At 71.7% G+C, this 47,587-nt stretch carries 37 protein-coding genes and 2 pseudogenes (1 of these 39 only partly in view); 20 read left to right on the top strand and 19 right to left on the bottom strand.

The window, feature by feature from the left end:
* Together AB0M76_RS28715 and AB0M76_RS28710 are read right to left on the bottom strand one after the other, a co-directional pair.
* Positions 1–1,009, bottom strand: a 1,009-nt coding sequence (locus AB0M76_RS28715; RefSeq protein WP_365955618.1) for a DUF6777 domain-containing protein, incomplete at its 3' end; no start/stop codon positions are given.
* A gap of 762 nt (positions 1,010–1,771) precedes the next feature.
* A complete protein-coding gene (locus AB0M76_RS28710; RefSeq protein WP_365955617.1) occupies positions 1,772–2,197 on the bottom strand; it encodes a hypothetical protein in 426 nt (141 codons plus the stop codon).
* Positions 2,198–2,559: 362 nt separating this feature from the next.
* On the opposite strand from AB0M76_RS28710, the gene AB0M76_RS28705 reads away from it, so the two are divergent.
* Positions 2,560–2,895, top strand: coding sequence for a hypothetical protein (locus AB0M76_RS28705; RefSeq protein ID WP_365955616.1), 336 nt, complete (start codon positions 2,560–2,562; stop codon positions 2,893–2,895).
* Positions 2,896–2,952: 57 nt separating this feature from the next.
* Here the strand turns inward: AB0M76_RS28705 and AB0M76_RS28700 are convergent, their stop codons facing one another.
* Positions 2,953–4,062, bottom strand: coding sequence for a substrate-binding domain-containing protein (locus tag AB0M76_RS28700; protein ID WP_365955615.1), 1,110 nt, complete (start codon positions 4,060–4,062; stop codon positions 2,953–2,955).
* 432 nt (positions 4,063–4,494) lie between these two features.
* Between AB0M76_RS28700 and AB0M76_RS28695 the strand changes: the two genes are divergently transcribed.
* Together AB0M76_RS28695 and AB0M76_RS28690 are read left to right on the top strand one after the other, a co-directional pair.
* The gene (locus AB0M76_RS28695) at positions 4,495–4,836 is read left to right on the top strand and encodes a hypothetical protein (protein WP_365955614.1); all 342 of its coding nucleotides are present in this window, start codon (positions 4,495–4,497) and stop codon (positions 4,834–4,836) included.
* A 117-nt stretch (positions 4,837–4,953) separates the two neighbouring features.
* Positions 4,954–5,562 carry a GNAT family N-acetyltransferase gene (locus AB0M76_RS28690; RefSeq protein WP_365955613.1) on the top strand — a complete coding sequence of 203 codons (609 nt, stop codon included), beginning with the start codon at positions 4,954–4,956 and terminating at the stop codon, positions 5,560–5,562.
* A 210-nt stretch (positions 5,563–5,772) separates the two neighbouring features.
* Here the strand turns inward: AB0M76_RS28690 and AB0M76_RS28685 are convergent, their stop codons facing one another.
* From AB0M76_RS28685 to cseB, 4 genes are all read right to left on the bottom strand, one after another.
* The gene (locus AB0M76_RS28685) at positions 5,773–8,337 is read right to left on the bottom strand and encodes an FtsX-like permease family protein (protein ID WP_365955612.1); all 2,565 of its coding nucleotides are present in this window, start codon (positions 8,335–8,337) and stop codon (positions 5,773–5,775) included.
* 81 nt (positions 8,338–8,418) lie between these two features.
* Positions 8,419–9,204 carry an ABC transporter ATP-binding protein gene (locus AB0M76_RS28680; RefSeq protein ID WP_365955611.1) on the bottom strand — a complete coding sequence of 262 codons (786 nt, stop codon included), beginning with the start codon at positions 9,202–9,204 and terminating at the stop codon, positions 8,419–8,421.
* Between the two features lie 155 nt (positions 9,205–9,359).
* Complete coding sequence (locus AB0M76_RS28675; protein WP_365955610.1) at positions 9,360–10,622, bottom strand: HAMP domain-containing sensor histidine kinase; 1,263 nt, start codon at positions 10,620–10,622, stop codon at positions 9,360–9,362.
* A 5-nt stretch (positions 10,623–10,627) separates the two neighbouring features.
* A complete protein-coding gene (gene cseB / locus AB0M76_RS28670) occupies positions 10,628–11,323 on the bottom strand; it encodes a two-component system response regulator CseB (protein ID WP_365955629.1) in 696 nt (231 codons plus the stop codon).
* 448 nt (positions 11,324–11,771) lie between these two features.
* Here cseB and AB0M76_RS28665 point away from each other — a divergent pair, with 448 nt between their 5' ends.
* Entirely contained in the window at positions 11,772–12,758 is a 987-nt protein-coding gene (locus AB0M76_RS28665) for an aldo/keto reductase (protein ID WP_365955609.1), read from the top strand.
* 88 nt (positions 12,759–12,846) lie between these two features.
* Here AB0M76_RS28665 and AB0M76_RS28660 read toward each other — a convergent pair.
* The 3 genes and pseudogenes from AB0M76_RS28660 to AB0M76_RS28650 all read right to left on the bottom strand — a co-directional run.
* A pseudogene (locus AB0M76_RS28660) lies at positions 12,847–13,197 on the bottom strand (sigma factor); the annotation flags it as partial.
* Positions 13,198–13,342: 145 nt separating this feature from the next.
* Positions 13,343–14,347 carry an alpha/beta hydrolase-fold protein gene (locus AB0M76_RS28655; RefSeq protein ID WP_365955608.1) on the bottom strand — a complete coding sequence of 335 codons (1,005 nt, stop codon included), beginning with the start codon at positions 14,345–14,347 and terminating at the stop codon, positions 13,343–13,345.
* 551 nt (positions 14,348–14,898) lie between these two features.
* The gene (locus AB0M76_RS28650; protein WP_365955607.1) at positions 14,899–17,457 is read right to left on the bottom strand and encodes a discoidin domain-containing protein; all 2,559 of its coding nucleotides are present in this window, start codon (positions 17,455–17,457) and stop codon (positions 14,899–14,901) included.
* A gap of 202 nt (positions 17,458–17,659) precedes the next feature.
* Here AB0M76_RS28650 and AB0M76_RS28645 point away from each other — a divergent pair, with 202 nt between their 5' ends.
* The 5 genes from AB0M76_RS28645 to AB0M76_RS28625 all read left to right on the top strand — a co-directional run bounded on the left by AB0M76_RS28645 (position 17,660) and on the right by AB0M76_RS28625 (position 22,053).
* Positions 17,660–18,646, top strand: a complete 987-nt coding sequence (locus AB0M76_RS28645; protein WP_365955606.1) for a ribosome-inactivating family protein — start codon at positions 17,660–17,662, stop codon at positions 18,644–18,646.
* Positions 18,647–18,837: 191 nt separating this feature from the next.
* Positions 18,838–19,680, top strand: coding sequence for a hypothetical protein (locus AB0M76_RS28640; RefSeq protein ID WP_365955605.1), 843 nt, complete (start codon positions 18,838–18,840; stop codon positions 19,678–19,680).
* A gap of 26 nt (positions 19,681–19,706) precedes the next feature.
* Entirely contained in the window at positions 19,707–20,438 is a 732-nt protein-coding gene (locus AB0M76_RS28635) for a class F sortase (protein ID WP_365955604.1), read from the top strand.
* Between the two features lie 139 nt (positions 20,439–20,577).
* A complete protein-coding gene (gene thpR, locus AB0M76_RS28630) occupies positions 20,578–21,162 on the top strand; it encodes an RNA 2',3'-cyclic phosphodiesterase (RefSeq protein ID WP_365955603.1) in 585 nt (194 codons plus the stop codon).
* A 108-nt stretch (positions 21,163–21,270) separates the two neighbouring features.
* Positions 21,271–22,053 (top strand): crotonase/enoyl-CoA hydratase family protein, encoded by a 783-nt coding sequence (locus AB0M76_RS28625; protein WP_365955602.1) that lies wholly within the window; start codon positions 21,271–21,273, stop codon positions 22,051–22,053.
* Between the two features lie 51 nt (positions 22,054–22,104).
* On the opposite strand, the gene AB0M76_RS28620 is transcribed toward AB0M76_RS28625, so the two are convergent.
* The 4 genes from AB0M76_RS28620 to AB0M76_RS28605 all read right to left on the bottom strand — a co-directional run bounded on the left by AB0M76_RS28620 (position 22,105) and on the right by AB0M76_RS28605 (position 26,578).
* Positions 22,105–22,530 (bottom strand): VOC family protein, encoded by a 426-nt coding sequence (locus AB0M76_RS28620; RefSeq protein ID WP_365955601.1) that lies wholly within the window; start codon positions 22,528–22,530, stop codon positions 22,105–22,107.
* Positions 22,531–22,908: 378 nt separating this feature from the next.
* Positions 22,909–25,269 carry an FtsX-like permease family protein gene (locus AB0M76_RS28615; RefSeq protein WP_365955600.1) on the bottom strand — a complete coding sequence of 787 codons (2,361 nt, stop codon included), beginning with the start codon at positions 25,267–25,269 and terminating at the stop codon, positions 22,909–22,911.
* Between the two features lie 2 nt (positions 25,270–25,271).
* Complete coding sequence (locus AB0M76_RS28610) at positions 25,272–26,075, bottom strand: ABC transporter ATP-binding protein (protein ID WP_365955599.1); 804 nt, start codon at positions 26,073–26,075, stop codon at positions 25,272–25,274.
* Positions 26,072–26,578, bottom strand: coding sequence for a PadR family transcriptional regulator (locus tag AB0M76_RS28605; protein WP_030869259.1), 507 nt, complete (start codon positions 26,576–26,578; stop codon positions 26,072–26,074). Before AB0M76_RS28605 ends, AB0M76_RS28610 begins: the two co-directional genes overlap by 4 nt.
* 168 nt (positions 26,579–26,746) lie before the next feature.
* Between AB0M76_RS28605 and AB0M76_RS28600 the strand changes: the two genes are divergently transcribed.
* From AB0M76_RS28600 to AB0M76_RS28580, 5 genes are all read left to right on the top strand, one after another.
* Positions 26,747–28,021 carry an ABC transporter substrate-binding protein gene (locus AB0M76_RS28600; protein WP_266670639.1) on the top strand — a complete coding sequence of 425 codons (1,275 nt, stop codon included), beginning with the start codon at positions 26,747–26,749 and terminating at the stop codon, positions 28,019–28,021.
* Positions 28,022–28,261: 240 nt separating this feature from the next.
* Entirely contained in the window at positions 28,262–29,944 is a 1,683-nt protein-coding gene (locus tag AB0M76_RS28595) for a glycoside hydrolase family 13 protein (protein ID WP_365955598.1), read from the top strand.
* 66 nt (positions 29,945–30,010) lie between these two features.
* A complete protein-coding gene (locus AB0M76_RS28590) occupies positions 30,011–31,345 on the top strand; it encodes an ABC transporter substrate-binding protein (protein WP_365955597.1) in 1,335 nt (444 codons plus the stop codon).
* 11 nt (positions 31,346–31,356) lie between these two features.
* Positions 31,357–32,706 carry an ABC transporter permease subunit gene (locus AB0M76_RS28585; protein ID WP_365955596.1) on the top strand — a complete coding sequence of 450 codons (1,350 nt, stop codon included), beginning with the start codon at positions 31,357–31,359 and terminating at the stop codon, positions 32,704–32,706.
* A complete protein-coding gene (locus tag AB0M76_RS28580) occupies positions 32,703–33,638 on the top strand; it encodes a carbohydrate ABC transporter permease (RefSeq protein WP_365955595.1) in 936 nt (311 codons plus the stop codon). Before AB0M76_RS28585 ends, AB0M76_RS28580 begins: the two co-directional genes overlap by 4 nt.
* Before the next feature lie 19 nt (positions 33,639–33,657).
* Here AB0M76_RS28580 and AB0M76_RS28575 read toward each other — a convergent pair whose 3' ends face one another.
* A complete protein-coding gene (locus tag AB0M76_RS28575) occupies positions 33,658–33,927 on the bottom strand; it encodes a hypothetical protein (protein ID WP_365955594.1) in 270 nt (89 codons plus the stop codon).
* 361 nt (positions 33,928–34,288) lie between these two features.
* On the opposite strand from AB0M76_RS28575, the gene AB0M76_RS28570 reads away from it, so the two are divergent.
* Both AB0M76_RS28570 and AB0M76_RS28565 read left to right on the top strand, forming a co-directional pair.
* Positions 34,289–35,101 (top strand): amino acid permease, encoded by an 813-nt coding sequence (locus tag AB0M76_RS28570; protein WP_365955628.1) that lies wholly within the window; start codon positions 34,289–34,291, stop codon positions 35,099–35,101.
* Positions 35,102–35,144: 43 nt separating this feature from the next.
* A complete protein-coding gene (locus tag AB0M76_RS28565; RefSeq protein WP_365955593.1) occupies positions 35,145–39,902 on the top strand; it encodes a hypothetical protein in 4,758 nt (1,585 codons plus the stop codon).
* A 30-nt stretch (positions 39,903–39,932) separates the two neighbouring features.
* Here the strand turns inward: AB0M76_RS28565 and AB0M76_RS28560 are convergent, their stop codons facing one another.
* The 3 genes and pseudogenes from AB0M76_RS28560 to AB0M76_RS28550 all read right to left on the bottom strand — a co-directional run bounded on the left by AB0M76_RS28560 (position 39,933) and on the right by AB0M76_RS28550 (position 42,329).
* Positions 39,933–40,589 carry a maleylpyruvate isomerase N-terminal domain-containing protein gene (locus AB0M76_RS28560; RefSeq protein WP_365955592.1) on the bottom strand — a complete coding sequence of 219 codons (657 nt, stop codon included), beginning with the start codon at positions 40,587–40,589 and terminating at the stop codon, positions 39,933–39,935.
* A 98-nt stretch (positions 40,590–40,687) separates the two neighbouring features.
* Positions 40,688–40,909, bottom strand: a pseudogene (locus AB0M76_RS28555) (carboxylesterase family protein); the annotation flags it as partial.
* Positions 40,910–40,988: 79 nt separating this feature from the next.
* Complete coding sequence (locus AB0M76_RS28550; protein ID WP_365955627.1) at positions 40,989–42,329, bottom strand: M14 family metallocarboxypeptidase; 1,341 nt, start codon at positions 42,327–42,329, stop codon at positions 40,989–40,991.
* 362 nt (positions 42,330–42,691) lie between these two features.
* Between AB0M76_RS28550 and AB0M76_RS28545 the strand changes: the two genes are divergently transcribed.
* From AB0M76_RS28545 to AB0M76_RS28535, 3 genes are all read left to right on the top strand, one after another.
* Entirely contained in the window at positions 42,692–43,093 is a 402-nt protein-coding gene (locus tag AB0M76_RS28545; RefSeq protein WP_365955626.1) for a C40 family peptidase, read from the top strand.
* A gap of 15 nt (positions 43,094–43,108) precedes the next feature.
* Positions 43,109–43,654, top strand: a complete 546-nt coding sequence (locus tag AB0M76_RS28540; RefSeq protein WP_365955591.1) for a DinB family protein — start codon at positions 43,109–43,111, stop codon at positions 43,652–43,654.
* Positions 43,655–43,812: 158 nt separating this feature from the next.
* Positions 43,813–44,736: an alpha/beta hydrolase gene (locus AB0M76_RS28535; protein ID WP_365955590.1), complete on the top strand. Its 924-nt coding sequence runs from the start codon at positions 43,813–43,815 to the stop codon at positions 44,734–44,736.
* A gap of 74 nt (positions 44,737–44,810) precedes the next feature.
* Here the strand turns inward: AB0M76_RS28535 and AB0M76_RS28530 are convergent, their stop codons facing one another.
* Entirely contained in the window at positions 44,811–45,584 is a 774-nt protein-coding gene (locus AB0M76_RS28530) for a PE-PPE domain-containing protein (protein WP_365955589.1), read from the bottom strand.
* A 228-nt stretch (positions 45,585–45,812) separates the two neighbouring features.
* Between AB0M76_RS28530 and AB0M76_RS28525 the strand changes: the two genes are divergently transcribed.
* Positions 45,813–47,587: the 5' portion of a helix-turn-helix domain-containing protein gene (locus AB0M76_RS28525; RefSeq protein ID WP_365955588.1), read on the top strand. The gene runs 748 nt beyond the window's last position; the window shows 1,775 of its 2,523 coding nt (coding positions 1–1,775); its start codon is at positions 45,813–45,815; its stop codon lies off the right edge, out of view.

Raw genomic sequence — 47,587 nt, 5'->3', positions numbered from 1 at the left:
GCCCAGGAACCTTCCCCGTCTCCTGCTTAGGAGCCTCGTCCTTACCCTTCTCGGGAACCTTCTCCGTCTCCTGCCCAGGAACCTTCCCCGTCTCCTGCTTAGGGACCTCGCCCTTACCCTTCCCAGGAACCTGGTTCGTGCCCTTCTCGGGGTTCTGGCCTGTCTGGGTCCCCTTATCTGTTTCCCTTTCTTGCTCCCTGCCCTTGTCCTTCTCGGGGAGCTTCTCCACTGGTCCCGAATCGGTCGGGGGCAGGACTGGGTACGCCGCGTCGGGGGTTTGGCCCTTCGGGGGCGGGACATCGTGGTCGTGCTTGCCCTGCACGTCGCCGCTGGACCGCTCGTACCAGCCCTTGCGGTCGTGATCGAACATCATGACCGTCTTCACCGGCTTCTCGGCGGGCTTGACCGCAACGAGGTCGGAGGACTGGAACGACGACCACTCCTTGCCGCTGTACGTCTGCTTGCCCTTGACGGCGACGGGCGGGGCCAGGGGGTTGCCGCAGGCGCAGCGGACGCGAGGTACGCCGCGGTTGTCGACCAGGACGGGCGTGCCGGCCTGCAGCACCGCCTGATAGCTGGTGGGCGCGGCGTTCTTGTACCCGTGGTTGGTGACCCGGGTGTCCCAGCCGAGCCGGGCGGGAGTCAGCGACCGCAGGTACGAGGGGATGTCGGACTGCTCGATGCTCAGGGGGGCGGCGAAGGCCTTCCCCTTGTCCTTGTGCTGCGAGAGGAACTGGATCTGCTTCTCGACGTCGCAGCTCGCGAGGTTCCGCGTGCCGCCGTAGAGCCCCGGGTATGCACCGTTGACCTCGAGGGTGCGCGCACCGGCTGTGCCGTCCTTCGACTGAGCAGCAGCTACGGGTACGACTCCGGCGTCCGTGGATTCCGCGGACGTCGAGGGGGTGAACGGGTCGGGGCCGGCCGCCGAGGCGGGCTGCAGGAAGACCTCTCCGCCGACCGCCTTGTTTCCGCCCATGACGGTGAAGGCGAGGACCACTGCCGTGGCCATGGCCACGGCGGTGCCGGCACTCAGCAGGGTTCGGCGCGAGCGCCATCCGTGAGAAGACCCCTCGCGGCGCCGGCCGGGCTCACCCGGCTCGCCACTGACGGTCGGCGGCCCAGGGGGCCCAGGGGGCGGCGGAGGCCCCGGCGGTGGAGCGTGCTCGTCTGTCGGCCGACCGGACAGCGGACCGGACGGGGGCCCGGTGGGACGCTCGGACGAAGGGGGTAGGGAACTCACGACACACTCCCCCCGACGTGGGACATCGGGAAAACAATGGTCATTCGCATGTGCTCGCTCCTAATCGCCAGTATGACCTCCGAGTCCCGGAGGCGTGAATATTGGAAATTTCTCCCCCGCGAAAAAAGGTGAAGAGGCGGCCGGACGGGCCCGTCTCTTCCCCGTGTTGACGCGGGTGGGGCCAGCCGGTGTGCGTGAGCCCATGTCTTGAGTAAGCCCTCGACTTCGGATCGCGTCACGTTCCGAGTTTTCGTGACTTGACGACTGACGATGGTGGTCCCGGTGGCTGGCAGGCACGACCGCTCTGGCCCTCTCCAGCGCCTGGACATGACGGGGGGAGCAGGGTTTCGCCACGCGGGCGGGGAGGCGCGGGCGGCCCTGGAACGTGCACCGTCAGCCGCACGAGTCGTGGGTCGCAACATGCTCTGCGGGCGTGCGGTAGCGCCACCCCACGCAGCAGTAGCCGGAGAGGCTGTGGCCTCTCCGGCTACTGCTGCGTGGGGTGGTTCCCGGTGTGGAGGAAGTCAGACCTCACTGACCGAGCTTCTGCTTCAGGTTCTCCTTGACCTGCAGCTTGATGTTCTGCTTGTTCACCTGGCCACCCTTGCCCGTACCGTCGCCGCCCACGGCGGTCGCATCGCCCGTGTTGATGGCATCGGCACTGGCGTCACCGCCACGCGCATTACCGGTGGTGATCACACACTTGCCCTTGCAGTTGCCGACTCCGGTGGAGGCATTGCCGCCCTTGGCGGTACCGCCGACGGTGGTGTTCTCGGCGTTGGCGTCGCCGCCGGTACCGATTCCGTCGGCGCTGTCGTCCTGGAGGAGGTTGACGGCCTGCTGCGGGGCGGCGGTCGGTGCGGCCATGGCGGTCGCCGGCAGGGCGATGCCACCACCGACCAGTGCGACGGAAGCTCCGGCCAGGAAGATGCGACGGGTCCAAAAACGTTCAGACATGATGATTCTCCATTCGGTGTCAAAAGGGTTTGTTTTCCGCCCCGCAGAAAAGACCGGGATCGTGTTCCGGCCTCATGTTCTCCGGGAGTTCCCCGGTGAGGGCGTACTCCAAATAAACCCTGCAGGGGCGCGTGCGTCACGCCACTCGAATACGTGGCTTGACCCCTGGAACCGATCTTGGTAGAAGCTGCCGTCGGCCGGCGCGACCCGGCCCGGCCCGCAGCTGTCCGTGCCGCAACGGGGCAGCATTGAACGTGTTCAAAGGCTCTGACAGTATTGCCTGCGGGAACCCTCCGGAGCAGGGGACAAGGATCCGCCTGCCCGCGTGCACGGTTGCCCTGAGACCCGGAGGTCAGCGCAACGTGATCATCGCCTTCTTCGTCTTCCTGCTTCTGGGTCTGATCGCGGCTGTCACACCGGGCGCGGCCCTCGGATACGCATTCGTCGCGGTGAGCGGCAGGCTCTCGCGCGGGGCCAGGATCGCGTGGCTGCCGGTCCTGGCGGCAGCGTCGTCAGTGGTGTGGTTTGACCTGGTGGGGGCCGCCAACATGTGGCGGCCCGCCATCGTGGTGGTGTCGTTCACCGCGACCCTCGTCTCGGGAATCACCTTCCTCGCGCGCGAAACACGCATGCGGCGCGCACCCCGGTATCCCATGCCGGTGTGGCCCGCCTGGACTCCACCGACCGACTCGAGGTGAGCGCCGCGCGCCCAGGCGGGATCCGGGGTTTGCGCGCATGGCAGCCCCGGTGTCCTGCTACTTCAGGCCGATCTCTTCACACGCGGCCCTGAACTTGTCGGTGCAGATCTCGTCGACCGTGTAGACGCCGTCGTCGACCACGGTGGACTTCACATTGCTCTTGGTCAGCGCGACGCCCGGGACGAGGACCGAGGGCACGCCCTTGGTGGTCGGGCTGTTGACGATCTGGTTGATGATTCCGTCGATCTTCTCGCCCTTGGCGAGGGCAACGGCCATCTCCGCGGCGGCGGCAGCCTCCGGCGCGTACCGCTTGTAGACGGACATGTACTGCTCGCCCGCGACGATCCGCTGCACACCGGCCAGTTCGGCATCCTGACCCGTGACCGGGGGCAGGTTGGAGATTCCGGCCGCCTTGAGGGCGGTGATGATGCCGCCGGCCATTCCGTCGTTGGCGGAGTAGACGCCGACGATCTTTCCCTTGCCGAGCGCCGACAGAGCGGCCGCCATGTTCGTGTTGGCGTTCTCCGGCTTCCAGTCGACGGTGTCGTACTCCTTGCCGACATTCACCTTGCCGTCGAAGACGGAGTGCGCACCGGACTTGAACTGCTTGGCGTTCGGGTCGGTGACCGAGCCGTTCATCATGACGATGTGGCCGTCCTTGGCCTTGTCGCCCAGGGCATCCAGCAGTGCCTTGCCCTGGACCTTGCCGACGTCTTCGTTGTCGAAGGAGGTGTAGGCGTCGATCGGACCTTCCGCCAGGCGGTCGTAGGCGATGACCGGAATGCCGGCGTCCTTGGCCTTCTTCACCGAGCCGGCGATGGCCTTGGCGTCCACCGCGTCGATGACGAGGACGTGAACCTTGTCGGCAATCATCGCTTCGACCTGGGAGTTCTGGGCGGCCGCGTCCTGCTTGGCGTTGGCATAAACCACTTTGCCCTTGCCTCGCGTGAATTTGGCGACTTCCTTCTCGATCAGCGGCTTGTCGAACTTCTCGTAGCGCGCCGTCTGGTCCTCGGGAAGCAGGAGGCCGACCTTGATCGCGTCACCCGTGGCGGAGGCCCCGGGTCTCGCGCCGGCGTCCTCATCCGTACTGCCGCAGGCAGTGAGGGAGACAGCTATCGCGGAAGCAGCGACTGCAGCAGCGACTCGACCCAGATATGTGTTCACGATGTAAACCTCCCTGACGAGGCCCTGTACTGGCGGCCGAGGTAGACGCAGTCAACTCGGCGTCGACACCACCGTCAAGAAGTGAACTATTAACGAGATGGCAACGTTGCCATCACGCTCCGCATCCTCACAATCCAGGAATTAGTACGTCTTTTCAGCACGATTGACCCTCCAATAGCAGTTCAACTTTTGAAGAGTCCGCCCGGACTCCGACCACTTGCCGGCACTTGAACGTCGGGGTCGGCCTGTAGAGACGGTGTGAAAATCCGCCCTCAGGCCCCACCGATCGGCGACGCCGCATGCCGGAGCGGAACCGAACGTGACACCGTGGACACGTCTTGCAGTCGGCCATCACAGCTTGGAGGTAATCCCGTGATGTACGCACGCCAGAAGAGGGTCCGGTCGGTGACACCGACACCTACGCGGCGCCGATTGGCGACGGTCGCAGCGGCCCTCGCCGCAGCCTGTGCTTCGGCGTTGGTGACCGCAGCACCGGCGAGCGCCGAGGTCAAGTCCACGTGCGGGACCTACATCTGCGTGGCCACCGCCTATCAGGGGCGCGACTACGTCCAGGACATCACCGTCACCACCAGGGACGGGCTGCCGGGGACGCTGCGCGCCTTCGTGGGCGACTACCGGGGGAGCAAGGCCGGCGTGTCGCGGGCCCGGTTCGTCATCAACCGAGAGTTCAGGGCGTATCCGCGGCTGGCCGTCTGCGGTGGCCTGGACCGCAGTGGCAGGGTGATCGAGAACCACTGCGTGTTGATCCCCTGACCGTTCCCGACGCCGGCGGCTCCGCTCCCCGACTTCCCGGTCGTTCCTCGTCCGGGCCCCGGCCGAAGCCGGGGCCCGCTCGGCCCGTCGAAGATCATCGGGTGCAGAATAGCCGGTATGTCGATGAGAAACACTCCCAAGACGGCATCGATCGACGACGCTTCACCGATCGGCCGCACCCTGGCCCGCGCTTTCGACGACGACCCGATGATGCGCTGGTTCTTCCCCGACGACGCCACACGCGAGGCGGGGCTGGGCCGCTACTTCAGCACGATCTTCACCCGGCAGTACGGCCGGCACGGCGTATGCGAACGCACCGACGCGGCGGCGGCTTTCTGGGTGCCGCCGGGCGCACAGGACAAGGCCGTTCCCGACGCGGAGACCATCCAGGAGCTCGGGGAGATCCTGGGCGACCGAGCTCCGCTGTTCCGCGAAGCCGTGGCGGCGGCTGCCGGGCAGGGACCCCAGGAGCCGCACTGGTACCTGGCCGTGGTCGGCGCAGACCCTGCCGCGCAGGGCCAGGGACACGGAGCCGCCCTCCTCCGCTCGGGCCTCGCCCAGGCCGACGCGGCCGGCCTGCCGACGTACCTGGAGTCCTCCAAGCCGTCCAACCTCCCCGTCTACGAGCACTTCGGCTTCACGGTGCTCGGCGAGTTCCGGCTCCCGGGCGGCGGGCCGACCCTGTGGTCGATGCGCCGCGAGCCGCGCCACCCGGCCAGCGCCTGAGGTCTTCCCAGCGGCCCGCGAGAGCCGCAGCCTGCCGAACAGCGGGCTGCGGCTCTCGGCCCTGCCGTGTCAGAGGCCGCTGACAGGATGCGGTCCATGGCCTCTGCCACCGCAGTCGATTACGGCTGTCGACCGGACTCAGCTCTGACCCCGCAGTCGGCCGGAGACGGTAGCCGGGCCTCGGGGACCCGGCCCTCGGTACGTGCTGCGTCACATCTCCACGACGGCCTCCAGCGGGCTCAGGGCGGCTGCCCGGCGGGCCGGGACGGCCGCCGCGATCGCGCCGATCGTGAGGGACAGCAGGCACACGAGGAGCAGCGTCCCCCAGGGCAGGGCCAGGGAGTACTGCGTCATCGCGCCGTTGGCCAGAGCGCCGACCGTCCAGGCTCCGAACAGCCCGCCTGCCAGGCCCAGGAGTGTGCCGAAGGCGGCGACGGTCACCGATTCCAGGCGGATCATCCTCCGGATGCCACTGCGGTCCATGCCGATGGCGCGCAATACACCGATCTCGCGGGTGCGTTCCGAGACCGACATGGCCAGGGTGTTGACGATGCCGAGTGCGGAGATCACGGCGCCGATGGCGAGCAGCCCGTACATCAGGGTCAGCAGGTTGCCCAGAGAGCCGGCGGCCTCCTGGACGAGTTCCTTCCGGTCCTTCACCTGCACCAGCGGGCTGTTGCCCACGGCGGTGCGCAGCCGGTCCTCGGTGGCCCCGGAGACCGCCCCGCTGTCGGTGCGGACGAGGATCCGCTGGATGGTTCCGGTCTTGAAGCTGTGCTGCTGGACCTCGGTGCGGTCGCCCAGTACCTCCCCGGCGGTGGGGTTGTCTTCGTAGACGCCGACGACGGTGTACTGCTCGAGCTCCTGGCTGCGGCCGATGCGGGCGTCGAGCCGGCTGCCGGTGCTCAGGTGCTGTTCGCGGGCGGTGGTGCTGGAGACGGCGATCCGGCCCGGTCCGAGGTCTTTCAGGGAGCCACTGACGAAGCCGAGCTTCATGACGGCGTTCACGGTGCCGGGGTCGACGCCGGCGATGACCTGGACACCGCCGCCGACGGTGAACACGACGGAGTCCGCAACGGCGGCCGCCGTCTTCACCCCGGGGGTGTCGGCCACCCGCTTCTCGGCGGCCGGGTCGATGGACGTCATCGTCGTACGGCTGCTGATCACGTAGTCGGCGCCGAGGCCGGCCGCGGCCTGCCGGTCGAGGGCCTGCCCGCTGGAGTTGCCGATGACGGCGAGCCCGGCGACCAGCGCCGTACTGATCATCAGGGCGGAGGCGGTGGCCGCGGTGCGCCGCGGGTCACGCAGCGCGTTCTCCCGGGCGAGGTGCCCGGTGATCCCGAAGCGGCCGGTCAGTCGTCCGCTCAGCCGGATCACGGGGCCGGCCAGAAGCGGCGCCAGCACGATCATGGCGACGACGACGAGGGCGCAGCCGAACATCGCGTTCTGCAGGTTCTCCACCGAGGCGTCCTTCGCCCCCATGAGCGACACCAGCAGCCCGGCGCCGACGGCGAGCAGGACCAGCCCCACCGCACCGCGGACCCGGGACGCGGTGGCGGTGGGCGGCTGTTCCGCCGAGCGCAGCGCCTCGATGGGCGCGACCTTCGCCGCCCTGCGGGACGGCAGCCACGCGGCGAGCACCGTGACGCCCACACCCACCCCGAGCGCCGCCACGACGGGCACCGGACCGATCACCAGGGGGCCGCGGGGCAGTGTGTCCTGCGAGGTGCTCAGGATGCCGGGCAGTACGGAGGCGATGCCGAGGCCGAGCAGGAAGCCGGCCACCGACGCGGCGAGGCCGACCAGTACGGCCTCCCAGAGGATGGAGCGGACCACCTGGCGGCGCGAGGAGCCGATCGCCCGCAGCAGTGCGATCTCCCGGGTACGCCGGGAGACGAGCATGGTGAAGGTGTTGACGATGAGGAACGAGCCGATGAACAGCGACACTCCGGCGAAGATCATCGGCATCTTCTGGTAGCCGCGGGTCAGCGTGTCGAGGTAAGTGGCCTGCTGGGTGGCCTGGGCGGCGCCGCTGACGGCCTCGGCCCGGTCGGCCGGGAGCACGGCGGTGACCCGTTCGGAGAGCCTGAACTGGTCGGTGCCGGGCGTCGCGGACAGGTCGATCGAGGTGTACTGGCCAGGGGAGGCGAACAGCTCCTGGGCGGTCGCCTTGTCGAACAGTACGAGGGTGCCGCCGGCGGTCACCCGCGTGTCCTGGGTGGTGACGATTCCCACCAGCCGCTTCTTCATGACCGGGCCGTCGGTGGCCAGCGTGACCGTGTCGCCGATGCCGAACCCGCCTGCGGCGGCGGCGGCGCTGTCCACGGCGAGTTCGTCGCCGTTCCGGGGGGCGTGGCCCTTGACCAGCGGATGGCGGCTGTCCTTGCCGTCCTTGCCCGGCACGTAGGCGCCGGCCAGGTTCGCCCACGCCTTGCCTGCGCGCAGCGGAGCGCCGTCCGCGCCGTTCAGGGTTGCCGAGCCGTCGGCTGCGGGACGCGCGGCGGCGACACCGGGCACATCGGCCAGTTTCCGTACGAGCGCGTCGTCGAGTGCTCCGGGCTTGTCGTCCGCGGCCCCGGGCGGGGAGTCCTTCGGGGTCACGGTGACCGCGATGTCCGCGAAGTTCTTCGACGCGGCGGCGCGGTAGGCCGCGGCGGAGGACTCCGCGAAGACGAGGGTGCCGCAGACGAACGCGACACCCAGGCAGACCGCGAGGACGGTCATGACCAGACGGGCCTTGTACGCCAGGACGTTGCGCAGGGCTGTTCTCAGCATGGGCTGCTTTCGGGGACGTGGGGGTACGGGAATGACTGGGGGTACGGGAAGGTGTGACGCAGGTGGCGGGGTGAGGCCGGGTCAGCTGGTGCGGGAGCGTGCGTCGAACGCCTTCATCCGGTCCAGGACCCGGTCCGGGGTGGGGTGGGCCATCTCGTCCTCCGGACGGCCGTCGGAGAGGAACACCACGCGGTCGGCGTAGCCGGCGGCGACGGGGTCGTGGGTGACCATGACCACGGTCTGGCCGAGCTCGCGCACCGAGTCGCGCAGGAAGCCGAGGACCTCGGCCCCGGCGCGGGAGTCGAGGTTGCCGGTGGGCTCGTCGCCGAAGATGATCGCGGGGCGGGAGACCAGGGCCCGGGCCACGGCGACGCGCTGCTGCTGCCCGCCGGACAGCTGTCCGGGCCGGTGGCCGAGGCGCTGGGAGAGGCCGACCATGGAGACCACACGGTCCAGCCACTGCCGGTCGGGGCGGCGTCCGGCGATGGTCAGCGGCAGCGTGATGTTCTCCAGCGCGGTCAGCGTCGGCAGCAGATTGAACGCCTGGAAGATGAAGCCGACCCGGTCGCGGCGCAGCTCGGTGAGCTGCCGGTCGTTCAGCGTGCTCAGTTCGGTGGTGCCGATACGGACGGAGCCGGAGCTGACCGTGTCGAGCCCGGCGGCGCAGTGCATCAGGGTGGACTTGCCGCAGCCGGAGGGGCCCATGATCGCGGTGAACTCACCCTCCCGGAAGGCGATGCTGACCTGGTCCAGGGCGACGACACGGGTGTCGCCGCTGCCGTAGACCTTCGACAGGTCACTGGTGGCGGCCGCTATCCCGGCGGTCGTCGGATACGGCGCGAGGGCGTCGAACGGTGCGGTGGTCACGGGGGACTCCTCTTCGGGTGCCAATGGGTGCACTTCGAAGGGTGTCCGGGGCGTGTATCGGAGCCGGGGCGGCCGTGTATCGGCGTCCGCGTCGCTTCGTATCGGTTCTGTAGGGGTGGGGGCCGGCGCCGATCGCGGTGGTCAGGCCGGCAGTGTCAGGCCGGCAGGCGCAACGTGACGACGGCGCCGCCGTCCGGGGCGTTGGCCAGGCGCAGCTCGGCGCCGAGGACCCGGGCCTGGCCCAGGGCGATGGTCAGGCCCAGGCCGTGGCCCGAGCCGCGCTCCGCCGCGCCCGTGTGGAAGCGGCGCGGACCGTCGCGCAGCAGGTCCGAGGGGAAGCCCGGGCCGTGGTCGCGTACGACGACCGTGCGGCCCTCGACGGTGACTTCGACCGGGGTCGCGCCGTGCCGGTGCGCGTTGACGACGAGGTTGCCGACGATCCGTTCGAGGCGGCGCGGGTCGGTCTCCACCGCCTCGGCAGACTCTCCGCCGGGCGCATCGGCGACGGTGACCTCCGCATCGAGTCCGGTCCTCGTCACGGCCTCGCGGACGACCGCGCCGAGCGGCACACGGGCGCGGACCGGCTGCTCCGCGCCCGCGTCCAGCCGGGAGATCTCCAGCAGGTCCTCGACCAGGCCGCGCAGGTCCCGTACGCGACCCCGGAGCAGATCCTCGGTCTCACCGGGCGGCAGCAGGTCGGTGGCGACCAGCAGGCCGCCGACCGGGGTGCGCAGCTCGTGGGCCACGTCCGCGGTGAACTGGCGCTCGGCGCGCAGCCGTCGGCCGAGGCTGTCGGCCATCTGATCGACGGTGGCGGCGATGTCGGCCACCTCGTCGCCGCCCTTGATCGGCCCTGTACGGGCATCGAGGTCCCCGGCGGAGATCCGGACCGCCGTCTCGGAGACCCGGCGCAGCCGACGGCCGAGCAGACCGGCCCCGTAAACCGCCAGGGGTACGGCCGCCGCGAGCGAGACCAGGGAGGCCACCGCCATGCTCACGTCGAGTCGGCGCAGCCCGTAGAGGTCCGAGTTCATGTTGGACCGGACGGCCAGCACCGGGCTGCCCGGGCCGCCGACCCGCTGGGCGCCCCAGACGCTCGGGCCCAGATTGCCGCTGACGTATCCGTCGTAGGCCGTACGCCGGTTGCCGTCGGCCGGGTGGCACAGTACGTCGGGCAGGCCGGCGGGATCAAGTTCGGCACCGTCCGCCAGCGTTCCGGTACGCCGGTAGGTGTCCATGGCCGAGTAGACGGTGTTGAACGCATCCCGTTCGGCCCGGCTGCGGATGTCGCTCGCGGTCCACAGATGGACCAGCACTCCCACCGCCGCCGCGACCAGGCAGGCGATGGCCGCGGCCAGTGCGGCGATCTTCCGGCGCAGGGACGCGCGGGCCGGCCGCAGCCGGTGGAACGGGCGCACCTGCCTCAGCGCCTGAACTTGTAGCCGAAGCCGCGGACCGTCTCGATCCGGTCCCGGCCCAGTTTCCTGCGCAGCCGCTGCACGCACAGGTCCACGACCCGGCTGTCGCCGTCCCAGCCGTACTCCCAGACGTTGCGCAGCAGGGTGTGCCGCTCGAGCACGACGCCCGGGTGGGCGGCGAACTCCAGCAGCAGCTTCAGCTCGGTCGGGGTCAGCGCCACCGGGCTTCCGGAGACGAACACTTCCAGGCCGCGCGTGTCGATGGCCAGGTCCCCGAAGACCAGCCGGTCTCCGTCGGACGACGGTGCCATCTCGCCCGCAGGGCGCCCGGTTCCGGCAGCAGGAGCGTAGGTGGCCCGGCGCAGCAGCGAGCGGATGCGCGCCACAAGTACGTAGGTGTCCACGGGCTTCACGACGTAGTCGTCCGCGCCGGCCTCCAGGCCGGCGACGACGTCGAGCCCTTCGCCGCGAGCGGACATCATCAAGATCGGCACCAGGCTGGTTTCCCGGACTCTGCGGCACAGGCCGATCCCGTCCAGACCGGGCAGCATCACGTCCAGGATCAGCAGGTCGAAGCTGTCGTCGCGGAACAGCTCCAGCCCCGCGAGCCCGTCGGCCGCCGCCTTCACCTCGTAGCCGTAGCGCTCGAGGGCGACGGCGAAGGACCGGCGCATCAGCTCGTCGTCCTCCACCAGCAACACCCGAACGGGGCGCGGAGAGGCCGGAGCAGGAGTGGGCGAGGACACGGGGACGACTCCTGTTCGGGCGGGCCGGGCGGCATCGGCCCCGTGTGCGCTCACGCACGGCCGGCGACCTGAAAGGAACGATACGGCAGGCACCGGGCGCGGGGACCGCGTCGCCCGCCGGACACGCATCGCCTCCCGGGAACCTCCTCCATCCGAGAACATGCAGGTCAGATGGGGTGGCGGGGATCGGGCAGACGGCGGATCCAGGGCCGTCCGGAGCTCTGTGGGCCCTTCGTCGCTCAGGGCCTGCACGCCGTTTCGATGGGCAACCAAGCGCTGCCTGATACGCCCCGGATACAAAGCCCGCCCCGGCAGCGCGGCGCCCGGGGCCGTCGGTTGACATGGAGCGCACTCCAACACCTAGCGTCCTGGGCAGATGATTCCGACATCAGGAGGCAACACCATGAGCGACGTCCCCACCCGGCACCTGGGCAACCTCACGGTCTCCGCGCAAGGCCTGGGGTGCATGGGCATGAGCCACGGCTACGGCGCGTCGGACGACACGCAGTCGATCGCGACCCTGCACCATGCCCTCGACCTCGGGGTGACCTTCCTGGACACCGCCGACTTCTACGGCGCCGGGCACAACGAGGAGCTGATCGGACGGGCCGTCGCCGGACGCCGCGACGAGGTGGTGCTGGCCACGAAGTTCGGCTTCGCCAACCGCCTCGGCGAGCCGACCCTGGTCCGCGGTGACTCCGCGTACGTACGGCAGGCGTGCGAGGCGTCGCTGCGCCGGCTCGGGGTCGACCACATCGACCTCTACTACCAGCACCGGGTCGATCCGCAGGTGCCGATCGAAGAGACCGTCGGCGCCATGGCCGAGCTGGTGCAGGCCGGCAAGGTCCGTCACCTCGGGCTGTCCGAGGCCGGCGCGGGCACCATCCGCCGGGCGCACGCGGTGCACCCGATCGCTGCGCTGCAGAGCGAGTGGTCGCTGTGGACCCGCGACCTGGAGGCGGAAATCGCCCCGGTCTGCCGCGAGCTCGGCATCGGCCTGGTCCCGTTCTCCCCGCTCGGGCGCGGTTTCCTGACCGGCCGGTACAGCTCGGTCGAGGGGCTGGCCGAGAACGACGTCCGGCGCACTCAGCCGCGGTTCGCCGACGGCAACCTCGAACGGAACCTGGCGATCGTCGCGAAGCTGAACAAGCTGGCGGCGGCGAAGGGAGTCACCGCCGGCCAGCTCGCCCTGGCCTGGGTCCAGCACCGGGGGGACGACGTGGTGCCGATCCCCGGCACGCGGCGGCAGCGGTACCTGGAGGAGAACCTCGCGGCCCTGGCCGTCGAGCTGTCACCCGAGGACCTCGCGGCCATCGAGGCCGCAGCCCCGCCCTCGGAGATCGCGGGCACCCGCTACGACGCGACCAGCCTCACCTTCGTCAACAGCTGAGCCCGCCGCGGCAGCGGGCCTTCATGGCTCCGGCCGCGGCGTCGGGCCGGCTCGCTGTCGGCGGTGTCGAGGATGCTGCGGAACGTGCCGCGCGCTCGGTCGGGTTCAGCGTCCCCAGGACGAGCAGCATGGCCATCGACACCGGCTCGGCCACGATCACGTCGTCGCTCACCTCGGGCGCGCTGCGAATCGGCTCGGGCAGCCACGTGCCCACGTACTCCTCGCACCGCGCCCTGACCGCGCGCAGGTGGTTGAGCGCCTGGCGGGTCACCGTACGGACCAGGTAGGCACGCGGATGCTCGACCGCGGCCCGGTCGGCCGCGCTCCACCGCAGGTAGCTCTCCTGCAGCACGTCCTCGGCGTCGGTGGCGCTGCCCGGCATCTCGTAGGCGAAGGTGAACAGCAGCGGACCCTGCTCGGTGAAGGCGTCCTCAGCCATGACCCGCCCCCACCACGTACGTGCGCCGGCGCCTCGGCATCACACCTTGCTCCTCTCGTCGGACGCCCATCGAGACACTCCGCGCCGAGGAACCGTGACACCCCTCCGCTGCGATTCAGGCCACAGTCCGGGTTCGGTGTGGGGGTCAGGCGAGCTGGCGGCCGAGGAAGTCCAGCATCCGCTCCGCAGCGACGGTCCAGTAGGGCCAGCCGTGGCCGCCCGGTTCCAGGACCACCTCGGCGTCCACGCCGCGGGCCGCGAACACGGCGCGCAGATCTTCGGTCCCCGGGAGATAGTTGGTGTCCTCGGTCCCGCAGCCGAGGTGGTAGCGGGTGCGCCGGAGCCGGTCGGGGGCGGTGCGCCGGATGATGTCGGCCAGGTTGTACTCCCGGGCGCGGTCGGTCAGCCGGGCGGATCCGGCCAGGTCGCGGCCGAAGGCATGGCCGAAGAAGCGGTTCCACTCCCCCATCGGCATCGCGCGGTAGCCCTCGTCGGTGAAGTGTGCCGTGCTCAGCCCGGCGGCGGCGCCGAACCGGCCCGGGTACCGCAGCGCGTACATCAGCGCGCCGTAGCCGCCCATGGAGAGCCCGGCGACGGCCCTCCTGTCCGCCCGGCCGCCCAGCCCGTGGGCCTGTTCGACGGAAGGGACGAACTCCTCGATGAACATGTCCTCGTAGCGCAGGGCGTCGGCGCCGGATCCGGCGTCGTTGATGTAGAACGTCTCGTCCTGACCTCCCCCCGGCATGCCGGGGTCACGCCGGGCGTCGGGCATGACGAGGGCGCACGCCGGGATCCGGCCGGCCGCGACGGCCCGTTCCAGGGTCGGCACGATGCCGCCCTTGACGACCCAGTCGGTGTGCTTGCCGCTCGCTCCGTGCAGCAGGAAGAGGGCCGGGATCCCGCCGTCGGGCCCACCACCCCGGGGCGCGGAGCTCACCCCGGCGGGCAGGTGGAGGCTGTACGGGACGTCACGGCCGAGCAGCCGGCTGCGCACGGCCAGGTCGGTGCGCAGCGAGGCGGGCGGGGTGGAGGACGGCTCCGGTCCCGGCGCCCCGGGGGCGGCCCGCAGCAGGAAGGCCGCGGATGCGGCCGCGAACGTTCCGCCGGCCCCGGCCGCGAGCAGGGAACGGCGCGCAGGAAGTTTCACCATGGTTCCCTCACGCGGCCGGGCGTTCACAGGACCGGACACATGACACGGACCTCACACATGACACGCCGGCATCCGCATCGGGGCAAGCAGCCACGCCGGAGAACCCGCCCAGGTCACCACCAGTGGGCTACCGGCTCCGGTTCTGGCTCCGGGAGCCGTGGCCGGCGGCACCGGCGCGACGGCAGGGGGCAGGGCCGGCGACTGCGGCGACGGAGCCGGCGAAGTCGCCGGGCCCCGCAGGGGCGTAGGCAGGCGGCTGCGGTGCGGTCGGCAGACGCGTGAGTCCGGCCTCCCGGCGGCCGACGTCGGCGACGGGGGCCGGGGGCACCGCCCTGCTCCAGGCCTCCTCCTCTGCGGCGCCGAGCCGCGCCCGTACGTCCTCGGCGGCCGGCGCCGGTCGGGGTCCTTGGCCAGGCACTCCCTCACCAGTGGGAGGCCGACCCGCGGTGAACGGACCGTCCGGTGGGGCAATTTATCGGACGATCTCACGGATCGGAGGGTCACCGGAGGCGGTGTCCGGCCGGCTCGACCGCCGGACACCGCCCGTGGGGTCAGGAGATGGTGACGAACTTCGCGATGCTGGGCACCCCCTGGGCGTCGAGGGCGAAGAGCATGTAGTTCCCCGGCAGGACCACACCGGTGTCAGCAGGGATGGAGACCGTGTACGCGCCGGTTCCCGTGGCCGTGGACGCGAGGGGGACCCGCCGCTGGTCGTTGTCGGTGGAGTGGGTCGCGGCCGCGGCCCGCATCAGGACGAAGGACGCCACCGGGGCCTGGGTGCTCACCGTGAGCGATGTGCCGGGGGCCGCCCTGGAGGGCACGCCTGCGGTGATGACGGGACGCGGCTTCGGCGATCCGTCCGCGTTGAGCAGGTACGGCGGTGTGAAGACGGCCCCGTCGGCGTGGTTGGTCGCGCAGTCCCCGCACAGGCCCCCGCCGCCGGAGAAGATCCGCCCGTCCGGCAACAGGTTGGCCACACTGTGGTAGTTGCGCGGGATGGCCATGGTGGCGAGCGGGGTGAAGAGGCCGGTCGACGGGTCCCAGAGCTCCGGGGCCAGCACCGAGGTCGCGTCGCTGAAGGGCACCGGATAGGCCTGTCCGCCGAAGACGGCCACCTTGCCGTCGGGCAGGACGACGCTGTTGCTGAAGGCGCGGGCGTGCTCCATGTCGCCCGTACGGGCGGCCTGCACCTCCTGGCCGCCCGAGATGCTCACGGTGTAGGCGCGCCGCGTGGCCGGGGTCTTCTCGTAGGCGGGCGAGCCGCCCAGGGTGAGCAGTTTGCCGATGTCGTACGCGACGGCGTTGCCGGTCATGGCGTCCTGGCTGTCGGCCCGGGTGCCGGCGCCGGTGATGCTGCCCTGGCCGCTGGTGGAGATCCAGTTCATCTGCCTGCTCGGGCCCAGCTGCAGTACTTTGCCGCCCGAAGTGGCGTACAGCCACATGTGGTTGTCGGCCCGGTACGGTCCGGCCGGGTCGGCGGTCAGCGCCGGGACGGCCGGGACCCCGGGAAGCCCCCGCCACGTACGGGTGTCCGGCGACCAGGCCTCACCGGCCTTGTCGCCTGCGGCTCCGCTCCAGGATCCGCCGAGGACGAAGGCCTCGCCGGTGGAGAGCAGCGTCATGGCCTGGTAGCCGCGGGCGATGTTCATGCTGGTGGTGGCGGACCAGGCGTCGGTGGCCGGGTCGTAGATGCTCGCCTTCTCCGCGTTGCTGCCGCCGGTGACCAGCACCCGGCCGTCGGCCAGCATGGCGATGCCGGGACAGAACATGTCGTGGCCGGTGTTGTCGATGCGGCGCTGCGTGACCTTGCCGGTCTTCAGGTCCAGGATCGCGGTCTGGGTGTAGCCGTTGCTGCCGCCGAAGCGGTCGACGGCGTACGCGGACCAGGCGAGCAGCTTGTCGCCGGGCAGGGCGGCGGTGGCCACGGGTACCAGGGGGAAGCCGGTGATCCGGTCCCAGGCGCCGTGGGCGGCCGGGCTGGCCGGTCCGCTCAGGCGTATCTCACCGGCCGAGGTCCACGGGCCGCGGGCGCCGGCTTCGGTGGTCACGGTCAGACGTAGGTAGCGGGCGGTCTCGGTGCGGGTGAAGGTGGCGGTCTTGACGGTGTCGTCGTCGCGCCAGGTGCCCGCGGCGACCGGTGCGGCGAAGGCCGCGCCGTCGGTGCTGGTGGTGACGGTGTAGGCGCCTGCACGGCCGTTGGGTCCGTCCGGGCGGGGGTGGTAGACGAGGGCGGAGACGGCCGTCGTGCGGTGCATGTCGATGGTGATGCTGTGCGGCAAGGGGGCGGGGGTACCGGCCCACTTGCTGTGCCAGACGGTGTTGTCGTTGCCGTCGAGCACGTTGGCCGCGCGGCCGTTCTCGCCGCCCGTCTCCTCGTCGCTCGCCGTGGCCGTCCAGCCGGTCCGGGAGAGGTCGACGGTGGCTGCGGGGGTGCCGGGGTCGCCCAGCAGGTTGATCTCGGCGGCGGAGGTCCAGGGGCCGCGGCCGCCGGCCTCGGTGAGCGCCGTCAGCCGTACGAACCGGGCTCCTTGCGGGGCGAACCCGAGCGTCTTGGCGCTGCCGTCGTCGGCCAGCGTGCCCGAGGCGACCGGGCTCGCCCAGGCCTGTCCGTCCGTACTGACTCTGATGCTGTACTCGCCGACGCGCCCGTTGGCGCCGTCGGCGCGGGGGCGGTAGAGAAGGGCGGAGACGACGGCCGTGCGGTGCATGTCGATGGTGATGCTGTGCGGCAAGGGGGCGGGGGTACCGGCCCACTTGCTGTGCCAGACGGTGTTGTCGTTGCCGTCGAGCACGTTGGCCGCGCGGCCGTTCTCGCCGCCCGTCTCCTCGTCGCTCGCCGTGGCCGTCCAGCCGGTCCGGTCGAGGACGGGTGCCGTGGGTTCCATGGCGTTCGCCGGCGCGATGCCGTGGTGCGGTGACTGCTTCGCCGTCTGCTGGTCGAACGGAACGGGTGCGGGTCGCGGTATCGGGGCGCGGCCGGCCGCTGCCGGGCCCTCGACCCCGAGCCACGGCATCAGACCGACCAGCAGCGAGCCGAGGCCGAGGGCGATGAGCAGGTGGGAACGGCGTATCGCGTGGAAAGAGGCGAGGAAGCGTCGCCTGTTCTGCAATCTGACCTCCTGGGGCGAACCGGTGAACCCCATGGAACATAGGTCCACACAGCCACAACCCACCTGAAATGGAGAAGAGTTGGCGCGAAACCGCATCGCCGGATGTCAAGTACCCGACACTTCCCTGACATTCATCACTTTCCGCCCCATCGGACCCGCCTGATTCTGGATGAAGGCAACGGAGGGATCGACGGGGCGGGGGATGTCAGTGACGGCGACGGAGCGGATGACGGGGGGCGTGACGGCCCGGCCGGCCAAGGCCGGGATCGCGCGGGTGTGGGCCGGGGCACTGGCGGCGGTGCTTGTACGGCGCCGGCCGACGCAGGGGCTGCGGCACTCGGCTGAGCTGCGCCAGGTGGTACTGGCCCTGGTGGCCGTGGGGGCCGTCACCACCGTCCTGCTTTCTTCGATGCTGCCGCCCGCCGTACGGCCGGTGCACGCGGCGCTCGAGCTGCTGCTGATCCTGGCCGGGCTGGGCGTGGTGGCCGCGGTGGTGCGGCATCCGCACGAGGTGGACACGGAACGGGTCGTCCTGCGGACCGGGTTTCTCGGGGACGTGACGCTGCCGCGCTCGTCGGTCCGCTCCGCGGCGACGGCGATCCGCACCGTCCCGGGCCGGGGCCCGGTGGTGTACGCGTCCGCGGACGAATACCGGCTCCTCGCGTCGACCATAAGGTCCAGAGCGGTGGAGGCACGGGACCTGCGCGGGAGGGCGGGGTACAGGACGGAAAGGGTTCATCATCTCCCCGTCCGCATACAGTTGAGAGGTTTGTTCGTCGAGCTCTGCATCGAGCTCCGGGTCCGGAATTCGGATCTGCGGATCGCCGGTTTCCGCAACACGTTCGAGAACTGGCAGGCCCCGCCGGAAGCGCGTTTCCGTCACGTGCGGGACTCGGTCGCGCCACCACGAGTCCGCCGTGCGGAAGCCCTTGCGTTCGGCGGAGAGCCTTCCGCCCTCGAGACGGCGGCCGGGGTACGGCGCTCGGGCCTGCACCTGGGTCGCCGTCCCATGATCAATGCGGTGATCCGGCTGCATCGGAACAGCGATCCGAAGTGCACCGCGCACGCGCTTCTCGTACTCACGGAGATGATCTGTGAGGCCGGCCGCTCCCCCGTCCCGGCCGAAGAGATGTCGGGCATCTGGATGACCGGTGGCCCGCTGCCGGCCACGACGAGGTCGGTCGCGTGACAGCCCTGTGAGTTTCTCGTGGTTTTCGCTGGTCAGGGCGCCGGCAGCCGACCACCGAAAAGTTTCTCGAAGAAGTACCAATCCAACGGCGTGGATGCTCCGAAGTAGTGGCGAGACCCTCTCCGGGAGCTCACGTCAAACCCGTACGATCTGCGATTCCCCACGACGGGAACCGCGGAACAGGAGCGAATGTGATAGCCAAGCGCACTGGTCGCCTCGTGGTGCTCGCCACCGTGCCCGCCGCCGCCGCCGTGTTCCTGACCGTAGGGCTTTCCGGCCCGGCTCTCGCGGAAAGCGGGAAGGCGTACCAGATCGATCTGGCGCAGCTCAACAACTCCGGTTCCCGGGGTACGGCCATGCTCAGCCTCAAGGGCAATCAGCTGACCGTGCAGATCGAGTCCGAGGGCATGGTGCCCGGGTCGCCGTCGGCCCAGCACTTGCACGGCTCGACCAACGGGCACGACTTCCAGTGCCCGGACGCCAGTGACGACACCAACGGCGACGGGATCCTCAGCAACACCGAGGCCACCGTCGACTACGGCGACATCAACATCTCGCTCACCACGACCGGGGACACACAGGCAGCCAGCGGGCTCGCCGTGGAGCGCATGCCCATCGCGAACAAGCAGGGCAAGGTCTCGTACAAGCGGACGATCACCGTCTCGCAGGCCGTGGTCGACCACATCAAGGACCTGCACATCGTGCAGCACGGCATCGACCGCAACAAGAACGGCAAGTACGACTTCGAGGGGGCCGGCAAGAGCGAGCTCGACCCGAAGCTGCCCCAGGAGGCCACGGCTCCGACCAACTGCGGCATGGTGATGGGCGCGTCCGTGGGGGCCCTTCCGGTCGGCGGCGTCGAGACCGGCGGCGGCGCTCCGCAGAGTGCGGTGGCGCCGGCGACGGTGATCAGCGGGGCGGCGCTCGCCGTATCCGCGGCGCTGGCGGGTGCCGCGACCGGTGCGTTGTTCGTCGCGCGGAGGCGTGCCGCCTCGGCCCGCGTCCGTACGCACACCACGGCGGCCGCCGCGTGAGGGCCGGCCGGACCTCCGCATCAACCGTGCTTCGCGCACCCGCCGCATCCACCGCGCGGCCGGGCCGCCGCCTGGCCGCCGCCTCCTTGGCCGCCGCCCTCGCCACGCTGCTTCTCGCGGGGTGCGGGGGGCAGGATCCGGCCGCGCCCGCCGGATCTCAGGGTCAGGCTCCGCAGAGCGGGGCGCCGGTGAGCGGCAGCGCCGGAGGCGCTCCCACCGGGCAGCCATCCGCCGGCGGCCACCACGCGTCGCCGGAGGGCGGGGCGCAGAACGGTTCGGGTGCGGGCCAGGCCAAGCCCGCCCTCGCCCGGTCGGAGCCGCAGAGCATCTCGATCCCGTCCATCGGCGTCTCCAGTTCCTTGGAGACGCTGCGGCAGAACACGGACGGAACGATGCAGACCCCCAAGGACCCCGGTCTCGCGGGCTGGTACGAGCCGGGGCCGACACCCGGCTCCCAGGGGCCCGCCGTGATCGCCGGCCATGTCACGTGGAACGGCGCGGCGGCAGTGTTCGAGAAGCTGAAGACGATGAAGGCCGGTGACACGATCAAGGTGACCCGGCGGGACAACAAGACGGCCACGTTCACGGTGGAGCGGGTCGCCGAGTACCCGAAGGCCGAGTTCCCGACGCTCGAGGTCTACAAGAACCTCGACCACGCAGGCCTTCGCCTGGTCACCTGTGGCGGCGAGTTCGACCCGAAGAAGCACTACTACAACAGCAATGTGGTCGTGTTCGCCAGCATGACGGGCACCGCGTAGCCGCTTACGGACAGCGGGAGACCCCGGACTTCCCGCCGGGGTCTCCCGCTGTCGGCGCTGAGCAGATCAGCAGGAGTTGTTGCCGTCCCGGCTCGACGGAAGATGACGGGATCATCCGGGGTGCGGTACGAAGTCCCTCGTGAACGAAGAGATCCAGCCCGCAACCGTCCGTGTGTTCATCGCCCTCGCCCCGCCCGACGACGCCAAGGAGGAACTGGCCCGGGAACTGCGGCCCGCCTACCACGCCTACCCGGGCATGCGGTGGAACCGCATCGAGGACTGGCACATCACGCTGGCCTTCCTCGGTGAACTCCCGGTCGCCGCGGTCCCGCTGCTGCGGCCGGCGCTCGCCGCCCTCGCCGCAGCGCACCGGCCCCTGGAGCTGGCGCTGCGCGGCAGCGGGCATTTCGACCACCGGGTGCTCTGGAGCGGGATCGACGGGGAGCTCGACGGACTGCACCGGCTCACCGCGCAGGTGCGTACGGTCGTCAAGGAATGCGGTATCGCCTTCGAAGACCGGCCGCTGCGCCCGCACCTCACGCTGGCCCGCTCCCGCCGCAGCGACGCCTCCAGCACGGTGGAAGTCGCCGCCACACTCGCCGAGTTCACCGGCCGCCCATGGCAGGCCGAACGCCTCCACCTGGTCGGCAGCAACATAGGCCGCGGCCCCGGCCCGATCCACTACCGCGACATCCAGGCCTGGGAATTCACCGGTCGCGGCTGAAACCCTTCAGCACAAACCCTGCATCGCAACAAACCCTGCATCGCACATCACACCGCCCCCGGAGCCACCCTCCCGCACAATGGAGGCCGACGAGCGGGAGGATGCGGCATGGCGGACGAGCAGGCCTCGGTACGCGTGGAGCGGGACGGCCCGGTGTTCACGGTGATCCTGAGCAGGCCGGGGGTCCGCAACGCCGTGGACGGTCCGACGGCGGCACAGCTCGCCGATGCCTTCCGCCGGTTCGATGCCGACGAGGACGCGGCCGTCGCCGTGCTGTGGGGCGAGGGCGGGACCTTCTGCGCGGGCGCCGACCTCAAGGCCATCGGCACCGAGCGCGGCAATCAGGTGCTCGCGTCGGGGGACGGGCCCATGGGGCCGACCCGGATGCGGCTCGGCAAGCCGGTGATCGCGGCCGTCGCGGGGCACGCGGTGGCCGGGGGCCTGGAGCTGGCGCTCTGGTGCGATCTGCGGGTGGCGGAGGAGGACGCGGTCTTCGGGGTGTTCTGCCGCCGCTGGGGCGTACCCCTGATCGACGGCGGTACCGTACGGTTGCCCCGCCTGATCGGCGAGAGCCGCGCCATGGACCTGATCCTGACGGGTCGTCCGGTCGCCGCCGCCGAGGCGCACGGGATCGGGCTCGCCAACCGTGTGGTGCCCACGGGGCAGTCCCGGCAGGCCGCGGAGGCGCTGGCCCGCGAGATCGCCGCGTTCCCCCAACTGTGCCTGCGCCACGACCGGCTGTCCGTCCTGGAACAGAACGGGATGGGCGAGGCTGAGGCGCTGGCGGGAGAGTACCGGCACGGTCTGGTGCCGCTGGCTGCGGGCGAGACCCAGGCGGGAGCGGGCCGGTTCGCCACGGGTGCGGGGCGGCACGGCGCGTTCGGGGAGTGAGCGGATCGTGCCGGGCCCGGCGGCGGGCCGCGCCCGCCGGGGCGAGCGGACTCAGACGACCGGCTCGCCCATACCCAGCAGGTTTCCCTCGCTGTCACGGAACCAGGCGGCGCGCTCTCCCCGCGCGCCCTTGCTCGGGTAGTTCCCCTCGATCTCGGCGATCCCGTCCTTCGTCCGGAACCCCGGCACATCGACCTCTTCGAAGACCACTCCGCGCTGCCCCAGTTCCGACACGGCGGTCTCGATGTCGTCGACCTCCAACGCCATCTGGGTGAAGGTGCCGGGCGAGGCGCCCGTCGACCTGAACAGGACGAACTCCGTGCCTGCGCACCGGTACAGCAGCCCGCCGGGCCGTTCGTCGACGGGCTCCAGACCGAGCTGCTCGGCGTAGAAACGCCGTGCCCGGTCCAGGTCCTGGGCCGGAAGCCTGGTCGACACACGTGCCCGGGCAAGAATGTTCCTGTCGTCAGCGCTCATGGCTCCACTGTGCCGTGAGTCATAGCCGAACGGACGGGCCGCCGGTGCGTGTCACCAGGGCGAATCCGGACGGCGGTCGGCCGCGTCGAAGCGGGTCAGGGACAGGGCTCCGGCGTGCAGGGCGCCCTCCAGCGCGGGGCGTCGAAGTGCCGGTGCACGTCTGCCGAAGCCCGGTACACCGCAGCCACGAACCGGGCGCGCGAACCGCGCGCCCGGTCCAACAGCGCCAGGATCCAATCGGGTTCGGCGCAGACGAGACACCCCGCATCCGCGAACAACTCATCCAGCCCGCAGGGCAAGCCCTCGGAAGACTCGATCATGGCCCGAAGACTAGTAGCGGGCTCTGACACCGACCCCCGGGCGCCGTGACCCGAGGCCTCAGAGCGTCTCGCTCAGGGAGTCCGCCAGCCTGCGCCGGGCCGTCCGTGTCGCCGGTACCAGCGCCGCCGCCACCGCGCCCAGGACAGCCCCGGCGACCACCGTCAACAGCACCGGAAATGGCGGCAGTTGGGCGATGCCCGCGCCGATCCCGCTCGACGCGCCCTGGATGTCCACCAGCCAGCTGCCGGACAGCGCCCCCACCGTCGTCCCCACCACGGCGGATACCAGCGCGGTCAGTCCGGCGGCGGTCACGATCATCGCGCCAATCTGACGGGGCGTCAGCCCGATCGCCTTGAGCGCGAGCAGGTCCCGCCCCCGGTCGCGTACGCCCGTGCTGATCAGTGTCAGCAGTTCGATCAGCCCGATCAGTCCGAGCACCGCGATCAGGGCGGCGATCACTCCGCGCGCCGGTTCCAGCCGGTCCACCGGATTGGGCGTCTCCCTGACCTCCAGCGTTCCGCCCGCCGTCACGGCGAGCGCGGCGCTCACCGACCGCGGGTCCGCGCCCTTGCGCAGCACCAGGGCGTGGAAGCCGGGCCGCAGCCCCGGATCGCGCTCCCGCAGGGCGTCGATGGTCGTGGTGATCACCCGGCCCCCGGATTCGGGTTCGATGGTGCGGCCGACGAGGTGCAGGATCTGCGGCCGTCCCTCGACGGTCATCCGCACCCACGCGCCGACCCGCACCCCGAGGAGGTCGAGCAGCCCCTGCCCGGCCACTGCCTCGTCCGGACCGCGGACCGCGCGTCCTTCGACCACCTTGGAGGGGTACGGGTCCCGGGCCGTGCCCAGCCCGCGGAGCGTGATGGTGCCGGTCTGCCCCGGTACGAGCGCCGCCATCTCGGCGCCCGGATGGACCGCGGCGATGTCAGGGAGCGCCGCGAGGGTCTTCTCCAGTTCCGCGTCGGAAGACCCTGCGGACTGTTCGGCCCGTACGGTCAGCGCCGCGGGCAGTCCCATCTGCGCGGGCCGGCTGCGGAACTGGTCCAGCGTCGACCAGGCGACGAGCGCGACCGTGATGAGGACCAGCGGCAGGGCGAGCCGGGCCACCGGTACGAGCGTCCGGCCGCGGCGGGGGAACGCCGCCCGCCACCCCAGGACCAGCGCGGGAGGCACCCGTATCCCCAGGGCCCGGCGGCCGAGCGCGGTCATCGGCGCGGCGGACGGCAGCGCCGCACGGGCCACCGGCACCGGTGGCACCCGTCCGGCCCGCCAGGCCGACAGCCCGGTGGCGGCCGCGATCAGCAGCACCGCCCCGCAGGGGACGCCGATCATGAGCGCGGTGTGGCCGGGCAGGTCCTGCCAGACCGCTGCCGCCTCCCCGATCCGCCCGGGTATCCGGGCGCCGAGCAGGGCGATCGCCGCCGTGCCGAGGGCCACGCCGAGCAGCGCGAAGGCCAGATGCTGTACGAGGAAGCCGCGGGTCACCTGGCCGGGGGTGAAGCCGACGGCCTTGAGGACGGCGATGTCCCTGAGCTGGCCGCGCACCCGGGCGCCGATCGCACCGGCTGCGGCGAGGGCCGCCGCGAGCAGCGCACCGAGGCCGAAGACGGCGAACATCTGGCCGAGGAGCCGGTCGTCGCCACCCGCCTCGGCCCGTGCCTGCTGCCACTTGGTGACCTGGGCCACCCGGTCGGCGCCGAGGACGGTCACGGCACGCTGGACGATGAAGTCGGTGTCGTCCGGATCCTCCAGGCGCAGGCCCACGCTCTGCCCGGTGTCTCCGTGGGCGATCCCGTCGAGGGTGCCGGAGAGCACCCAGCCGATGCCGGGCCCGCCGCCCGGGTGGTAGCGGGGCTCGGCCACCTCGGCGATCCCGCTCACCTGCAGTACGTGCGGGGCGCCGTCCGGCCCGGTGACCCGTACGGTGTCGCCCGGCTCGGCCCAGAGCGCCCGCGCGACCGAGGCCTCCAGCACGACGGCGCCGCTGCCGGTGCCGGTGCCGACCACGGTGCCGCTGTCGCCGCGTACGCCGTCGTCCGGCCGGGGGAACCAGCTGCCGTCGGTGACGAGCGGCCGGCCCGTCTCCGGGGGCGCCGCCGGGACCGCGCGCAGCGTCACGCCGACCCGCGCGCCGCGCGACTCGACCGTCGTCGCCGCGGTGCGGTAGGGACCGGCGAGGGCTGCGACCCCGTCCACGCCGGACAGCGCGTCCATGTCCGCCCCGGCGCGGGTCTGCAGCCAGATGTGCGCGCCGTGGGACTGGTTGAAGATCCGCTGCCAGGGGTTCGCGGCGTAGCTGAACAGTGCGCCGGCGAGCAGGAGCGAGGCGATGATCCCGGCGCTGGCCAGCACGACGAAGAGGGCCTCGCCGCGGTGTGCCCGGAAGTCGGCGTGCGCCCAGCGCAGAGTGGCCCGCACGGTCACCGCTTCGGTTCCGGGTCCAGGTCCAGTACGCCGGACACGCCGCGGGCGGGCCCGCGGCGCCCGCCGCCGTCGAGCTGCGCGTCGTCGGCTATGCGCCCGTCGAAGAAGCTGATGACGCGGTCGGCGGCACTGGCCATCCGGGCGTCGTGGGTGACCATCATGATCGTCTGGCCGCGCTGGTGGAACCGGGAGAGCAGCCTCAGCACCTCGCGGGTGCCCTTGCTGTCGAGGCTGCCGGCCGGTTCGTCGGCGAGCAGCAGCGTGGGGTGGTTGACCAGGGCGCGGGCGAGCGCGACCCGCTGCTGTTCTCCGCCGGACAGTTCGCCGGGCATCGAGCGCTCACGGCCTTCGAGGCCGAGTTCGGCGAGCAGTTCGGCGCGGGATGCGCGGGCGGCCTTCGGGGAGGCGCCGGCGAGCAGGGCGGGCAGTTCGACGTTGTCTGCGACGGTGAGGTTGGAGACGAGGTTGAAGAACTGGAAGACGACGCCGATGCTGCGGCGCCTGAGGACCGCCCAGCGTGCCTCGCGGTACTCGTCGACCCGCTCTCCGCCGAGCCACAGCTTCCCGCTGTCCGGCCGCTGGAGGCCGCCGATCAGATGCAGCAGCGTGGACTTGCCGGCTCCCGACGGCCCGGTGACGGCGACGAACTCGCCCGGCTGGACGGACAGGTCCACCCCGCGCACGGCATGCACCGGCACGCCCTCGCCGTGGTGCGTCTTGGTCAGGCCCTCGGCGCGCACGATGGGCGGGGCGGGCACGGCAGGAGTGGTGGTGGCGTCGGTGGTCGCGTCGTCGCTCATTCCAGCTCCTCCTGACAGCGTTCCAGCCAGTCGAGGTCGGCCTGCAGGTGCAGCATGGCGCCCTCGATCAGCAGTTGGGAGATCTTGTTGTCGCGGTCCTCGGCCGCCGCCAGCTTGGACAGGTCCCGCATGGTGTTGAGGTACTGCCGCCGCTGCTTGTTGATCAGCGCTATCGGATCGGCCAGACCCGACTGCGGTGCGAGTGCGAGCTTCATGAAGAACTCGTCCCGTACCCGGGGCTCCTCGGCGGTTTCCTCGAACCAGGCCAGCACGGCCTCGCGCCCGGCGTCGGTCAGCCGGTACGTGCGCTTGTTGGGCCGGCCCGACTGCTCGACGTCCTCGCCCTCGATGAGGCCGCTCTTCTCCAGCCTGCCGAGGGTGACGTAGATCTGGCCGACGTTGGGCTGAGGGTACGCGGCGCCCAGGAGCTTCTCAAGGTCCTGCTTCAGCTCGTAACCGTGCGCAGGGCTACGGGTGAGGAGCGCAAGGAGCGCCAGCCGCACTCGCTCCCCCTCCTTCCCGCTCCGTAGTCAACGGTTCACTCGGCAGCGGACCGGGTGCAGCCGCCGTACGCCTCGTCTGCCTGGACGTCTAGTATCGCCCATGCCTAACGGGTATATATAGGCCACGATGGCCGGCAGCGCAGCCGGATCGTGCACTGGGAGGAATCTATGCGGTGGATGCGTGCCGCGGGTAGAGCTCTCCTGGTGGGGGCGGTGGTGCTGGCGGGGTACGCCGGTTTCGGCGTACACGCCGACGCGAGCCTGGCCGCGGAGGGCCGCGGTCCCCTGACGCTCGTGACGGCGGGCGATCTGACCGACTACCTCTCCCCGCTCCTCGACGACTGGAACGACGGCCATCCCGGCGAGCGCGTCACGCTCGTCGAGCTGCCCGATTCGGCGGACGAGACCCGGGCCCAGATGATCAGCGAATTGCGGTCGGGCCGTGACCGGTTCGACGTACTGAACATCGACGTCGCCTGGACGTCCGAGTTCGCGGCGGCCGGATGGATCTCCCCGCTCGAGCGCGACCGCTTCCCCCTGGACACCTTCCTGCGTCCGGTCGTCGACACCGCGACCTTCGACGGCCGGCTGTACGCCGTGCCGTACGTCACGAACGCGGGTCTCCTCTACTACCGCAAGGACGTCCTGGAGCAGGAAGGCGAGCAACCGCCGCGCACCTGGGCCGAGCTGGTCCGCCAGGCGCGCACGATCGCCCCGAAGTACGGACTGGACGGCTACGCAGGCCAGTTCCTGCCGTACGAGGGGCTCACCGTCAACGTCACCGAGGCCGTGCAGTCGGCGGGCGGTTCGATCCTGCGCGACGACGGCGCGCGCGTGACGGTGGACTCCGATGCGGCGCGCGCCGGACTGCGGTTCCTCGCGGACGGGGTGCGGGACGGCTGGATCTCGCGCGAGGCGCTCGGCTACAAGGAGGAGGAGTCCCGGCAGGCGTTCCAGGACGGCCGGCTGCTCTTCCTGCGGAACTGGCCGTACGTGTACGCGGACGCCGGCGCGGCCGGATCGAAGGTCGCGGGCAGGTTCGGTGCCGTGCCGCTGCCCGGACCCGACGGCCCCGGCACCAGCGTGCTGGGCGGCTCCAACCTCGCCGTGAGCAGCCATGCGCGGCATCCGGCGTCGGCGGCCGATCTGATCTCCTACCTCACCAGCGAACGGGTCCAGCGGCAGGTGCTCACCGAGGGCTCGCTGCCACCGGTGCGCGCCGCGCTGTACGAGGACCCCGAGCTGATCCGCGCGTATCCGTACCTGCCCACGCTCCGCCAGAGCGTGCTGTCGGCGGCGCCACGCCCGAAGAGCCCGCGCTACGACCAGGTGAGCCTCGCGGTGCAGGCCGTGGCACAGGACGTGATGGCGCAGCGCCAGACGCCCGAGCAGGCGACGGCGCGGCTTGCGCGCGAGCTCGGGCCCCTGTCCCGCAAGGGCTGATCGCACCACTCCGCTTCCTCCGCTCCTCCACTCCCCAGACACACTCCCCGAGGGCCTCTACTTACATGTTAAGTAGAGGCCCTTCGTCGTGCATGTGGGCACTTCGGTACAAACCCTCCCAGCTTTTCGCTGTTTCTGGACACATCGTTGACACCTTCCCGTCGCTGCTACTTAACATGCATGCATAACAGCGCACCGATCCGGGGCGCTCTCGCATTCAGCAGAACAGGTCGACGCGAGATGCTCAGCACCCTTCCGGCCGACACCGGCCACCCCTCCCGCACCACCACCCCGGCTGCCCCCTGGTGGCGCGACGCGGTGATCTACCAGGTCTACGTCCGCAGCTTCCTCGACAGCACCGGGGACGGCATCGGCGACCTGGCAGGCGTCCGGGCCGGGCTCCCCTACCTGCGCAAGCTCGGTGTCGACGGCATCTGGCTCAGCCCCTTCTACCCGTCGCCGCAGCACGACCACGGCTACGACGTCGCCGACTACTGCGGTGTCGACCCCGTCTACGGCGACCTCGCCGAGTTCGACCGGTTGGTCGCCGATGCCCGCCGGCTCGGGCTCAAGCTGCTGCTCGACATCGTCCCCAACCACTGCTCGAGCGAGCACCCGTGGTTCCGCGCCGCGCTCGCCGCGCAGCCGGGCAGTGCGCCGCGCACCCGTTTCCACTTCGCGCCCGGCCGCGGCCCGGAGGGAGCCGAGCCGCCCAACAACTGGCGCGCCATGTTCGGCGGTCCCGCCTGGAGCCGGATCACCCAGCCCGACGGCACCCCCGGCGAGTGGTACCTGCATCTGTTCACGCCCGAGCAGCCGGACCTGAACTGGCGGGACCCGGCCGTGGGCGACGACTTCGAGCGGGTGCTGCGCTTCTGGCTGGACCGCGGAGTCGACGGCTTCCGCATCGACGTCGCCGCCGGACTGTTCAAGCACCCCGAGCTGCCCGACTCGGACGACCCCGGAGCCGACGAGCGCGCCCGCGACGCCGTCAACCAGCTGGCCTGGAACCAGCCCGAGGTGCACGACGTGTGGCGCCGCTGGCGCTCGGTGTGCGAGGAGTACACCGCCCGGGACGGCGACGAGCGGCTGCTGGTCGGTGAGGTGTCCGTGCCCACCGCGCGCGAACACGCCGCATACGTCCGCCCCGACGAGCTGCACCAGGCGTTCTTCTTCGACCTGCTCAGCGCGCCCTGGGACGCCGACGCCTTCCGCTCGACCATCACCGAGGCGATACGCGACATCGCCGGCACCGGCTCCACCGTCACCTGGGTGCTCAACAACCACGATCAGGTCCGTACGGTCACCCGGTACGCGGGCGAGCCCGGGGTGGGGGGCAGCGGACTGGGAGCCGCCCGGGCCCGCGCCGCCGCCCTGCTGATGCTCGCCCTGCCCGGCGCCGCGTACGTCTACCAGGGCGAGGAGCTCGGCCTTCCCGAGGTGCTCGACCTGCCGGACGAGGTCCTCACCGACCCGATCTTCCACCGCACCGGCAGCCGCAAGCGCGTCCGGGACGGCTGCCGCGTGCCGCTGCCCTGGTCGGGACACGCCTCCCCGTTCGGCTTCAGCCAGGGCGTGGCCGACGCCAGACCGTGGCTGCCGCAGCCCGAGTGGTTCGCCGAGCACGCCACCGACCGTGCCCTGGCCGACACCCGTTCCTTCTGGCACCTCTACCGCGAGGGCCTCCAGCTGCGGCGCAGCCTGCCCCAGCTCGGCGAGGGCGCCCTGCGCTGGCTGGACGCACCCCCGCAGGTGCTGGCGATCGCCCGCGGCGACGGCCTGATCTGCGCGGTCAACTTCGGCACGGAGCCGGTGCCCGCGCCGGTCGCCGGGACCCCACTGCTCGCCAGCGGACCCTGTCCCGACGGTGTGCTCCCCGCGGCGACCGCCGCCTGGTGGACGGCCGAGTGCCCGACCCTCTGACACCCACCTGCCGACGTCCCCACCTCCTGACCTCCCATGTGCCGACCTCCAGAAACGGACCTCATCATGCGACGACCCAGCAAGACGACCCGGCGGACCGCTGCCACCGCATCGGCGGCCCTCGCCCTCGCCCTCGGTGCCACCGCCTGCGGCAGCGGCACCACCGGGCCCGCGAGCGGCGGTGAACTGAGCGGCCAGACCGTGACCGTGGCCGGTGTCTGGACAGGCAGCGAGCAGAAGAACTTCAAGAAGGTCCTGGACGCCTTCACCGAGAAGACCGGCGCCAAGACGGTCTTCGTCCCCTCCGGCGACAACGTCTCCACCTTCGTCGGAAGCAAGATCGAGGGCGGCAACGCGCCCGACGTGGTGATGGTTCCCCAGGTGGGCGTGCTCCGGCAGTTCGCCAAGGAGGGCTGGCTCCTCCCCCTGTCCGACCAGGCCGCCAAGACGGCCGGCTCCTCCCTCGCCCCGGTGTGGAAGGACTACGGCACCGTGGACGGCCAGTACTACGGCCTGTACTTCAAGGCCGCCCACAAGTCGACCGTCTGGTACGCCCCCGACGCCTTCGCCCAGGCCGGTGTCAGCGAGCCCAAGAGCTACGCCGACCTGCTGAAGGCCGGCCGTACGCTCGCCGACTCCGGCCGCCCGGCCTTCGCCGTAGCCGGCGAGGACGGCTGGACCCTCACCGACTGGTTCGAGAACATCTACCTCTCGCAGGCCGGGCCGGAGAAGTACGACCAGCTCGCCCAGCACAAGATCAAGTGGACCGACGACAGCGTCGTCAAGGCGCTGACCACCCTCGGCGAACTGTTCAAGGACAAGCAGCTCGTCGCCGGCGGCGCCCAGACGGCGCTGGGCACCGACTTCCCCTCGTCGGTCGAGCAGGTCTTCGGCCCTCAGCCCAAGGCGGGCATGGTCTACGAGGGCGACTTCGTCGGCGGGGTCGCCAAGGACCAGTTCGGCAAGAAGCTCGGGGAGGACGCCAAGTTCTTCCCCTTCCCCGCGGTCGACGGCGGCACGGCGCCGGTGGTCAGCGGCGGTGACGCGGCCGTCGTCCTCAAAGACGCCAAGAACAACAAGGCCGGCATGAAGCTGCTCGAGTTCCTGGCCGGGCCCGAGGCGGCCGAGGTCTGGGCCGGCGCGGGCGGCTTCCTGTCCCCGAACAACCAGGTCGACCTCGCCACGTACGGCGACGACACCACCCGCAGCACCGCCAAGTCGCTGGTCGCAGCGGGCAACTCGGTCCGCTTCGACATGTCGGACCAGGCCCCGGCCGCGTTCGGCGGTACCAAGGGCGCGGGCGAATGGAAGCTCCTCCAGGACTTCCTGCGCGACCCCTCGAACCCCCAGGGCACGGCCGCGGAGCTCGAGGCCGCTGCCGCCAAGGCGTACGGGAACTGAGGCGGCCCACCATGGCTGACACCCTGACCGCCCACACCCGGACCGCCCGCGCCGCGGCGAACCCGCGGCGCCGGGCCCAGCGAAGGAAACGCCGCCTGGCGATCGCCTTCGTACTGCCCGCCCTGCTGCTGCTCGGCGCGCTGGTCGTCTATCCGGTCGTCTTCTCCTTCGGCCGCAGTCTCTTCGACGCCAGCGGCGACCGATTCGTCGGCGCCGGGAACTACGCGGCGATCATCGACGACCCGGCCACCCTCAAGGCGATCCGCAACAGCACCATCTGGGTCGTCGTCGCCCCCCTCCTGCTGACCGGACTCGGGCTGATGCTCGCCGTGCTCACCGAGAAGGTGCGCTGGGCGACCGCGTTCAAGCTGGTGCTCTTCCTGCCGATGGCCGTGTCGTTCCTCGCCGCGGGCATCGTCTTCCGGCTCGCCTACGAGCAGGACCCGAACCGGGGCGTGCTCAACGCGGTCGTCGTGGGCGTGCACGACACCTTCGACGACACCGCCGCCTATCCGACGGCCCGTGCCCGCGAGGGTCAGGGCCTGACCGGCAGGGCGGGCGGCCCGTACAGCACCGAGCAGACCGTACGTCCCGGCGGTACGGTCAGCCTCGGCTTCGTCGGGGTGGCGCCCGGCGCGATACCCGCCGATGCGAAGGCCGCCGCTGCCGCGACGCCCGGCGCGGACGGAATCGGGGGCGTGGTCTACCTCGACTTCGCCCCCGGCGGCGCCGGCACACCGGGCAAGGCCGACCCGGGCGAGAAGGGCCTGCCCGGCATGACGGTCGAGGCCGTACGGGACGACGGCCGGGTGGCCGCGACCACGACCGCCTCCGCCGACGGGTCGTTCCGCTTCACCGGGCTGGCCGACGGCGCGTACACCGTACGGCTGCCCGCGGCCAACTTCGCGGCGCCGTACCAGGGCGTGAACTGGCTCGGCCCGGCGCTGGTGACGCCGGCCATCATCGGTGCGTACCTGTGGGTGTGGACCGGCTTCGCGATGGTCCTGATCGGCGCCGGACTCGCGGCGATCCCGCGCGATGCGCTGGAGGCCGCGCGGATGGACGGGGCCAGCGAGGGCCAGATCTTCCGCAGGATCACCGTGCCGCTGCTCGCGCCCGTGCTCACCGTGGTGTTCGTGACCCTGGTGATCAACGTGATGAAGGTCTTCGACCTCGTCTACATCATTGCGCCGGGACCGGTCCAGGAGGAAGCGAACGTACTGGCCACGCGGATGTGGCTGGTCTCCTTCGGCGGCGGCAACGACCAGGGGCTCGGCAGCGCGCTGAGCGTGGTGCTCCTGCTGCTGGTGGTCCCGGCGATGGTCTTCAACATCCGGCGTTTCCGAAGGAGCGGAGCATGAGCGGCCACAGCACCATCGAGCGTCGGCGGTCCCGGCGGGCGACACCGCCTGTGAGGCCCGTCCCGGCCCCGTCCGCGCCGGGACCGCGTCGCAGGAGCCGGCTGTCGCGCTGGCTGAGCAGCTCGGTCGTCCAGGGCCTGCTGATCCTGGTCGCCCTGGTATGGATCACCCCGCTGGCGGGTCTGTTCCTGTCCTCGATGCGCTCCGAGCAGGACAATGCCTCCGACGGCTGGTGGACCGCGCTGACCGACCCCTCCCAGCTGTCCCTGGACAACTACAGCGCCCTGTTGAAGGACTCCGGCATCGCGGAGGCGTTCGGGAACACCGTTCTGATCTCGGTCCCCACCACCGTCCTGGTGGTCGCCATCGCGGCACTCGCCGGGTACGCCTTCGCGTGGCTGGACTTCCCCGGCCGGGACGGCATCTTCCTCGTGGTCGTCGGGCTGCTGGTCGTGCCCGTGCAGATCGGGTTGCTGCCCGTGGCCAAACTCTTCGGCGCGGTGGGACTGTTCGGCACGATCGCCGGAGTCGTCCTGTTCCACGTCGCCTACGGGCTGCCGTTCGCGGTCTTCCTGCTGCGCAACTACTTCGCCGAGATACCGCGCGAGATGCTGGAAGCCGCCCGGATGGACGGCGGCAGCGAGTGGCGGATCTTCTCGCGGCTCGTGCTGCCGCTCGGCCGGCCGGCCATCGCGAGCCTGGCCATCTTCCAGTTCCTCTGGGTCTGGAACGACATGCTCGTGGCGCTGCTCTTCGCGGACAGCGGGTCCCAGCCGCTCACGGTCGCATTGCAGTCCCAGATGCGGCAGTTCGGAAGCAACATCGGCGTCCTCGCGCCGGGTGCGTTCCTGTCGCTGGTGGTCCCGCTCATCGTCTTCTTCGCCTTCCAGCGGCACTTCGTCCAGGGGGTGATGGCCGGCTCGGTGAAGTAGCGGATCGGCGCGCCGGCCCTTACGCAGTGGCCGGGGCCGGCGCCGGTGTGCGGGGCATGATCCGCATGCGGTCCCCGTCGAACGCGACCGTCTCGCCCGGCAGGATCAGCACGCCGGATTCACCCTCCTGGCAGGTGCGGCCGATGCGGCGGACCTGGACTGCCGGGCCCAGGACTCCGGCCATGAAAATGGTCGGGTCGACCTCCCACCCCCGCGCATCCAGCCAGCGCTCCAGCGCCTCGCTGTCCGCACTCTCCGCTCCGCGCGGCCAGTCGTACGTGCTCACCATGCCTACCCCCTGTAGCTGGTCGGATCACCGCGCCAGATGGTGCCACCCGCCTCCGACAGCCGCACGGCAATACCGAGGCTCCCCTACGCAGTGGTACCGGCGGGGCCTGCTGGATCCATGGCGACAGCCGGGGCTGCTCTGGGGATCGAAGGCACAGCCCCGATTCGCCTTGATTTCGTCAACGCCCCCTGTGAGCGACACCACTGACGGCCTGAAAGGCATCCGTTCGGGGCGAGGTCACGTGCGTCGGCCGCCGCAAACGTGACAGACGCGACAGGAGGAGCAAACTGGCCGGAGCCCTGCCGCTGCGTGCGGAGCCGGAAGGGCCGAGGAGAGGCAAGGTGGCCGACGTGGCGGAACCATCGGCGGACGCCGAGGACGGCGGGGCTTCCGTCGAGCTCGGGGGCTACCGGCAGGAGCTGACTCCGCGGCGAACCTGGCCGAGGAGGCCAAGGATCCCTTCCGCACCGTCCCGCGCGCGATCGTGGGATCGGTCGTGGCGGCCGGGATCCTGGGCATGGTCTTCCTGATCACGCTCACCGTCGCGATCGAGGACATCCCCCGGATCAGCAGCGACGGCTCGCCGGTCGCGGCGATCATGCGGGATCAGCTCGGTGCGGTGATGGAGAAGACGCTGCTGGTCGGGATCACGTTCGCGTTCTTCGGCGCCGGGATCGTGGTGATGGTCACGTGCTCACGGCTCGTCTACGCGATGTCGCGCGATGGGCGCTTCCCCGCGCACCGCTTGATGCGGCGGGTCAACCCCCGTACGCAGACGCCGATCCCGGCGACGGTCCTGATCTTCTCCCTCGGGCTCCTCCTGATGGTCGCGCTGCCCGGCGCCGTACTGCTGGAACTGATCACGGCGTCGACGATCCTCCCGGCGATCACCTACGGCTCCACGATCGTCCTCTATTTGGCAGTGCGCAGACGGCTGGCGCGCAAGAAGGGCCCGTTCGACCTGGGGCGGTTCGAGCTGCCGGTTGCCGTCTGCGCGCTGGTGTGGACGCTCATCGCGCTGTTCGTGCTGGTGACACCCGGGGAGGCGCTCGTCTCCGTGGTGATCGTGGTCGGACTGCTCCTCGTGGGCGGGCTGTTCTTCCTCGTCATGCTGAAATTCGACCGCGAGGCGCTGGAGACCGAGCCGGGGGACGCGAGCGCCTTCATGCACTGACGCGAAGGCTTCGTTGTCGGTCGGGCGTGCGACGATCCAAGTCATGATCGTCTCGCTGGAACCACTGCTTCCCGCCACCGGCCCGCACGCTTCGACCACGTACGCCGACTGGGTCGCCGCACACGACCCCGACGCGGTCGACGTCGCGCGTGACCTGATGGAGGGCATGCGCACCGAACTCGGCCGGTCCTGGACCAAGCCCGGCCGGTTCGTGGACACGATGGCGGCGCGGGCACGGCGGCTGCCGCCTGCGCATCTGCCGTGGTTCTGGGACACCGTGGGCCACCGGTTGATCGGCTACGGGAGCAGGCCCGGCGGGCGGGCCTACGCCGCGGCGCGGGCAGCCGAGGCCCAGCACGGGCTCCCGGTGGATTCCGGATACCGCAGGGCCAATGCACTGCTGTTCGCTGCGGGCGGGGCCATGCCGGCCAAGGAGTTCGGGGCCCATCAGCGGCTCCTCGCCGAGACGCTGGAGCCGGCCGCCGCGCACACGGCGCTCGAGGCGTTCCTGACCGCGTGGGCGGGATCGGCGGCGGACCTGCCGGCGGATCTGGTGCGCCGGGTACGGGGCTCCGCCAAGGCTGCCGGGCACGGGGACGGGGAGATCGCGCGGATGGTGGGCGCGATCCTGTCGGTCACGCGGAAGAAGTCCGTGCCGGACGCACTGCTGGATGCCGCGGGCCCGGTCCTGTCCGCCCATCCGCCGGCGGACGCGATCGCGGCGGGGCTGGTCGAGGTCTTCCCTGACGGGGTCACCGACGGCGGGGCCTGGCTGCGGATGCTGATCGGCTGCGGCGCGGCCGAGGCCATGGCGGCCGGACGGGTGGTACCGGAGGGTGGACTGCACCACTGGGTGGGGCACTTCGTGCACATGTACCAGTACGCGGCGCAGTCCGGCGGCGGCGTCGCGCGTCAGCAGCTGCCGGTGGAATTCCTCGACCTGGTGGGCCGGTTGGGGCCGCGGCTGCGGTCGGAAGGCACTGCGGTAACCGTGCACACCACCCGGCACCACTACCAGGGCTTCGACGCGGACGTGTTGGACGCCTGTCTGGCGGCCGGGGTGGCGGTCTTGGACCCGGGCCCGGAGATGCGGATGCGCTTCTGGGCCGAGCGGTCCCGGCGGGACCTGTCCGCGCTGGCCGCCGACCCGGTGTTCGGCCCGCGTCTGGAGGGGACCGTACACGCGGACCTGCTGCCGCGGTGGACGCCGGAACGGCGGCGCCGGGCCGGGTCGGCGGTCACGCTGCTGCCGGGCAACGAGGGCATCGCCCACGAGGTCGCGGGGCGCGTGGGCAAGCTCGTCGACACCGTCGCGGGCGGCGGCATGGCCGGAGCCGAGGAGGCCGTGGCCGAGCTGGAGACGCTGCTGGACCGGCCGACGGTGTCGGCGCTCGGCGGGATCTGCGACGCCCTCGCCGAGGCGGGAGCGGCGGGGGCGCTGCGGCGCTCGCTCGCGGCCGGGCTGCCGGAGGAACTGGCCTGGCCCGCCCTGGAGTCGGTGTACGCGGATTTCGCGGCGGGCGCCGGGCCCGAGGAGGCGGACGGGGCACTGCCGGGGGTGGCGGGGGTTACCAGCACGTGGCCGGTGCTGACGGTGTTCGGGCGGGACCGGGCGGTCGCCGTCGATCCGGACGGGGTGCGGGGATCCTGCCGGTTCACGGTGCCCGACGACGCGACCATCTATGCGGTCCACTACGTGGGCGGCTCCTTCCTGGTGAGCTGGACGCCCGGGAAGAGCGCCTACCACTGCGACACCGCCGTCTGGGCCGACCACCCCGAAGAGCCGTTCACACCCGACGAGGCGGGCGGGCTGGTGCCGTACGGCGGCCGGCTGGACGGGGCGTACGGTTTCCAGTTCGAGACGGCCGACGGGGGCGGGCGGCACGGCGGCGCCCGGGTGCTGCGGCCCGGCGGGACGGAGGGGATCGACCGGGACGAGCTGCAGCTCGGCGACGGCGCCCGGATCTGGACCAACGCCGTCTTCGGGCGGCGCCCTTGGGAACTCGCCGACCCGGTCACCGGGGAGCCGCGGGGCTCGGTGGCACTGCCTGCCTTCCCGGGTCGCGTCGCGAGCGCCGATCCCGCCGCGGAGCCGTCCGAGGCCGGCATGGCCCTGGCCGTGGAGGCCCTCCAGCTGGCGCCGCTGCCCGCGGGGCTGCCCGACTCCCCGCTGGGCAGCCGCGACGGGCTGGTCGGGACCCGCGTCCTCTTCCGCACCGGGCACCGCGACCCCGCACCCAACCACTACCTGGTGGAGAGCGTGGACGGGCGCTCCGCCCGCTTCGACATCGACCGGCAGGGCCAGCAGCCGTGGGGCCTGTGGGCACCGCCGGAGGGGGCAGTGGAGGACGTGGTCCTCGCCGAGGCGCAGACCCGGACGGGGGTGCGCGCGTACACGGCCGGCGGAGTGCTGCTGTGGGAGCTGGACGGGCACGACGCGCCCGGGCACTCGCAGGGCGGGCCGGCCCGGCAGGTCACCGTGTCGGGGGGCGTGGCCCTGCCGCCGGCCTTCTGGTACCTGCTGCGCACCCGGGACACCGCGGGTTCCCGGACGTTGCGGACGGTCGGGCTCACGACGGCGGAGGCCTTGCTGGAGGGCGCCCTCGACGGTCCGGATGCGCTGCGCACGGCCGTGGCCCGGGAGTTGCCGGAGGTCACCGACCCGGTGCTGGTCGAGGCCGTGGTGGCGCTCGCCGGGCGGGCCACCCGGATGGAGGAGCGCAGGCTCGCCCTGCACCGGCGGGTCACCTTGCTCATGGAGGCGCCGCCGGCGCCGCCGGGCCGGTCCGCGCCGGACACCGAGCTGCTGCCCGCGCTGTTCGGGCTGGTCTCGGACGGTGAGCCGGACCCGTGGCGACGGAGCCCGGTCGTGCCCTTGGCGGCGACGCTGACCGCGTTGGCCTCCGACGGCGCCTGCTTGGCGGGGACCCTCGTGGAGGAGGTGCGCCGGCTCTCGCCGCCGGCGCCGCCGCACGACTGGTCGCAGCTGATGGGCTCGATCGACGCCGCCGCCTGGCGGGCGGCCGTGGCACCGACCCCGGACGGGGCCCGGGCCGCCCTGGTCGCGCTGCTGGACACCTGGGCCGACCAGCCGTTCGCCCGCGCGGGCACCCGGTGGTGGGTCGGCCGGGCGTCCGCCGAGCTCCTGGACGGGCTGCGCGAGCAGGGGATCGCGGTGGCGTCCTGCGCGGTGCGGGCGGGCGGGTCGGAGTGCTGGTTCGTGGCGGCCGCCGCCGAGGGCCCGACAGGCGACCCGGTCCCGGCGGCGGTGCCGCAGGCGCGCTGCGTCCGCGTGGAGCGGGACGACGCCGCCCGGCTGCGGGCCCTGGTCGCGGCGGTCGAGGCGCACGGGCCGGTCCCGGTGCCGGAGCCGGCTGCCGCGCGCTTCGCCGAACTGACGGGCGTACGACGGGCGGTGGCCCGGCTGGTGGTGTCAGGTCTGGACGGCCGGCCCGACCGCGACGAGGACCGCGCCTTGGTGCGCAAGGCCCCGTACAAGGCCGCGCCGATGACGGCCGAGTCCTACGACCGGCTGCGCGCGCAGCTCGGTGGCACGGGCCGACGGGCCGTCCTGGCGGCGGCACTGCCCGAGGATCCGGCAGAGCTGTGGCGGCCCGGCGGGGTCGAGGCGGCCGTGGAGCGGATGGCCGAGGTGTGGCGGGAGCGCATCGGGGTGCAGCCGGCCGTGCACGACGAGGCGGCCGACACCCTGGAGGCCGAGCTGGAACTCCCCGAGGTGTGGGCCCGGCGGCTGGCGGGCGGGTACGAGGCGGCCGAGGACACGACCGTGGAGGCGGCCGGCTGGGAGCTGGCGGCAACCCCGTACGGCATCGGGGCCGAGGTCCGGGCCGTGCCGCCGGCCGGGCCCGGGCTGCCCCACCGCACTCCGGTGGGCCTCTCGTGCCGGCAGATCGCGAGCGCGCTGGTGTGGGCGTGGACGGACCGGCCCGTCGGCGATCCGGCGGTGGCCGGCGCGATGGCCCTGTACGAGCGGCTGCGCGCCGAACTGGATCGTCCGGAGCTGCTGGTGGCGCTGCCCGGTGGGCGGGTCCAGGACACCTCGGCGCGGATCGCGGAGCGGTTCGGTCCCGGGCAGCTGCCGGTGGCGATGGACGGCCGTAAGGAGGAGGGGCCGGTCCCGGTGACCGCGTACGACTCCGGGCCGCTGGTGGTGTGCGCGCCCGGCGGTGCCTCCTTCCTGCGACCCGCGGCGGTGGCCGACCCGGAGGTGTGGCAGCGGGTCCGGGAGGTCACCGACCTGGCCGAGGAGCTGGACCGAGTGGCACCGCTGCTGACCGGCGGCGGGCTGGAGCGGATGATGTTCCGGGCCCGATCGGGAGCAGTGCCGGCCGGGGCGTACGAGGCGGATCCGCGGCAGTCCTGCCCGGAGCTGGTCGCGCGGGCGGCGCAGCAGCTGGGCATCGGCCCGGACGCGGCGGCGCTGTACCTCCAGCTGGCGACGCTGGCAACACCCACCGACCGGAACGTACGGCGGTGGAACGGCTGGTCGGCCAAGCAGCACACGCAGGCCCGGACGGAACTGCTCGGCACGGGCGCGGTGGTGGAGGCCAAGCGGGCGCGGGCGGGCCGGACCCTGTTCCTGCCCGGGGAGTGGACCGAGCTGAAGGCCCCGCACCTGCCCTTGGAGACCGTGAAGCTGGCGGCGCACGCGGTACGGCCGCTGTGGCGCGACCAGATCCGCAGCCCGTTCGGGCGGGTCCTGCCGACGGCACCGCTGCACGAGATGTTCACGGCGGCCTGGGAACGGGTCTGCGGCGGCGCGGCAGGCGGGGGCAGCTGAGGCCCGGCGGCGGCCGGCCCCGTGGGCGGGTCAGCCGAGGAGGAGCGGCAGTTTCGCGGCCAGCTCGCCGAGTTCGGCCCGCTCCGCGTCGGTCGGGGTCCGGCGGCCGGTGCCGATCAGGAGGGCGTCCTTGTCGGTGAACGACGCGGGGAACGCGGCGCCGGCGATCTCCTCCAGCATGGCGCGGGATCGAGCCGGCCCCTCGGGGGGCGGTTCCGCCATGTCCGGGAGGTGCGCGATCAGGTCGAGGTGGTGCAGCGTCCATTCGAGGACGTACGCGGTGAGGTAGTCGCCCGCGGTGAGGACCTCACCGCGGGTGCTCACCCGTGCGCCGGGATCGGCGAGTTCCGCGGCGCGTCCGGCGGCGGAGCCGACGTCGTCGAGGTGGAACGTGAGCAGGCGCGGTTCCTCGTACGCGGCGGCCAGCCGGACGGTCAGCGCGTCGAGCGGATCCTCGCCGGTCGGCGGCCGGTCCTCGACGTTCCAGTAGGTCACCGCGTCGACGGTCGGTTCCGCTTCGGCGGGGGTGACGAGGGTGATCAGGACGTCCTGCGCGTCGATGATCAGGTGGCACACCAGGTCCCGCACGAGCCAGCCGGTGCAGCCGGACGGCTGCTCGAAGGCCGTGTCCGGGAGCGCGGCGACCGCCGTGCGCAACGCCGTCCAGGAGCGTGAGAAGAGATCCACACCGGCACGGTGGTGCGGGGCCGGAATGCCGGACAAGTCCGCAGCGTGAGCCAGTCGTCGCCCGCCGCGTCCTGCGCGAGCGCGTCCATGCCGAACACACCGGCCTGCGGGGGCGGCGGACCGTACGAGACCGCCTCCCGTACCCCGCTCCAGCCCTCCACCCGCCGTGGCGCGGCGAAGCGCAGCGCGCCGACCGGGGGCTCGGCGTACGGGATGCCGCGGAAGACCGCCACGCCCGCTTCCCGGCTGCCCCGCAGCGCGCCGGCGGCCGCCCGGACTTCGGGCTGGGGACCGGAGGGCTCGTACGCGGCAGTGGTCATCACCATTCCCTCAGGCGGATCGACGGGGCTCACGGCGGCCCCGGACCCTGCGCAGCATCCGCCCTCTCTGGATGCGGCGCTAACCAGTTACGTACGCCGCGCACCGCTGCACCGGCTCTCCCGCCGTGAGCCGGTACCGGGCCCGGCCGTCGAGGAGCAGGGGCACGAGGGCCCGCAGGGGCTGGCGCAGCGGGACGAACGCACCACCGTCGGCGGCGGAGCGTACGACGTGTACGCCGTGGAGGGCGAGCCGGTCTCCGACCTCGGTGTACTGGGTGGCTGTGAGGTGGTAGCCACAGGGTGGATCGGTCAGGGTCTCGTCCTCGGTCGCCGGGCGGTCGTCGGTGCCGCCCAGCAGGATCGGGCTCTCGTCCTGGTAACCGGCCAGTCGGGCGGAAGCCGTCACCGCCGCCGGCGTGCCCGCACGCTCGGAGAGGTAGGTGAACAGACCCCGAAGGCCGGTGAGCTGGGAGCTCACCCGGCGCCGGTGATTGAGGGCCGGATCTGCCCTTTCCGCGTCACCGGCCGCTTCGATGCGGCTTTCGATGAGCAGCGTGACGGCGTGTTTGATGCCGGCCGTGTTGCGCAGGATCCGCTCCTGTCCGTCGCCTGCGGTCTGCTTGACGGGGGCGCCGGTCACGGGGTCGGTCCGGATGCCGTACGTGCCGGTGGAGTACCCGGCGGCGTGCGCCGCCTTCCGTACGAAGGCCCCGGACAGCTCGCGGGCCTGCGCGTACACCCCGGGGTCGGTGTTGAGGTTGCGCGGCCAGAGGTCGAAGAGGTCCTTGTCGTACGTGCGGGGCGTCGCCCGGTACTCGTGCAGGTCGTAGACGACGTCCGGTCGCCGGTCGCGCAGTACGGCGGCGATCGCACGCGCCTCGGGCGAAGTCAGGGCGATGTGATCGCGGTTGATGTCGGTGCCGTCCGCGTTGGCCCGGGTGGCGGCGGCCCGCCCGTCCGGGTTGGCGGTGGGGACGACGAGGACCGTGGTGCGCGCCAGGAGCCGCCGGGTCGCCGGGTCACGGGCGTACGCGAGGTCGCGGACGGTGGTCAGACAGGCCTCGCGTCCCGCCGGCTCGTCGCCGTGCTGGCTGCACACCAGCAGGACCGTGACCGCTGCACGGGTGCTGCCCAGGCTCACGAGCCACAGCGGGCGGCCGTGCGGGCTGGTGCCGATACGCCCTAGGACAGCGCCCTCGCCGTGCCGGTCGACGGTGTCCAGCAGGGCCTTCTCCTCGGACTCCGTGGTCCAGCGCGCCCCGTACGTGGCCTCGAATCCCGTGCGGGGTGCGGCGTCGGCCGCTCGGGCAGGGGCGGCCGTCAGGGGCACGGCGAGAGCGATCGCGGCGAGGCCCAGGGCCGATGCGGCGAGAGCGAGCCGGTGGAAGGGCACAGGGGGCTCCAGCACGGTCGAAAGGATCACGATGTGATGGCAACGGCCCTGGTGATCGATAGGTCACGCCCGCCCGGCGCGAGCCGGTGGACCACTCCTCCGGGCTCTTCTTCGGAACATCATCCATAAGTACAAACTTGGATTATTTTACCCAACCGAGATGCTTGAAGGCGTGTCCGGTGATCGCAACTTCCGGCCTGCCGGAGAAAACTGGTCCGCCATCGAGAGCCAATACGCATGTCACCGACGCAGAACCTCACCCGGGACTGTTTCAGCAAAGTAATGCGGAGGTATCACGATTGAGCTGCACCAGGACGGACAACCGAAAACCTGCAGACGGCCACCTGCCGAACCGCCGCATCGGCGCGGGGTTCACGTTCTTCCTCATAATCTCGCTGGCCAGCTTCACCGGTCCCGCCGCCCAGGCCGAGGCGGCCTCACCGTACGGCGCCAAGGCCGTCGCAATTGCCGCCTCCAAGCGGGGCGCGCCGTACGTCTACGGAGCGACGGGGCCGAAGGAATTCGATTGCTCGGGCCTCACGCTCTACGCTTTTGAAAGGGCCGGCCGGAAGCTTCCCCGTACGGCCGACGAACAATATGAACGTACGCGCCACATCCCACGCGTTCAGCGCGTGCCGGGCGATCTCGTCTTCTTCCCCGCAGGCGCGACCATAGGACATGTGGGAATCTACGCCGGTCACGACAAGATCTGGCACGCCCCACGGCCGGGCACCCGCGTCCGGCTCGAGCGCATCTGGAGCGGAAACGTCCGCTACACCCGTGCCACCTGAGCAGGAGGCAGAGCGATGACCGATGCACCCGCGCCCAAGCACTACGCACTCCGATGGAACGGCGACACCCGCACGGCTCCACCTGCTGTGGGCGGCGAGCGGGACACGCTGGCCGCGGTCCTGGACTGGCAGCGGGCCACCTTCGAGCTCAAGTGCGCCGGCCTGTCCCCGGAGCAGCTGTCCGAGAAGGCCGTGCCGGCGTCCGCGCTGTCCCTGCACGGCCTGGTCCGGCACCTGGCCGGGGTCGAGCGCTGGTGGTTCCGCATCCAGTTCGCCCACGAGGACGTCCCGCTGCTCTACTACTCCGACGACGACCCCGACCAGGACTTCGACAGCCTGGACGGTGACGTCGAGGAGGCCTTCGCCGTGTGGCGGGCAGAATGCGAGCGATCCCGGCAGATCACTGCCGCCGCCTCGCTGGACGGGACGGGGATCCGCAAGAGGACCGGCGAGCCGATCTCACTGCGCAAGATCATGGTCGACATGATCGCGGAGTACGCCCGGCACAACGGCCATGCGGACCTCCTCCGCGAAAGCATCGACGGCGCGACGGGGATGTGACCTGGCAAGCTGTCCCGGTCGGGATGCCGCCGGGCATCCCGGAGCCGAGGGGAGGTCCTTGCGTGGGTGTCGGTGGAGTGCCGTGGGAGCACGGCCCTGTCTCAACGGCTCGGCACGCGCCTCCCTTCGACCCGGAGCTGGGTGCCGCGCTGGCGGCCATGGGCGAGGGGACGAAGGAGCCGGTCACCGCGGAGGGCCTTGCGGCCAGGCAGGAGCACGACGCTGCGGCCCGGCCCAGGCCGACGGTTCGGGACCTCCGGGCCGGCGGCCGGTTCGAGGTGGAGGAGCTGCGGGCGCCGGGACTTCGGGACGGGAGGGAGGTCACGCTCGTCAGTGCCCGGCCCGCCGGGACCACCGGGCCGCTGCCGCTCCTGTACTACATGCACGGCGGCGGAATGATCATGGGTAATGCATGGTCCGTCCTTCCGCGGCTGCTGCGCGAATGGGCCCTGCCGCTGCAGCTCGCGGTCATATCCGTCGAGTACGGACTGGCGCCGCAGGCGCAGTACCTCGAACCCGTGGAGGACTGTCATGCCGGACTCGTCTGGGCGGCTGATCACGCGGCCGGGCTGGGCCTCGACCCGGACCGCATCGTCGTCGGAGGGAAGAGCGCCGGCGGTGGACTCGCCGCAGCGCTCGCCCTGTTGACCCGCGACCGGGGCGGGCCGGCTCCGATCGGTCAACTGCTCCTGAGCCCGATGCTCGACGACCGCAACAACACGTTGTCCGGCCACCAGATGGCCGGCCTCGATCCCTGGGACCGGACCTCCAACGCGACCGCGTGGCAGGCGCTGCTCGGCGACCGGTACGGCGCCGCCGACGTTGCGCCCTACGCGGCCCCTGCTCGCGCCACGGATCTTTCCGGGCTGCCCTTCGCCTACATCGACGTCGGGTCGGCCGAGACCTTCCGGGACGAGGGCGTGGCCTATGCCGATGCCATCTGGCAGTCCGGCGGCGAGGCCGAACTCCACGTATGGCCCGGCGCGTTCCACGGCTCCGACACACTCGCACCGCGGGCGGCCCTCAGCCAGGAGGCCCGCGACGCCCGCTCCCGCTGGCTCCGGCGGATCGTCGGTCGCTGACCTTCCGGGCATGGCGCCGCGGCCCGTCCCCCGCCGGGCCGCGACGCCTCACTTCAGCTCATCACCGGGTCAGGTCAGGCGGCCGGGTACCAGACGGTCCCGCTGCCGCCGTGCTGGGTGAGGGTGGCCTCGATGATGCTGCCCTCCGCGAAGTAGCGCGGGTGCTGCTGCAGGAAGCCGGCGAACGAGTCCAGGGACGTGGCGTCACAGACGCCGTCCGTCTGGATGCAGTGGCGCTGGACCGGGACACCGGGGAACTCCTCCGGCCCGGTGCCTGGCGAGTACGCCACGAACGGGATGAGAACCCCCTCGGGGACCAAGTGCCAGAAGCCGGTGCCGGGCTGCATGGGATCGGAGTAGAGCATGCCGTCGACCTGCGAACGGGGCACCTCGGTGCCGTTGTCGGCGATCGTCTGGAGCAACAGGTCGCCGACCCAGGCGCCCTGGGAGTAGCCCGCGATCGTGAAGTGCGCCGTGGGGTCGGCGCGGTATGTGCTCTCCAGGGCGGCCAGGGCGTTCCAGTAGCCCTGGTTCACGCTGTCGCCGAAGCTCGGCGCGAACGGCGCCGGCATCTCGTTGTGGCTCCCGACGAACGGGCCGCCGCTGGCCACGTAGCAGACCGGAACCGCGATGCCGCCGTTCAGATGCTGGTTCGCGGCCGCGAAGCTCGTGGTGCAGTCGGGGGCGTCGGCGGCCGCGCCGGTTCCGCCGATCTCGATGTAGTAGTGGTTCACCGGGGCGGCGTGTGCGGCGGGCGGCACGGCGGCGGCGCCGGCGAGCACCAGTGCCGTCGACGCGAGGACGGACTTGAGGCGGCGGGCGAGCCTGCTCGGCTTCTTGGTGGACATACCGGTCAACTCCCTTGGGTTCGGGGTGAGCGCCGCGTCGGAGGCGGCGACCGGTGCCCATCGTGCCGTTCACGCTGGTCAGCGGACCATGCCAACGACCGGCCATATGTGGCCGGTCGCCCAAGTACAGTGTTGCCACAGGGATCTGACAGGGATCTGACAGGAAATCCGACACGTGGTCAGACACGGATGGCAGGCCGGAGCATGGCCGGTGCGAGGGGCGTCTGAGTGACCAACCAGTTCGGCGCACTACTCCGCGGGTTACGGCTCGAGGCGGGGATGACGCAGGAGCAGTTGGCCGAGCGCTCCCGGCTGGGGGTGCGTACCATCCACCGGCTGGAGACCGGCAAACCCACCGATGCCCGAATGGGAACGGTGAAGCAGGTCACGCACGCCCTGGCCGACGCGTTGCGGCGCGACCGCGACGAGGTCTGGACGGAACTGCTGGCCGCGCAGCGCGCTCACGGCGCCCCCGCCGAGGGCGTCCCCGCGACGCGCGCTCCCGTACCCGAGCCTCCGGAATCACCCGAGCCGGTACAGCAGGCCCAGCCGGTGCCACACACCACGCTGTCGCCGTCCCGGGGAGCCCTGGCCGAGGTCGCCGAGTCGCTCGCCCTCGATGTGTACAGCCGCTGCGTCCGCGAGGAGGAGCAGCGCCGGATCCACGACCCGTTCCCGCTGCCCGTACGGTGGCGGTCGGCGCCTGAGGACCTGCTGGACCACTGGGACAACATCCGCGGCACTCCCCCCGGGGCCGTCTCCACCCCGCTGTCCCTGGACGGCGGCCTCGCCGATATCGCCGACGTCTACCGGCGCGTCCGGTCCGGACGGCTGGTGGTGCTCGGCCGGGCCGGCTCCGGCAAGACCGTCCTGATCCTGCGGTTCGTCCTCGACCACCTGCGCAAGCGCTCCGACGGCGAGCCCGTGCCGGTGGTCTTCAGCATCGGATCCTGGGACCCGACCGTCACGACGCTGCGCGACTGGCTGATCGACCGCCTGCTGCGCGACCACCCGAACCTCGACGCGCGCGCACCGGGCGGCTCGACGCTGGCCGCCGCCCTGGTGGACGCCGGATGGATCCTGCCGGTGCTCGACGGGTTCGACGAGATCGCCACCGGCCTGCTCGGCCGTGCCCTGCAGGAGCTCAACACGAGCTCGCTGCCGCTTCTGCTGACCAGCCGTACCGAGCAGTTCGCCGAAGCCGTCACGGTCGAGGTGCTCCGCAAGACCGCCGGCATCGAACTGATGGACCTGAACACCGACGACCTGGTCCACTATCTGCCCCGCACCGCGCGCCCGACCGCACCGACCGACCGGAACGTACGGAGCGGACGGGACGGACGGGACGGACGGGACGGACGGGACGGACGGGACGGACGGGACGGACGGGACGGACGGGACGGACGGGACGGACGGGACGGACGGGACGGAAGAGCCGCCACCCTGTGGGATCCCGTCCTGGAGCGGCTGCGCACGGACCCGGACGGCCGGGCCGGAGCCAACCTCGCGAAGGTGCTGAGCACTCCGCTGATGGTCCTGCTCGCCCGGACCGTCTACAGCGACACCCCGGCCCAGGACCCGGCCGTACTGCTGGACACCACCCGCTTCCCGACCCCGGAGGCCATCGAGGAGCACCTGCTCGCCGACTTCGTGCCGACCGTCTACCGCCGCCGCCCCACCACCGCGGCCGGCGCCCACCACCTGCGCCGGCCCCGCACCTGGGACCCGCAACGCGCCCGGCACTACCTGGGTTATCTCGCCGAACACCTGGACCGGCCCGAGCAGCACGAACGCCAGGACCTGGCGTGGTGGCAGCTGCGGGACTCCCTGCGGCCGTCCTCCCGCATCCTGGCCGTCGTACTCGCCTGCTCCCTGGTCACCGCCGTCGCCGACTGGCTGGTCTTCCCGGCCAAGAACCTCGCCGCCGGCCGCAGCCCCGCGTTCGCACTGGGCGCGGGCCTGCTGGACGCGCTGCTGTTCGGCCCGGCGGTCGGCCTCGCCTT

The sequence above is a fragment of the Streptomyces sp. NPDC051364 genome, from assembly GCF_040682115.1.
GTDB lineage: Bacteria > Actinomycetota > Actinomycetes > Streptomycetales > Streptomycetaceae > Streptomyces.
Note: the sequence above shows the minus strand (reverse complement) of the source record. Positions and strands in the feature narration are given on the sequence as shown.

What these genes read in the sequence shown, in the direction of transcription:
- AB0M76_RS28710 (WP_365955617.1), bottom strand. Translation starts at nt 2,197, where the DNA reads ATGTCTGAACGTTTTTGGACCCGTCGCATCTTCCTGGCCGGAGCTTCC.
- AB0M76_RS28590 (WP_365955597.1), top strand. Translation starts at nt 30,011, where the DNA reads ATGCGACGACCCAGCAAGACGACCCGGCGGACCGCTGCCACCGCATCG.
- AB0M76_RS28690 (WP_365955613.1), top strand. Translation starts at nt 4,954, where the DNA reads ATGTCGATGAGAAACACTCCCAAGACGGCATCGATCGACGACGCTTCA.
- AB0M76_RS28625 (WP_365955602.1), top strand. Translation starts at nt 21,271, where the DNA reads ATGGCGGACGAGCAGGCCTCGGTACGCGTGGAGCGGGACGGCCCGGTG.
- AB0M76_RS28530 (WP_365955589.1), bottom strand. Translation starts at nt 45,584, where the DNA reads ATGTCCACCAAGAAGCCGAGCAGGCTCGCCCGCCGCCTCAAGTCCGTC.
- AB0M76_RS28595 (WP_365955598.1), top strand. Translation starts at nt 28,262, where the DNA reads ATGCTCAGCACCCTTCCGGCCGACACCGGCCACCCCTCCCGCACCACC.
- AB0M76_RS28620 (WP_365955601.1), bottom strand. Translation starts at nt 22,530, where the DNA reads ATGAGCGCTGACGACAGGAACATTCTTGCCCGGGCACGTGTGTCGACC.
- AB0M76_RS28535 (WP_365955590.1), top strand. Translation starts at nt 43,813, where the DNA reads ATGGGCGAGGGGACGAAGGAGCCGGTCACCGCGGAGGGCCTTGCGGCC.
- AB0M76_RS28585 (WP_365955596.1), top strand. Translation starts at nt 31,357, where the DNA reads ATGGCTGACACCCTGACCGCCCACACCCGGACCGCCCGCGCCGCGGCG.
- AB0M76_RS28575 (WP_365955594.1), bottom strand. Translation starts at nt 33,927, where the DNA reads ATGGTGAGCACGTACGACTGGCCGCGCGGAGCGGAGAGTGCGGACAGC.
- AB0M76_RS28540 (WP_365955591.1), top strand. Translation starts at nt 43,109, where the DNA reads ATGACCGATGCACCCGCGCCCAAGCACTACGCACTCCGATGGAACGGC.
- AB0M76_RS28610 (WP_365955599.1), bottom strand. Translation starts at nt 26,075, where the DNA reads ATGAGCGACGACGCGACCACCGACGCCACCACCACTCCTGCCGTGCCC.
- AB0M76_RS28580 (WP_365955595.1), top strand. Translation starts at nt 32,703, where the DNA reads ATGAGCGGCCACAGCACCATCGAGCGTCGGCGGTCCCGGCGGGCGACA.
- AB0M76_RS28645 (WP_365955606.1), top strand. Translation starts at nt 17,660, where the DNA reads ATGTCAGTGACGGCGACGGAGCGGATGACGGGGGGCGTGACGGCCCGG.
- AB0M76_RS28685 (WP_365955612.1), bottom strand. Translation starts at nt 8,337, where the DNA reads ATGCTGAGAACAGCCCTGCGCAACGTCCTGGCGTACAAGGCCCGTCTG.
- AB0M76_RS28600 (WP_266670639.1), top strand. Translation starts at nt 26,747, where the DNA reads ATGCGGTGGATGCGTGCCGCGGGTAGAGCTCTCCTGGTGGGGGCGGTG.
- AB0M76_RS28565 (WP_365955593.1), top strand. Translation starts at nt 35,145, where the DNA reads ATGATCGTCTCGCTGGAACCACTGCTTCCCGCCACCGGCCCGCACGCT.
- AB0M76_RS28665 (WP_365955609.1), top strand. Translation starts at nt 11,772, where the DNA reads ATGAGCGACGTCCCCACCCGGCACCTGGGCAACCTCACGGTCTCCGCG.
- AB0M76_RS28655 (WP_365955608.1), bottom strand. Translation starts at nt 14,347, where the DNA reads ATGGTGAAACTTCCTGCGCGCCGTTCCCTGCTCGCGGCCGGGGCCGGC.